This window comes from Pseudonocardia sp. NPDC049154, from assembly GCF_040648315.1.
In the GTDB taxonomy this organism is placed as follows: Bacteria; Actinomycetota; Actinomycetes; order Mycobacteriales; family Pseudonocardiaceae; genus Pseudonocardia.
In genome coordinates, this window is the sequence record NZ_JBEZDN010000004.1 from 105,871 (window position 1) to 163,019 (window position 57,149).

The 57,149-nt window shown below is 71.4% G+C and carries 49 protein-coding genes, 1 tRNA gene and 3 pseudogenes (1 of these 53 running past the window's edge); 31 read left to right on the forward strand and 22 right to left on the reverse strand.

The genetic code is table 11. From position 1 onward, the window contains the following. Window positions 1-124 precede the first annotated feature (124 nt). The 3 genes and pseudogenes from AB0B41_RS04140 to AB0B41_RS04150 all read right to left on the reverse strand — a co-directional run. Window positions 125-445 carry a hypothetical protein gene (locus AB0B41_RS04140; RefSeq protein ID WP_358198734.1) on the reverse strand — a complete coding sequence of 107 codons (321 nt, stop codon included), beginning with the start codon at window positions 443-445 and terminating at the stop codon, window positions 125-127. 81 nt (window positions 446-526) lie between these two features. Beyond that, the gene (locus tag AB0B41_RS04145; RefSeq protein ID WP_358198736.1) at window positions 527-1,216 is read right to left on the reverse strand and encodes a class I SAM-dependent methyltransferase; all 690 of its coding nucleotides are present in this window, start codon (window positions 1,214-1,216) and stop codon (window positions 527-529) included. Between the two features lie 183 nt (window positions 1,217-1,399). Beyond that, window positions 1,400-1,684, reverse strand: a pseudogene (locus AB0B41_RS04150) (WhiB family transcriptional regulator); the annotation flags it as partial. 143 nt (window positions 1,685-1,827) lie between these two features. Here AB0B41_RS04150 and AB0B41_RS04155 point away from each other — a divergent pair. The 6 genes from AB0B41_RS04155 (at window position 1,828) to AB0B41_RS04180 (ending at window position 9,777) form a co-directional block, all read left to right on the forward strand. Then, on the forward strand, window positions 1,828-4,239 hold the full coding sequence (locus AB0B41_RS04155) for a penicillin-binding protein (protein ID WP_358198737.1): 2,412 nt from the start codon (window positions 1,828-1,830) through the stop codon (window positions 4,237-4,239). Window positions 4,240-4,412: 173 nt separating this feature from the next. Then, window positions 4,413-5,063 carry a hypothetical protein gene (locus AB0B41_RS04160; RefSeq protein WP_358198739.1) on the forward strand — a complete coding sequence of 217 codons (651 nt, stop codon included), beginning with the start codon at window positions 4,413-4,415 and terminating at the stop codon, window positions 5,061-5,063. Between the two features lie 219 nt (window positions 5,064-5,282). Then, window positions 5,283-7,256: a dTMP kinase gene (locus AB0B41_RS04165; protein ID WP_358198741.1), complete on the forward strand. Its 1,974-nt coding sequence runs from the start codon at window positions 5,283-5,285 to the stop codon at window positions 7,254-7,256. Beyond that, complete coding sequence (locus AB0B41_RS04170) at window positions 7,253-8,410, forward strand: DNA polymerase III subunit delta' (protein ID WP_358198743.1); 1,158 nt, start codon at window positions 7,253-7,255, stop codon at window positions 8,408-8,410. The genes AB0B41_RS04165 and AB0B41_RS04170 overlap by 4 nt, the downstream gene beginning before the upstream one ends. Before the next feature lie 59 nt (window positions 8,411-8,469). Then, the gene (locus tag AB0B41_RS04175; protein ID WP_358198745.1) at window positions 8,470-9,468 is read left to right on the forward strand and encodes an LLM class flavin-dependent oxidoreductase; all 999 of its coding nucleotides are present in this window, start codon (window positions 8,470-8,472) and stop codon (window positions 9,466-9,468) included. Window positions 9,469-9,477: 9 nt separating this feature from the next. Continuing rightward, the gene (locus AB0B41_RS04180; protein ID WP_358198748.1) at window positions 9,478-9,777 is read left to right on the forward strand and encodes a nuclear transport factor 2 family protein; all 300 of its coding nucleotides are present in this window, start codon (window positions 9,478-9,480) and stop codon (window positions 9,775-9,777) included. A gap of 98 nt (window positions 9,778-9,875) precedes the next feature. Here AB0B41_RS04180 and AB0B41_RS04185 read toward each other — a convergent pair whose 3' ends face one another. The 4 genes from AB0B41_RS04185 to AB0B41_RS04200 all read right to left on the reverse strand — a co-directional run bounded on the left by AB0B41_RS04185 (window position 9,876) and on the right by AB0B41_RS04200 (window position 11,846). Continuing rightward, the gene (locus AB0B41_RS04185; protein WP_358198750.1) at window positions 9,876-10,250 is read right to left on the reverse strand and encodes a hypothetical protein; all 375 of its coding nucleotides are present in this window, start codon (window positions 10,248-10,250) and stop codon (window positions 9,876-9,878) included. Beyond that, window positions 10,186-10,506 (reverse strand): hypothetical protein, encoded by a 321-nt coding sequence (locus AB0B41_RS04190; RefSeq protein ID WP_358198753.1) that lies wholly within the window; start codon window positions 10,504-10,506, stop codon window positions 10,186-10,188. The genes AB0B41_RS04185 and AB0B41_RS04190 overlap by 65 nt, the downstream gene beginning before the upstream one ends. Window positions 10,507-10,518: 12 nt before the next feature. Further along, window positions 10,519-11,379 (reverse strand): glycosyltransferase family 2 protein, encoded by an 861-nt coding sequence (locus AB0B41_RS04195; protein WP_358198755.1) that lies wholly within the window; start codon window positions 11,377-11,379, stop codon window positions 10,519-10,521. 173 nt (window positions 11,380-11,552) lie between these two features. Continuing rightward, window positions 11,553-11,846: a hypothetical protein gene (locus AB0B41_RS04200; RefSeq protein WP_358198757.1), complete on the reverse strand. Its 294-nt coding sequence runs from the start codon at window positions 11,844-11,846 to the stop codon at window positions 11,553-11,555. A gap of 213 nt (window positions 11,847-12,059) precedes the next feature. On the opposite strand from AB0B41_RS04200, the gene AB0B41_RS04205 reads away from it, so the two are divergent. Next, window positions 12,060-12,136, forward strand: a tRNA-Thr gene (locus AB0B41_RS04205). Between the two features lie 14 nt (window positions 12,137-12,150). Here AB0B41_RS04205 and AB0B41_RS04210 read toward each other — a convergent pair. Genes AB0B41_RS04210 through AB0B41_RS04220 form a run of 3 tightly spaced genes read right to left on the reverse strand, consistent with a single transcriptional unit; the run spans window position 12,151 to window position 13,821 of the window. After that, window positions 12,151-13,098: a tyrosine-type recombinase/integrase gene (locus AB0B41_RS04210; protein ID WP_358198759.1), complete on the reverse strand. Its 948-nt coding sequence runs from the start codon at window positions 13,096-13,098 to the stop codon at window positions 12,151-12,153. Further along, entirely contained in the window at window positions 13,065-13,310 is a 246-nt protein-coding gene (locus AB0B41_RS04215; protein ID WP_358198760.1) for a hypothetical protein, read from the reverse strand. Before AB0B41_RS04215 ends, AB0B41_RS04210 begins: the two co-directional genes overlap by 34 nt. Continuing rightward, window positions 13,258-13,821 (reverse strand): helix-turn-helix transcriptional regulator, encoded by a 564-nt coding sequence (locus AB0B41_RS04220; RefSeq protein ID WP_358198762.1) that lies wholly within the window; start codon window positions 13,819-13,821, stop codon window positions 13,258-13,260. Before AB0B41_RS04220 ends, AB0B41_RS04215 begins: the two co-directional genes overlap by 53 nt. Before the next feature lie 92 nt (window positions 13,822-13,913). On the opposite strand from AB0B41_RS04220, the gene AB0B41_RS04225 reads away from it, so the two are divergent. From AB0B41_RS04225 to AB0B41_RS04235, 3 genes are all read left to right on the forward strand, one after another. Continuing rightward, window positions 13,914-14,111 carry a helix-turn-helix domain-containing protein gene (locus AB0B41_RS04225; protein ID WP_358198764.1) on the forward strand — a complete coding sequence of 66 codons (198 nt, stop codon included), beginning with the start codon at window positions 13,914-13,916 and terminating at the stop codon, window positions 14,109-14,111. A 66-nt stretch (window positions 14,112-14,177) separates the two neighbouring features. Beyond that, window positions 14,178-15,728 carry an AAA family ATPase gene (locus AB0B41_RS04230; RefSeq protein WP_358198766.1) on the forward strand — a complete coding sequence of 517 codons (1,551 nt, stop codon included), beginning with the start codon at window positions 14,178-14,180 and terminating at the stop codon, window positions 15,726-15,728. A 601-nt stretch (window positions 15,729-16,329) separates the two neighbouring features. Next, window positions 16,330-16,737, forward strand: coding sequence for a hypothetical protein (locus AB0B41_RS04235; protein ID WP_358198767.1), 408 nt, complete (start codon window positions 16,330-16,332; stop codon window positions 16,735-16,737). Between the two features lie 846 nt (window positions 16,738-17,583). Here the strand turns inward: AB0B41_RS04235 and AB0B41_RS04240 are convergent. The 10 genes from AB0B41_RS04240 to AB0B41_RS04285 all read right to left on the reverse strand — a co-directional run bounded on the left by AB0B41_RS04240 (window position 17,584) and on the right by AB0B41_RS04285 (window position 28,370). Next, window positions 17,584-17,967 carry a hypothetical protein gene (locus AB0B41_RS04240; protein WP_358198769.1) on the reverse strand — a complete coding sequence of 128 codons (384 nt, stop codon included), beginning with the start codon at window positions 17,965-17,967 and terminating at the stop codon, window positions 17,584-17,586. Window positions 17,968-18,302: 335 nt separating this feature from the next. Then, the gene (locus tag AB0B41_RS04245; RefSeq protein ID WP_358198772.1) at window positions 18,303-19,118 is read right to left on the reverse strand and encodes an ATP-binding protein; all 816 of its coding nucleotides are present in this window, start codon (window positions 19,116-19,118) and stop codon (window positions 18,303-18,305) included. A gap of 1,630 nt (window positions 19,119-20,748) precedes the next feature. Then, window positions 20,749-21,978 carry a styrene monooxygenase/indole monooxygenase family protein gene (locus AB0B41_RS04250; RefSeq protein ID WP_358198774.1) on the reverse strand — a complete coding sequence of 410 codons (1,230 nt, stop codon included), beginning with the start codon at window positions 21,976-21,978 and terminating at the stop codon, window positions 20,749-20,751. Beyond that, a complete protein-coding gene (locus AB0B41_RS04255; protein WP_358198776.1) occupies window positions 21,971-22,603 on the reverse strand; it encodes an ATP/GTP-binding protein in 633 nt (210 codons plus the stop codon). The genes AB0B41_RS04250 and AB0B41_RS04255 overlap by 8 nt, the downstream gene beginning before the upstream one ends. Beyond that, window positions 22,578-22,964, reverse strand: a complete 387-nt coding sequence (locus tag AB0B41_RS04260; RefSeq protein WP_358198778.1) for a DUF742 domain-containing protein — start codon at window positions 22,962-22,964, stop codon at window positions 22,578-22,580. Before AB0B41_RS04260 ends, AB0B41_RS04255 begins: the two co-directional genes overlap by 26 nt. Window positions 22,965-22,980: 16 nt before the next feature. Then, the gene (locus AB0B41_RS04265) at window positions 22,981-23,406 is read right to left on the reverse strand and encodes a roadblock/LC7 domain-containing protein (RefSeq protein WP_358198780.1); all 426 of its coding nucleotides are present in this window, start codon (window positions 23,404-23,406) and stop codon (window positions 22,981-22,983) included. An 11-nt stretch (window positions 23,407-23,417) separates the two neighbouring features. Further along, on the reverse strand, window positions 23,418-24,851 hold the full coding sequence (locus AB0B41_RS04270) for an ATP-binding protein (protein WP_358198781.1): 1,434 nt from the start codon (window positions 24,849-24,851) through the stop codon (window positions 23,418-23,420). A gap of 801 nt (window positions 24,852-25,652) precedes the next feature. Then, the gene (locus AB0B41_RS04275; protein WP_358198783.1) at window positions 25,653-25,994 is read right to left on the reverse strand and encodes a hypothetical protein; all 342 of its coding nucleotides are present in this window, start codon (window positions 25,992-25,994) and stop codon (window positions 25,653-25,655) included. A 92-nt stretch (window positions 25,995-26,086) separates the two neighbouring features. After that, window positions 26,087-27,112 (reverse strand): AraC family transcriptional regulator, encoded by a 1,026-nt coding sequence (locus AB0B41_RS04280; protein WP_358198785.1) that lies wholly within the window; start codon window positions 27,110-27,112, stop codon window positions 26,087-26,089. Between the two features lie 208 nt (window positions 27,113-27,320). After that, window positions 27,321-28,370, reverse strand: coding sequence for an LLM class flavin-dependent oxidoreductase (locus AB0B41_RS04285; RefSeq protein ID WP_358198787.1), 1,050 nt, complete (start codon window positions 28,368-28,370; stop codon window positions 27,321-27,323). 294 nt (window positions 28,371-28,664) lie between these two features. Here AB0B41_RS04285 and AB0B41_RS04290 point away from each other — a divergent pair, with 294 nt between their 5' ends. From AB0B41_RS04290 to AB0B41_RS04380, 19 genes and pseudogenes are all read left to right on the forward strand, one after another. Next, window positions 28,665-29,774 carry an LLM class flavin-dependent oxidoreductase gene (locus tag AB0B41_RS04290; protein WP_358198789.1) on the forward strand — a complete coding sequence of 370 codons (1,110 nt, stop codon included), beginning with the start codon at window positions 28,665-28,667 and terminating at the stop codon, window positions 29,772-29,774. A 2-nt stretch (window positions 29,775-29,776) separates the two neighbouring features. Beyond that, window positions 29,777-30,733, forward strand: coding sequence for a 3-carboxyethylcatechol 2,3-dioxygenase (locus AB0B41_RS04295; RefSeq protein ID WP_358198791.1), 957 nt, complete (start codon window positions 29,777-29,779; stop codon window positions 30,731-30,733). Continuing rightward, window positions 30,730-31,488: a dienelactone hydrolase family protein gene (locus AB0B41_RS04300; protein ID WP_358198793.1), complete on the forward strand. Its 759-nt coding sequence runs from the start codon at window positions 30,730-30,732 to the stop codon at window positions 31,486-31,488. Before AB0B41_RS04295 ends, AB0B41_RS04300 begins: the two co-directional genes overlap by 4 nt. Further along, window positions 31,485-32,297: an alpha/beta hydrolase gene (locus tag AB0B41_RS04305; RefSeq protein ID WP_358198795.1), complete on the forward strand. Its 813-nt coding sequence runs from the start codon at window positions 31,485-31,487 to the stop codon at window positions 32,295-32,297. Before AB0B41_RS04300 ends, AB0B41_RS04305 begins: the two co-directional genes overlap by 4 nt. Beyond that, window positions 32,294-33,199, forward strand: coding sequence for an acetaldehyde dehydrogenase (acetylating) (locus AB0B41_RS04310; protein WP_358198797.1), 906 nt, complete (start codon window positions 32,294-32,296; stop codon window positions 33,197-33,199). The genes AB0B41_RS04305 and AB0B41_RS04310 overlap by 4 nt, the downstream gene beginning before the upstream one ends. Further along, entirely contained in the window at window positions 33,196-34,224 is a 1,029-nt protein-coding gene (gene dmpG, locus AB0B41_RS04315; RefSeq protein ID WP_358198799.1) for a 4-hydroxy-2-oxovalerate aldolase, read from the forward strand. The genes AB0B41_RS04310 and dmpG overlap by 4 nt, the downstream gene beginning before the upstream one ends. Beyond that, a complete protein-coding gene (locus AB0B41_RS04320) occupies window positions 34,221-34,997 on the forward strand; it encodes a fumarylacetoacetate hydrolase family protein (RefSeq protein WP_358198801.1) in 777 nt (258 codons plus the stop codon). The genes dmpG and AB0B41_RS04320 overlap by 4 nt, the downstream gene beginning before the upstream one ends. Then, window positions 34,994-35,752, forward strand: coding sequence for a fumarylacetoacetate hydrolase family protein (locus AB0B41_RS04325; protein ID WP_358198803.1), 759 nt, complete (start codon window positions 34,994-34,996; stop codon window positions 35,750-35,752). Before AB0B41_RS04320 ends, AB0B41_RS04325 begins: the two co-directional genes overlap by 4 nt. 66 nt (window positions 35,753-35,818) lie before the next feature. Next, window positions 35,819-36,046 (forward strand): annotated as a pseudogene (locus tag AB0B41_RS04330) (flavin reductase family protein); the annotation flags it as partial. 107 nt (window positions 36,047-36,153) lie between these two features. Further along, the gene (locus tag AB0B41_RS04335) at window positions 36,154-37,263 is read left to right on the forward strand and encodes a plasmid pRiA4b ORF-3 family protein (protein ID WP_358198806.1); all 1,110 of its coding nucleotides are present in this window, start codon (window positions 36,154-36,156) and stop codon (window positions 37,261-37,263) included. Next, window positions 37,257-37,973 carry a UPF0158 family protein gene (locus tag AB0B41_RS04340; protein WP_358198808.1) on the forward strand — a complete coding sequence of 239 codons (717 nt, stop codon included), beginning with the start codon at window positions 37,257-37,259 and terminating at the stop codon, window positions 37,971-37,973. Before AB0B41_RS04335 ends, AB0B41_RS04340 begins: the two co-directional genes overlap by 7 nt. After that, window positions 37,973-39,616, forward strand: coding sequence for an SWIM zinc finger family protein (locus AB0B41_RS04345; RefSeq protein ID WP_358198810.1), 1,644 nt, complete (start codon window positions 37,973-37,975; stop codon window positions 39,614-39,616). Before AB0B41_RS04340 ends, AB0B41_RS04345 begins: the two co-directional genes overlap by 1 nt. A gap of 100 nt (window positions 39,617-39,716) precedes the next feature. Continuing rightward, entirely contained in the window at window positions 39,717-39,866 is a 150-nt protein-coding gene (locus AB0B41_RS04350; RefSeq protein WP_358198812.1) for a hypothetical protein, read from the forward strand. A gap of 284 nt (window positions 39,867-40,150) precedes the next feature. Further along, window positions 40,151-40,558 (forward strand): annotated as a pseudogene (locus AB0B41_RS04355) (IS481 family transposase); the annotation flags it as partial. 139 nt (window positions 40,559-40,697) lie between these two features. Beyond that, window positions 40,698-42,230: a N,N-dimethylformamidase beta subunit family domain-containing protein gene (locus tag AB0B41_RS04360; protein ID WP_358198814.1), complete on the forward strand. Its 1,533-nt coding sequence runs from the start codon at window positions 40,698-40,700 to the stop codon at window positions 42,228-42,230. Between the two features lie 240 nt (window positions 42,231-42,470). After that, window positions 42,471-44,132: a SulP family inorganic anion transporter gene (locus AB0B41_RS04365; protein ID WP_358198816.1), complete on the forward strand. Its 1,662-nt coding sequence runs from the start codon at window positions 42,471-42,473 to the stop codon at window positions 44,130-44,132. Between the two features lie 435 nt (window positions 44,133-44,567). Next, window positions 44,568-45,341 (forward strand): polysaccharide deacetylase family protein, encoded by a 774-nt coding sequence (locus AB0B41_RS04370; RefSeq protein ID WP_358198818.1) that lies wholly within the window; start codon window positions 44,568-44,570, stop codon window positions 45,339-45,341. 16 nt (window positions 45,342-45,357) lie between these two features. Continuing rightward, window positions 45,358-46,533, forward strand: coding sequence for a YncE family protein (locus tag AB0B41_RS04375; protein ID WP_358198820.1), 1,176 nt, complete (start codon window positions 45,358-45,360; stop codon window positions 46,531-46,533). A 6-nt stretch (window positions 46,534-46,539) separates the two neighbouring features. Then, complete coding sequence (locus AB0B41_RS04380; protein WP_358198822.1) at window positions 46,540-47,853, forward strand: alpha/beta hydrolase-fold protein; 1,314 nt, start codon at window positions 46,540-46,542, stop codon at window positions 47,851-47,853. 18 nt (window positions 47,854-47,871) lie between these two features. Here AB0B41_RS04380 and AB0B41_RS04385 read toward each other — a convergent pair whose 3' ends face one another. Continuing rightward, the gene (locus AB0B41_RS04385) at window positions 47,872-50,349 is read right to left on the reverse strand and encodes a DUF2156 domain-containing protein (RefSeq protein WP_358198824.1); all 2,478 of its coding nucleotides are present in this window, start codon (window positions 50,347-50,349) and stop codon (window positions 47,872-47,874) included. A gap of 433 nt (window positions 50,350-50,782) precedes the next feature. On the opposite strand from AB0B41_RS04385, the gene AB0B41_RS04390 reads away from it, so the two are divergent. After that, the gene (locus AB0B41_RS04390; RefSeq protein WP_358198826.1) at window positions 50,783-50,998 is read left to right on the forward strand and encodes a hypothetical protein; all 216 of its coding nucleotides are present in this window, start codon (window positions 50,783-50,785) and stop codon (window positions 50,996-50,998) included. 143 nt (window positions 50,999-51,141) lie between these two features. On the opposite strand, the gene AB0B41_RS04395 is transcribed toward AB0B41_RS04390, so the two are convergent. Then, window positions 51,142-56,103 (reverse strand): Pls/PosA family non-ribosomal peptide synthetase, encoded by a 4,962-nt coding sequence (locus AB0B41_RS04395; protein WP_358198828.1) that lies wholly within the window; start codon window positions 56,101-56,103, stop codon window positions 51,142-51,144. A gap of 863 nt (window positions 56,104-56,966) precedes the next feature. Between AB0B41_RS04395 and AB0B41_RS04400 the strand changes: the two genes are divergently transcribed. After that, window positions 56,967-57,149, forward strand: partial view of a hypothetical protein gene (locus AB0B41_RS04400; protein WP_358198830.1) — the 5' portion only. The gene runs 6 nt beyond the window's last position; only the first 183 of its 189 coding nucleotides appear in the window; the start codon lies at window positions 56,967-56,969; its stop codon lies off the right edge, out of view.

A 57,149-nucleotide genomic window follows, 5' to 3' on the forward strand; every position in this document is an offset into this window, starting at 1 on the left:
TGGGCGCGCGAGTGGGCGCGGTCGGCGCGCTCCCGCCCCCCCCGCCGCGAAGGGGGACCATGATCTGGTCCCCCGGTGTGGGCGGATCGTCGACTTGGCGACTATCGCCACTCACGAGCGGGCTTCACCGGCGACGGCGCTTCGGGCGGCGTCTCGGCGCGGTGCGGCGGGCCTTGAGCAGGACGACCAGCCCGGCGGCGAAGGCTGCCGCACCAGCGACCCCGGCCCAGGCGGCCGTCGGGACGGAACGCAGGCGGGCCTTGGTGCGGGCGGGCACGTCGAGGCGCCCCGCCAACTCGTGCACGGTCGCGCCGATGTCCTCGCGCAGCTCGTCGGCCTCCTGCCGGCGCTCGTCGGTCAGGCGCTCGACCTCGGCGCGCAGCTCCTCCGGCGTCGCGCGGGTGCCGTCGACGACCGGACGGTCGTCTTCCTGCGGATCGGCCATGGCACACCCCTTCCGTCTGCGGAGGGAATGACCGGTTCCCGGGCGGCCACACCTGCCCCGCCGCGCCACCCACCGATCGGCCTACGGCATCTCGAACCAGATCATCGGGTTGACGCTCGTCCCGCGCGCCCCCTCGACGCCCAGCTCCCGGCGCAGGTCGAGGAGTGCGGCGAAGGTCTGCGGCACCCGGCGCGGCGCGACCGTGAAGTGGGGGACGTCCCGCTCGGCGAGCCAGTCGAGCACCACGCCGCCCTCGCGCCCCACCCACGCCGACCGGCCCCGGTACACCTCGTGCACCCCGACCGGCGTGCCCGACGCCAGCCGCGGGAACACCGTCCGCACGTACCAGCGCCCGAACCGGGCGGTGTGCGCCGCGTCGAGCAGCAGGAAGTCGGTCGTCTCCGGCAGCGCCTCGAGCCGCGCCCGGACGTCGCCGGTGTGGACGGTCCACCGGTCCTCGGCCAGCTCCGGCGGCACGGCCGACGGGCGGCGGGTCCGCCGGAAGGAGACCAGGCGCCCGCACCCGTTGTCCCGCAGCGCGCTGAGCAGCCATGACGTGGTCCAGCCGCGGCAGGTGCCGATCTCCACGACGTGCTCCGGGCGCAGCTGCCGCAGGAGCAGGTAGGTGATCTCGGCCTCGAGGTCGTCGAGCCCCGGACGGACCCGGCCGTCGGCCGCCAGCGCCCGCTGCTGCGCGACCACCCCGACCAGGTCGGCGGCGTAGCGGCGGTACAGGCCCGCGACGAAGTCCACCCCACCGGTCGAGATCACGGTCGTCCTCCGGGCTGGGTCGTGCGGGCCCGACCACGGTACTTCGCGCGCTCAGCATGCCGTCCTCCGGTCGGGTGACGGCAGCAGGTCCGCCATGGCGATCGCCGACTCCTCTGCAGCCGACAGGCCGGACCCGGCCGACCCGGCGGACCCGGCCGACCCGGTCGACACCTCACCCGCGTAGTGCTCCGCCCGTGCCGCCCGCAGCAGCTCCGCCCACGACCGCACCCCGGGCCGCGAGCGCAGCAGGGCCCGCCGCTCCCGCTCGGTCGTCCCGCCCCACACCCCGAACTCCACCCGCTCGTCGAGCGCGTGGGCCAGGCACTCCATGCGGACGGGGCACGTCGCGCAGAACTGTCGCGCCCGCCGCTGCTCGGCGCCCCGCACGAACAGCTCCTCGGCGTCGGCGGTGCGGCAACGGGCGGCGATCCGCCAGTTCCACCTGCTCGCGGCACGTGCGTCCACCATCGTCTCCTCCGCCCCGGGCGGGCCCGCTCGGCCCGCGTTCGGCAACTGGGACGGATTCTGCGAGCGTCCGGTTCCGCCCGACACCACGCAGAACTACTCAACCTGACAGAAGGGTGACGCCGGGCCGGTTACGCTTCCCGACCGTGGCTCCTCCCCGTCACCTGGCCCGGCCGATCGGCCTGCTGCTGGGCCTCTGCGTGCTCGCCGGCGTCGTCACGGCGGGAATGGCGTTCCCGTTCGTCGCGGGTGTCGGGCTGGTCAGCAACGACGCGGGGGACAGCGTCAACTCCACGTCGAGCAGCCTGGTCGAGGGCGGCCTGCCGCTGGCCACGACGCTGACGGACAACACCGGCCAGCCGATCGCCTACATCTTCGACCAGAACCGCACGCAGGTCACCGCGGACGAGATCTCGCCCGCGATGAAGGCCGCGATGGTCGCGATCGAGGACCGCCGCTTCTACGAGCACCAGGGCGTCGACTGGCAGGGCACCATCCGCGCGGTGATCGCGAACTCGGCGTCGGGCGACGTCGTGCAGGGCGCGTCCACCCTGACCCAGCAGTACGTCAAGAACTACACGCTCTACGTCGAGGCGCAGACCGAGGCGGAGCGGCTCAAGGCCACCGAGCAGACGCCGGCGCGCAAGCTCAAGGAGGCGCGGATCGCCCTGCAGCTGGAGCGCCAGCTGAGCAAGGAGGAGATCCTCACCCGCTACCTGAACATCGTGTTCTGGGGCAACGGGGCCTACGGCATCGAGAGCGCCGCCCGCACGTACTTCAACACCAGCGCCAAGAACCTGACCGTCGCCCAGTCCGCGCTGCTCGCGGGCATGGTGCGCAGCACCGCGGCGACCGACCCGGTGCAGAACCCGCAGGCGGCGCTCGACCGGCGCAACGTCGTCATCGCCCAGATGCGCGACCAGGGGATGATCGACGAGTCCCAGGCCCGCTCCGCCTCGGCCGAGGGACTCGGGATCGTCAGCCCGCTCAACACCCGGCCCAACGGCTGCATCGGCGCCGGCGACGCCGGCTTCTTCTGCAAGTACGTCACCCAGTATCTGACCGAGGCCGGCTTCTCCGCCGAGCAGATCGGCCGCGGCGGCTACACGATCAAGACCACCCTGGACCGGGACAAGCTCGCCAAGGTCAAGGCGTCGCTCGACGCCGAGGTCCCGCCGACCCAGCCCAACGTCGCCAACGTGATGTCCCTGGTCGAGCCGGGGCAGGACAAGCACAAGGTCCTCGCGATGGCCTCCAGCCGGACCTTCGGCCTCGACGCCGACGCGCTGCAGACCAGCTACGGCCTGCCCTACGAGCCGGTCAACCTGGGCGCCGGCTCGGTCTACAAGATCTTCACCGCGGCGACCGCGCTGGAGAAGGGTCTCGGCATCAACTATCAGATGTCGGTCCCGCCGAGCGGCTACGCGTCGCCGATCTACCTCGACGGCGGCGGCCGGCCGATCCCCGTCGCCAACGCGGGCAACTACCCGGAGCGGATGTCCCTGCAGGACGCCCTCGCCACCTCGCCGAACACCGCGTTCATCAAGCTCGAGGAGTTCACCGGGGTCCCGGACGTCGTCGACATGGCGGTCCGGATGGGCATGAAGTCCCTGGCCACGACCCCCTTCGTCGACCCGGCCACCGGCCGTCGGACCGACCGCTCGATCGCCGAGGTGACGAAGGCGCAGCGGCAGGCGTCGTTCACCCTGGGCGTCACACCGACGAGCGTGCTCGAGCTCGCCAACGTCGGCGCCACCATCGCCAGCTCCGGCAAGTGGTGCCCGCCCAGCCCGATCGACTCGGTCACCGACGCCGCCGGCAACCCGGTGTCGATCACCGAGGCGCCGTGCGAGCAGGTCATCGAGCCGGGCCTGGCCAACACCCTGTTCACCGGCCTGAGCCACGACGACCTCAACGGCACCTCGGCCGCCGCCGCCCGGCAGCTCGGCTGGAACCGGCCGATGGGCGGCAAGACCGGCACCACGCAGCAGCACAAGTCCGCGGCGTTCGTCGGGATCCTGCCGAACCTGTCCGGCTCGGTGATCACCTTCGACAACTCCAACGCGCCCCGGCCGCTGTGCGACGGCGCCGGCTCCCCCTTCGCGTGCCGCAGCGGCAACATCTTCGGCGGCAAGACGCCGGCGGAGACCTGGTTCGGCGCGGTCAAGCCCATGGTCGACGGCACGCCGGTGATCCCGCTGCCGCCCACGGACGACCGGTATCTGACGGGCGGCGCGGAGAGCCGGGTGCCCGACGTCGTGGGCCGCGGTCAGAACGACGCGCGCGCGATCCTCGAGCGGGCGGGCTGGACGGTCACCACGCGGACCGTCGACAACCTCGCGGCGCGCGGCACGGTCGTCGGGCAGAGCCCGCGCGGCACCGCGCTGCCGGGCGAGCAGATCACACTGCAGGTCAGCAGCGGGACCGTGCCCGCCCCGCCTGCCGCGCCCGAGGGCCAGGCGCCGGGGCAGCCCGGGCCGCCGGGCCAGGAGGGCCAGCCGCCGCAGGAGGGCGACCGCCCCGACGACGGCGGGGACAACGGCGGCGACAACGGGTGACGAGCGGCCGCACTCTGGTTCCACAACGTGCGCCGGGCTGACTGAATCGCGCGTTATGGAACCATAATGCGCTTTCAGTCGGTCGGAATCCGCGTTGCGGATCCACAGTGCGTCCGTGACGCGCCGTTGCGGCAGCGGGTGTGATCGCTCGATCGGCTCTACGATCGGCGCCCATGGCCGACGTCCACCGCGCCGACGTGCTCGTCCGGTGGGTCGGCCTGCTCCCCTTCCTCCGCGGGCCGGCCGCCCCCGAGCAGCGCACCGCGCCGGACACGCCCTGGCAGACGGGCCGCCGCCGCCCCACCCGCACGGCCCCCGCCGACCCCGCGACTCCTGCCCGGGACGAGCCCGAATCGGCCTTCGAGGAGCCCGAGCCCCCCGAGCGGTCGGAGCCGGCCACCCCTGCCGAGCACCCCGAACATTCCGGGCGCGGCGAGCCCCTCGAGCCCGCTGAGCCCGCCGAGCCGCAACCACCCCCGCTCCGCCTCCCCGTCCCCGGCCCGCCCCCCGTCCCGGCGGAGGCGCACGCCCTCGACCTGGGCCGGGCCACCCCGGACCCCGAGCCGGCGCCGCTGGTCGACCCGCTCCTGTTCCGCGCGTTCGCCCGCTCGCCGACGGCCCCGCCCGCCCCACCCCGCGACCGCCGCCGGGGCGCCGTGATCGACGGGATCGAGCACCGCCCGCCCGTCCGCCCCGACCCGCACATCGTCGGGCTGTCGCGGCGGCTTCGCGGGCGCGTCGGGTCCCGCGCTTTCACCCTCGTCTTCGTGGGTATCTACCTGCTCATCCTGGTCCAGTTGATCGTCGCGCTGATGAACTCCTGAGACCGGCCGCGCGGAGCCCGCGCCGTCCTGTCGGTGCGCCCGTCTACCCTGAGGACGACGACAGGGGCCGGCCCCGCTCCCGCGCGGCCCGCCGTCGACCAGCCCGGTCGAGCGAGGATCGGCGGGCGTCGCACGCGAGGGAGGTGACCCGCGATCGGCTCGGAGAGCGTTCCCGGCGGTCTGACGGGTACGGCCAACCCGGCGCCCACCGCGCACCGCGTGCGCAGCGTCCTGGCCATCCCGGCGTTCCGCAGGCTCTGGACCGTCACGGCCTTCACCGCCACCGGCGAGTGGCTGAGCCTGCTGGCGCTGACGTCCCTGGCCACCCAGCTGACCAGTGGCTACGCGGCGCAGAGCTTCGCGCTCGGCGGCGTGGTCGCCACGAAGCTGCTGCCCGCGCTGCTGCTCGGCCCGATCGCCGGCGCCCTGGCGGACCGCTTCGACCGGCGCCGCGTGATGGTGACGTGCGACGTGCTGCGGTTCTGCCTGTTCGTCTCGATCCCGATCGTCGGCTCGCTGTGGTGGCTGTTCGCGGCCACCTTCCTGATCGAGCTGTGCGCGATGTTCTGGATCCCGGCGAAGGACGCGTCGGTCCCGAACCTGCTCCGTCGCAAGGACCAGGTGGAGACGGCGAACCAGCTCGGCCTCGTCCTCACCTACGGCATCTCGGTGCTGATCGCGTCCGGCCTGTTCACGGTGATCTCCAGCATCGGGCACCTGCTCCCGGGCCAGGACGGGCTGACCACGGTCTACATCGCCCTGGTGCTCGACGGGTGCGCCTTCCTGCTCTCCGCCACGGTCGTCTGGTTCGGGATCAAGGAGATCTCCGGCCGCTCGGGGCCGCGGGAGGGCGAGGAGCAGCCCGGCCTGATGACCCTGCTCCGCGAGGGCTTCGCCTACGTCGCCACGACGCCGCTGATCCGCGGCCTGGTGCTCGGCATCATCGGCGCCTTCGCCGCCGGCGGAGCGGTGATCGCGTCGGCCAAGCTCTACGCAGCCAGCCTCGGCGGTGGCGACGCGGCCTACTCGGTCCTGTTCACCGCGGTGTTCGTCGGCCTGGCGCTCGGCATGGCGGTGGCGCCCCGGCTCGCGCACCGGCTCCCGCACAACCGGCTGTTCGGCACGGCGATCGTCGGCGCGGGCGTCGCGCTCATCGTGGTCGCGGTGTCCGGGCACCTGTTCATGGCGATCCTCGCCGTCGCGCTCGTCGGCGGGTTCGCGGGCATCGCCTTCCTCACCGGGCTCACGATCATCGGCTCCCAGGTGTCGGACGACATCCGCGGCCGGATCGTCGCGTTCGTCCAGTCCCTGGTGCGGCTGGTGCTGCTCGGCTCGATGTCGCTGGTCCCGGTCCTGGTCGGGCTGGTCAGCACGCGGTCGGTCGACCTCTTCGGCGCGCACTTCACGGTCGACGGCACGCGGTTCGTGCTGGCCGGCGGTGGCCTCGTCGCCGCGGTCGTCGGCACCCTGGCCTACCGGCAGATGGACGAGCGCCGGCTCGAGCCGCTGCTGGGTGATCTCGTCTCGGCGCTGCGTCAGGGCGAGGTCCGCCGCGGCTCCGGCACCCTGGTCGCGGTCGAGGGCGCCACCCCCGCGGAGGCCGCCGACCAGGCCGAACGGCTGGCGCGGGCGCTGCGCGAGCGGGGTCACGTCGTCGTGGAGCCCGATGACGGGGAGCGGGACGAGCTGCGCTGGGCCGCCGCCACCCGCGAGGCCCACCTGTCCGGGGCGCGGGCGAAGGCCCTCGCCGCGGCCGCGGTCCGGGCCGACCTGGTCGAGCGGGTGATCCGCCCGGCGCTCGACGAGGGCGCGGTCGTCGTCATGGACCGGTTCATGGCCAGTCCGATCGCCCACTTCGGTGTCGCGGCGGACCGGATGGACGCCGAGCTCGAGCGCGGCGAGCTGGAGCGTCTCGCCGCCTGGGCCACCGGCCGCCTCCGGCCCGACATCACCGTCCTGCTCGACCGCGAGGGCGCGAGCGCCGAGTCCGGTGGGGTCGCCGGTGAGGAGCACGTCCGCGTGCAACGGCTGCTGGCCGGGCTGGTCGCGGCCGAGCCCCAGCGGTACGTCGTGGTCGACGCCGACGGGGCGCCGGACGAGGTCGCCGAGCGGATCCTGACCGGCGTCGGCCCGTCGCTGCCGGAGGCCCCCGAGCAGCCCGCCGACATCCCCCGGCCCGCGGTCGAGCCATGAGCTCGCGGGTCTGGCGGGACGTCGTCGGGCAGCCCGCCGCGGTCGAGGAGCTGAGCACCGCCGCGTCCACGCCGTCGGCGATGACCCACGCCTGGCTGTTCACCGGTCCGCCCGGGTCCGGGCGCTCCAACGCCGCGCGCGCCTTCGCCGCCGCGCTGCAGTGCCCCACGGGCGGCTGCGGCGAGTGCCAGGCCTGCCACACCGTGCTCGCGGGGACCCATGCGGACGTCCGGGAGGTCGTGCCCGAGGGGCTGTCGATCTCGGTCGCGGAGATGCGCAACCTCGTGCAGCTCGCCGCCCGCCGCCCGTCCACCGGCGCCTGGCAGATCCTGATCATCACCGACGCCGACCGGCTCACCGAGGGCGCGGCGAACGCGCTGCTCAAGGCGGTGGAGGAGCCGGCGGACCAGACCGTGTTCCTGCTCTGCGCGCCGTCGGACCACCCCGAGGACGTGCCGATCACGATCCGCTCCCGGTGCCGCGTCGTCGCGCTGCGGACGCCGGTGCCGGCGGCGATCGCCGAGGTGCTCGTGGAGCGGGACGGGATCGAGCCCGAGCAGGCGCGATGGGCCGCGTCGGTCTCCGGCGGACACGTCGGCCGGGCCCGGCGGCTCGCCCGGGACGCGGAAGCGCGGGAGCGGCGCGAGCGGATCCTCGGCGTCCCGATGCGGCTGCGCCACCTCGGGGACGCGTTCGCCTTCGCCGACGCGCTCGTCCGCTCCGCCGAGGCCGAGGCGGCGGACATGAGCGGCGCCCGGGACGCGGTCGAGCGCGAGGAGCTCGCCGTCGCGATGGGCGCCGGCGGCACCGGCAAGGGAGTGGCCGCGGCCGCCCGCGGCGCCAAGGCCGCCGAGCGCGAGCTGGAGCGTCGCCAGAAGTCCCGCAACACCCGCACCCAGCGCGATGCGCTGGATCGTGCGCTCGTCGACCTGGCCGGCTTCTACCGGGACGTGCTGGTCGCCGGCACGGCCGCGGCCGTGGCGCTCGGCAACCCGGACCGCGAGGCGGACATCCGCCAGGCCGCCCGCGAGTGGAGGCCCGAGTCCACGCTGCGCCGGCTGGAGGCCGTCCTCGCCTGCCGCGAGGCCCTCGAGCTCAACGTCAAGCCACGGATCGCCGTCGAGGCGATGATGACCGCGCTGCAGCAGGGCTGAGCCGGGCGTATCACCCGCAGTCCCCGGCTGCTCTGCCCCTCCGGACCGGAGGAGGTGCCGTGGACCGACCGCTCGCCGTCGGCATGACGCCGCTGGAGACACGCCGCGAGGTGCTGCTGCACGTGGCGACCCGTGCCGAGGAGCTGGGCTTCTCGCGGGTCTCGCTCGCCGAGGGCTGGGGTCACGACGCGTTCGTGCTGCTCACCGAGATCGCCCTGCGGACCTCACGTATCGGCCTGGCCACGAGCGTCGTCAACGTCCTCGGACGCACGCCCGCCCAGCTCGCGATGGCCGCCGCGACGCTCGACGAGGTGTCCGGCGGCCGGTTCCGCCTGGGTCTCGGGGCGGGCAGCCCGGCGCTGGCCGAGGGCCTGCACGGCCGCGGCTTCCGGGAACCGGCGGCGGCGCTCGGCCGCACCGTCCGCGAGATCCGCCGGCTGCTCGACGGCGAGCGCGCCCAGCCGCTGCCCGGGGCCCGCGGCCTGCGCCTGGCGGCCCGCCCGCCGCACCGCGTCCCGATCGACGTCGCAGCCCTGGGCACGGCGTCGACCCGGTTGGCCGGCGAGCTCGGCGATGCCTGGTCGCCCTTCCTCGTGCCCCGCTCGGGCCTCAAAGCGGCCGCGGCCCCGCTCGAGGAGGGAGCCGCTGCGGCGGAACGACCGCGCCCGGCGGTGAACCCCGGCCTGCCCACCGCGATCTCGGACGACCCGACCCACGCCCGCGGGATCGCCTCGTGGTGGGTCGGCTTCTACCTGACCTCGATGGGCCCCCTGTACGCGGCCATGCTGCGCCGGCTCGGCCTCGGCGGTCTCGTCGACGACGTCCTGGCCGCGAACCCGTCGCCCGGGACGACGATCGTCCCCGATTCGGCCGGGATGCTGCTCGACGAGCTGGTGCTGTGGGGCGAGCCGGCGGCGGCCCGGGCCCTGCTCGCGCGTTGGTACGAGGCCGGCGTCGACGAGCCCACGATCGTCCTCCCGCCCGGCCGCCCGCTCGACGAGCTGGACCTGATCCTCGAGTCGACGAGCCCGCTGATTGGGGCGGGGCCGCGCGGGTAGCCGGGGGGCATGGAGGAGGACAACCACATCCGCCACGACCTCACGCGCAGGTTCGTCGCGGCGTTGCGCAAGTCCGAGCAGGACAACGACGTCGACGACCTCACCGGTCTCTTCGCCGACGACGCCGAGCTCTTCCGGCTCGACGGCGAGGGCCCGCGCCGCGGCGAGACGCGCGAGTTCTGGGAGCAGTACCGCGCGCAGTTCGGCGAGGTCCGGACCCAGTTCACCAACCTCGTCGAGAGCGACGACGAGGCCGCGCTGGAGTGGCAGAGCACCGGCACCCGGCCGAACGGCCACGACTTCCGCTAGGAGGGCTCGACCTTCGTGACCTTCGACGGCGACAAGATCACCAGCCTGCGCACGTACTACGACACGGCCGCGTTCGTCGACGTCCCGGCCGGCAGCCGTTAGTTGTAGCGGGTCGCGGCGCTGTTCGCCGGGGTCACCCTGCACCTGACGGGCGAGCAGCTGCTGCGCCGCGGCTTCGACCTGCCGACGGTCCTGGGCCTGATCCTGCCGGTGTTCGCGGTGCGCGCGGTGGCGTACGCGGCGAGCCAGTCGGTGTCCGGCATCGCGGCGCTGTCGCTGCTGGCCGTGGCACTGCAGGGGTTCGTGTGGTTCGTGGTGGAGACGAACCCGCGCAGGCCGGCCCACACGCCGAGCGCGACGAGCAGCGCCGAGAGCGCCAGCCGGACGCCCCAGCGGGCCCAGCCGTCCTCAGGCCGGCGCCGGCGCCGCGCGACCGTCGTCGGGAAGGCCGTCGGCAGCGTGAGTGAGGCCATGGAGGGTCTTCTCCCAGTAGTGGGGCTTGGTGATCAGCTGCCGGACGGCCTTGTACGAGGCGATCGAGTGCAGGATCCAGTGGACGGGGTTGAGCAGCGCCCAGAGCACGAGCGAGTACCGGCGGCGCTTGAACGCGCCCATCATCGACACGTAGATCATCAGCCCGTTGCCGATGACGAGGTTGAACAGGCTGACCCACAGCACCCGGCCGGGGAACAGACCGTCGAGCACCGCCGGCGGTAGCAGCAGCGACACGACGAACAGCAGCTACAGCGGCGGGGTGAACAGGAAGGTCACCGGCGTGCCGCCGATGAGCAGCGCGAAGGCCAGCGTCTGCCGCAGCCCGGCCGTGCGCACCAGCTGCAGCGGGTGGCGCAGGTGCACCAGCAGCGTCTGCAGGTAGCCCTTGATCCACCGCGACCGCTGCCGCACCCAGTTGCCCGGCGTGCGGTTGGCCTCCTCGAAGGTCGTCGAGTTGACGACGCCCGCGGTGCTGCCCAGCGCGACCGCGCGGATCCCGAGGTCGGCGTCCTCGGTGACGTTGAACGGGTCCCAGCCGCCGAGGGCCCGCAGCGCCGCGGTGCGGAAGTGGTTCGACGTGCCGCCCAGCGGGATCGGCAGCCGCAGCCGGTCCAGCCCGGGCAGCATGTAGTCGAACCAGAAGGAGTACTCGGTGGTGAACATCCTGGTCAGCCAGTTGTCGGTGGCGCTCCAGTAGTTGAGCGCGGCCTGCACGCACACCAGCCGGTCACCGCCGCGGCGGAACGCGACCACGGCCTTCTTCGGCGGGTCCGCCGCCTTGGCCGCCTCGATCGTCTCGGTGTCACTCTCCTCGAGCAGCAGCAGGATCTCGAGCTTCTCGGCCGGGTAGTCCAGCCCGCCCAGGTTTCCGATCAGCTGCGCGACGATGTTGGCCTCGCGGAACACCGGCACCAGCACCGTGTAGACGGGCAGGTCGGCCGGGTCGAGCGCGGCCACCTCCTCGTCGGTCACCTGGACGTGGTTCTCCTGCCGCACGCCCACCATGCAGACGACGAACTTGAACACGACGCTGACCAGGAACGCGAGCGAGACGATCGCCAGCAGGGTGATCAGGGTCGTCCGCGGGGCCAGGACCAGGCCGGCCACGATCGCCGCGATGGCCGATCACATCACCACGCGCTGGCCGGGGAAGAGCATCTGCCGCGCGGACTGCGCCTTGTCGCGCCGCCACAACCCGAGCGTGGCCTACTCGACGACCGTCTCCCGGTACCCGGCGTGCAGCGCCTGGACGATGTCCCAGTCCGTGGTGACGGCGAGGGTCACCGGCGCGTCAGTCGCTGCTCGATCCGCCGGCGCCGCTCCTCGGTGGGCCGCTCGGACGTCGCGACGAGCACGGTCTCCCTGCCGTGCTTGGCCGCCGCCTCGCGCCGTACCGGGAACCACCCCTCGGCGCCGAGCTCCTGCGGGTCGAGGCCGTCGAGGAGATCACGGTCGATGCCGGTGTCCGCGAGATCGACGTACCCGCACTCCCACGTCCGCGCCAGCAGCCGGTACAGCTCGGTCCGCTTCACCAGCCCCGCGGCGACCAGCACCGCCCCGATCCGCGCGGACACCTCGACCGCCCAGTCCCGCTGACCACGCTGATCCGTCCCTCGGCGATCAGCACGTCCCCGATCCGCATCTTCGTGCCGACCGTCGCCATGATCCGAGCTTCGTGTCTGCGCTTTCACGCGACATACCTGAGCTGCGAAGACGACCTGACCGAGTGACGGGGTGGGGGCCGGGTCGCCGGTCCGGGGGCGGTGGGTAGACTGACGTCGCACCACGCCGCCTTAGCTCAGTCGGTTAGAGCGACGCACTCGTAATGCGTAGGTCTGGGGTTCGACTCCCCAAGGCGGCTCCACGTATGTCTGCAGGTCAGACGGCATGTTGACCTCCGGAGAAGCGATCTTCAGCGAAGATCGTCGGGCGGCTAGTCCGCATTTGGTCCGCACTTGCCCGAGCGCGAGCCTCGTGGAGGCGGTCCGCGACCGTGTCGAGGTCGTCGGCGAACAGGTGGGCGTAGACGTCGAGGGTGACCTTCGCGGAGCTGTGTCCGAGCATCCGCGAGACCACCACGACGGTCGCGCCGGCCTGGATCGCCAAGGAAGCTGCGCTGTGCCGCAAACCGTGTGGAGTGATTCCTCCGAGCCCGGCTCTTTCCGCAGCGGCGTCGAACACATTGCGCCGGAAGTTACCGTTGCGGAGGAGGCTGCCTTTCGGCGACGGAAAGACGAGATCTGCTGGAGAACGTCCCGCCACCAGTTCTGCGAGATCGTCGACCAGGAACGCCGGAATGGGTACGACGCGGCGCTCGTGATCCTTCGGGGTGCCGATGACGGCCTTGCCGCGGACCTCGGCCATGGCGCGAGTCACCCTGATCCGCCGCCGGAGGAGGTCGAGGTCCTCTACGTGAAGGGCCACCGCATCGCCCCAACGCAGGCCGGTGTAGCCCAGCGCGTTGATCAGCGCGGCGTAGTCACCACACTCATCAGCGAGTCGGGCGAGCTCGCTGTGGGAGAGGAAGCGCTTCGGTCTGGCCTTCGCCCGGGGCAGTGGGACACCGGCGGCGGGATTGCGGGTGATCCGTCCGTCGAGGACCGCGTAGGCCAGGGCGAGCGACAGGACTCGGTGGATGTACCGAACCGACCCGGCGGCCAGGCCGGACGAGGCCAGGCGCTGTAGCCAGGCGGCCACGTCGGCAGGCGTGACGTCTGCGATCGCGACCTGCCCCCACGCCGGCTCGAGGTGCTTGGTGATGATGCCGGCGTAACGGGTGTTGGTGGTCGGCTTCAGCTGGCTCTGGGCGGCCAGATCTGAGCCCACTCGCCGACGGTGACGCGGGAGAGGTTGGGGTCGATCCACTCGCCACGGGACTTCGACACCTCGACACCGGCGAGCCAGCGCTCTGCATCGCTCTTTCGAGTGAAGTGCTTGGAGCGCTCGCGCCTGTCCGGGCCGCGGTAGCGGGCGCGCCAGGTGCCGTCAGGTCTCCTCGCGATGCTGCCCAGCAGGAGCATCAGGATCAGCATCTGCATCTTGGTCACCGGCCTCGCCCCCCTCTCCTGGTGTCTCCACCACGGCCGCGCCGAACTCCGCGACGACCCTGCCGTCCTCGTCCATCAGGTACGAGGGCCACTCCGGGGGCATGTCGCCGGGCAGCTCTCGGCCCGTTTCGACCAGCTCGATCCATTGCCCGAGTTCCTCCTCGCGCTGTTCGAGGAGGGTTTGCATGAGCACGACTTCCTGACGTCGCGCCTCCAGAACCTGAACACGCTGCGCCCGGTACTCGTCGTCGTCGTGCATGAGGAGGACATCGATGCTCGTGCCGAAGATCTTCGCCACGGCGATGGCCTCGGCCAGTCTCACTGGTCGCTTCCCTGCTTCGACCTTCCCGACGGTGGTCTGGTGCCAGGTGGTGATGCCGAGCTCAGCAAGCTTCTCCACGAGCGTTTGCTGCGACATCCCCTGCCACTCCCGGAGACCTCGGAGACGCCCCCCGAAGCGGGCATCCGCTATCGCAACCAAGTTGGCGTCGTAACCCGTCACGCGCTGACTCTACAGACCATACCAGCTTGACAGTGAGCTACAACTGGGTACCTCTCGTTGAGGTTGGTTGCTGATGACGTGGGAGGTTGGCCATGGCGCGCAAGATCCTCGGCATCCCGGAGGCCGCGAGCTTGTTGAGCCGGTCCCCGGACACCCTTCGGTGGTGGCGGAAGCGCAACGAAGGTCCGCCCTCGTTCAAGATCGGACGGCGCGTCGTCTACTTCGAGGACGAGCTGCTCAGGTGGGTCGAGCAGCAGCGGCGCGAGAGCCTTCCGCCGGGTGCGGCGTGACGAGCGGCGAGCGTCGCCGGCGCCCGTCTCGCACGTGTCGGGCCACGGCGGTCTGGGGAGGTGGAGGTGGCCGCTGAAGCGGCAACCAGCGGCGGCGCGACCCCGGAGCGACTGCCGCCCGCGGACCTTCGAGCAGAACGTGCCGTCATCGGCTCGGTGCTGCACCATCCGGCCGTCCTCGAGCAGGCCGTGGCGGCGGTCGGCGCGCACGACTTCTACAAGCCGGCGCACGCCGAGCTCTTCGCCGAGATGCTCGCCATGCGCGAGGAGGGTCGGCCCGTCGACGCCATCGCCCTGGCGAACCGCCTGGGCGAGCGACTGCATCGCCTCGGCGGGGCCACGTACCTCATCGACTGCATGAGTGGCGTGCCCACGCCGGCCAACGTGGCCTACTACGCGGAGATCGTCGCGGACAAGGCGGTCCGGCGTCGTCTGATTGAGGCGGCCACGCGGGTGTCACAGCTGGCGTACGCCTTGCCCAGTGATATCGACGACGAGTTGATCGACCGGGCGCGGGAGGTGTTCGACGGGGTCGCCGGTGGTGGGCGATCCAGCCGGCAGCGGCGCCTGCGCCGGACCCCCGCGTCGGCGGTCACGATGCGAAGGCTGCGGTGGCTGTGGTCGAACCGCATCGTGCTGGGTGGGCTGACGCTCCTCGCCGGGCGCGAGGGGCTCGGGAAATCGACGGTCGCTGTCGACCTCGCCGCCCAGGTGACCCGGGGCGAGCTGGCTGGCGAGTTCTCGGGCGAGCCCCGGCACGTCATCTATGTCAACTCGGAGGACGCCCGGGACAGCACGATCGTCCCGCGGCTCGCCGCGGCCGGCGCCGATCTCGACCGGGTCGTCTTCCTCGACGCGATCACCCCGGCCGACGACGAGGCACCGCTGGTCTTGCCACACGACACGCAGCTGCTGGCGGAGGAGCTCGGTGAGCTCGGGGCGGCGCTGGTGGTGCTCGACGCGGCGACGTCGGTCATCGACGGCGCCCTGGACGGCGACCGTGACCGTCAGATGCGCCGGGGTTTGGAGCCGATCTCCAAGTTGGCGGCTGACACCGGGGCTGCGGTGATGGGCATCGTGCACTTCGGAAAACGGGAGTCGGCCGACACGGGCAAGTTGATCCTGGGCTCGATCGCCTGGTCGCAAGTCGCGCGGTCGGTGTTGGCGGTGGCCCGCGACGAGGACACCCACCGACTCGTCATCTCTTCGACGAAGGCGAATCTGGCGCCTGGCGACGCCCCGTCGCTCGCAGTGAGCCTCGTCCCTGCGGCTGTGGAGACGCCCGACGGCATCACCCAGGTAGCGCGCGTGGAGTGGCACGGCGAGACCCCACAGCGGGCGGAGGAGCTCCTCGCGGCGGGCCCGGAGGGGGAGGACCGCACGCTCATCACGGAGGCGGTGACCTGGCTGCTCGGCTACCTGGCTGACGAGAAGCGGGCCGGCTCGGCCGGCGCCGGCGAGATCCTCCGGGCGGCCAAGGCGGACGGCTTCAATGAACGGTTGCTGCAGCGCGCTCGCAAGCGCGCGCAGGTCTCCACCCACAGAACGGCGACCGGGTGGACCTGGACGCTCGACACCGTGCCAAGGCGGCAAGGTGACAACCCGACGCGGTCGTGAGCAGGGAAGACGTCAAGTCGACAACAGCACGTGCGCGCACGCCGCCTTGTCATGTTGTCGCCTTCACCACGGTGCCTCGTGGTGCGATCACCGGTGCGGGGAGCTGTCCGTGGCCACCACGAACTCGCCGTTGACACTGTTGGCGGTCGCTGGCAGCCGTGCCCGGACCTCGCGGATCTGATCGGCAGCGCCGAGTTGGCGGTGCAGCTCGGCCAGCTGGCGGGCGTGTGCGGCGGGCCCTGCTGCTGGACGGCGGAGGCGAGCTCGTCGCGCTGCTGCTCGAGCGCGTCGCCGTGTCGCGCGCGGGTGTCGTCGCCGGCTGCGGCGGCGTCGCGGCGTAGTCGAGCGCCTCGGCGTGCTCGGCCCAGGCCGCGGCCTGCGCCTCGCCCCGGGCGCCTGTTCGACACGGTGGGCCTCGGCTATAGGTGGCTGGTGCGTGTACGGGTCTGCCCGCGCTGCTCCGGCACGGGCCAACGACGCTGGCCGTCCGGCAACGCGTGGCGACGGTGTGGCCGCTGCTCGGGTAGCCGGCGACGGGCCCGGCTTGGCCGGCACGTCTCGAGGCGTTTACCCGTGCCAAGTCGGGTATAAGGAGAGCGCCATGAGAGGCATCGAGACGTGCGTCCGCTGTGGGACGAGCGTGCCCATCGACGCCCTCAAGTTCATGCGCGCGGAGGTGCTCAGTGACGGGCTCGTGTGCGCTGACTGCGTCACCAGCGCCGAGCGGCAAGCTCTCGACGACCGGGACCGCAGGGACAACGCGGTGTGGAGCCTCGACCTCGAGACGGCCCCGGCGCTCGCCGGCACGTCTAGGGATGTGGGTGCCGTGGGTGGTGGACACTCGCTCGATCCGCGGGCGGTTCTCCGAGAGGCGCGCGCCGCGGTTGAGGCGCTGCTCGCCAAGTACGGGCCCATCGCTGCGATGTTGCGTGGCACACAGGACGGCGAGGGCATCAACCAGGTCGTGGGGCAGCTCGAGGACATCAGGCGGCAGCTCTCCACAGACTGACGCACCGGAACCACTGGGGACGCGAACGACCGGAGGTGCGCCTCGGGGCCCCGGCCTCTCGGGGTGGCCGGCCCGCTTGACGGAGGGGTTTCGTCGCGGACCGGCCACCGGGCGACGGCCTCCCAAGGGGGCACCGGAGACCGTCGCGCAGTGGTCGCCTCCGTAGCCGCGCCGTTACCGGCCATTCATCAGCAGTTGAACCATAAAGATCGCCATCCAGTCGAAAGTTCCACGTCAGGCCAGTTGCGACCTGCAACACCCTCTTTTCATTGATCGTGCAAGCAGATTGTCGAGCTGGCGCTGCGTGTGCTGCAGCCCTCCGTTCGCCGATCCGGGCGCGCGCCGTCGAGGTCTGCTGGCGAGGGCTGCAGTGGGTGCGGTGTTGTTCACGGTCTGCCGGGTAGAGGCTGCTCATGGTTGACCCCCCGGGCCCACTGCAGTGGGCCGAAGCGTGGCAGGCCGCGGAGAAGGTCATGGCGAGAGCCAGCGAGCTCTGCGTCGAGGCCGTGGCCGCTCAGCGCCGCGCCCTGATGGTGATCACGTACGGCCGGCGGGTCCGCGCGACGGTCAGGCACGCTCGCCCGGGCCGAGCGTGTGGAGCCGGCGCCGGCTTGGCGGGTGAGTAACGCATTGGCCAGGTGGACGAAGCAATGGGCGTGACGCGCCGTGCCCGGGCCGTCACAGTGGCCGGTCCGCCAACCCCTTCCTGGCGGGCCGGCCCAGGTCGTGTGGCGGCTGGTAGGGAATCGGCGACATAGGCTGAACGGGGACCGGCCGCGGTCAACCTCGGCGTCCTCGATCTCTACCGCCCGACACCAGGCGGAGGGATGAGTTCCACGCCCGCGCTCACAACCTGAAACTGGTCGAGGTCGGCGGACGCACGTCCGGAGGGAGATGGGTCCGACACAGTTCCCCGCCCCCGCGTCTCGTCGACCATGATCGAGGGAGCCAACCTCGACTCTCCTCCTCCCCGTGGCTAACGCCGCCTGATGCGGTTGAGATCCGCGGCGGGTTAGCGGCCAGATAGCCGGTCGCACTTCGCAGGGCGTTGATCAGGTCGTCGGCGAGGTCGTAGCTGAACCCCTCCCGGATCACCACACGCATGATCGCCTCGTCGGTCGCGGCCTCGGGCACCGTGTAGGCGGGTACCTGCCAGCCCTCGGTACACAGCCGCTCGGAGACGTCGAAGACTGTGTACGGCGTATCGGCGACGAGTCGGAACGAGAACACGGGGATGGCGCTGCCGTCGCTGACCAGCTCGCGGGTGCGGGTGCGTTCGTCGCGCGAGCGCGATCGGGCTGGCGTGGAGGGTGGTGTCCAGGCCGGCGATGCGGTCCCTCAGGTGGCCGACTTGGGCGGCAGCGGCTTCGGCGAGCTTGTCGGCGCGGATCAGGCGGTCTTCGAGGGCGCGAGTCGGCCCTCGGCGCAGCTGGTCGCGGGTCGGGGCGGCGGCACGCTGCTCGGCGAGCTCAGACGGTGCGTTCGCCCCACGCGGCGCCGTACACGGCGTCGGCGTCGGCGGACATCGGGTGTTGATGAACGTGGGGAGCATCTGGCGGAGCAGGTCAGGGCTCGCCTGGGACAGCTGCTCGTGCAGGAACTCGGTGGAGCGGGTGCGCGTCGGGGACGGCCGGGGGCGGCGTCGATGTTCGGGTGGCACCAGAGGGAGGGATCCGAAGGACGGCCCAGACGGTCTTGCCCGTGCGGTGCGGGCTGGTGCCCCAGTTTCGGCTGAACGCCGCGATGATGGACAGCCCGTCGAGCCTGGTGTCCGAGTCCGGGCGGGGGCGTGGCGGGTGCGGGGAGCTGTCGCTGACACCGATGGTCAGCCGGACCGGATCGAGGGTCAGATAGAGGCGGTGGCGCCCTGGGGCGTGGTGGACGGCATTGCTGATCAGCTCGTGGGCGACCAGCTGGACATGGTCCTCGATGGCGGTGAGGGCCCAGTCGGCACAGGCGTCGACGATGAGGGCTCGGGCGAAGCGTGGGGCGTCGCTCGTGTCTGGCAGCTCGATGGTTCGGCGGATCCGGCGAGGGCGTCGGGCCAGTAGGGCCTCGGCGTGGCGCCGGTCGACACCGACGTGAATCTCCCAGGGGCAGCTGGCCTGCAGCAGCGTCGTCGCCTCATCGGCTCCGAACAGGGCCAGCCGGGTCGAGGGCCAGCCACCGGCCCGGGCCAAGGCGGTGGTGAAGGCGCGGATCGCGGGCGCCCACTGCAGCCGGAGGTCGGTGAGGTCGATCAGGAGCTGACGGTGGTCGAGCAGCAGCTTGTGCACGGTGGTGACGAGCTCGAAGCGTGTGACCCGGTCCAGGACACCGGTCAGGGTCAGTGTGGCGACCCGTTCGCCGGGAAGGACCTGCCAGGTCAGGCCGTCGGACATGTGGCTCCGTCCCGTCGCGCACCCCGTCGTCGACGCCGCGCCGGGCAGGGCGCGTGGGACGGTAGCCGATTCCTCATTGGGTCAGATGATGCTCGTTGCTCCCGCAACCCGCCTGCGCATAACCGGGGTTTGCCGCCTGCGCGGTTGACCCGCTCAGCGAAGGAGCCCGCGTGATGCCCTGTCGCAGCGTGGTTCCGATAGGTATCGGGCGTAGGTCTCGGGCGCACGACGGCCGCCGTCGGGCCGCTGATCGTCACCTGCCCGGTGCTGCGGTAGCGACCGTTCCGATGTCCGAGACGGGCGCGTGGAGGGCAACGAACCAAGTATCTCGGCGCGCGCATCGGTGATCTCGTTCTCGGACGTGCCGTGTCTCGCTACATGGCTCCCTACCTGGCATGGGCGTCGCTCCGCTGAAAGGTCGGAGTGGAGCCGGAGGCCGGAGTCGAGCCACGCGTCTGGGTCGCCGACCAGGCCCCCTCAATAGGTTGCTAGTTCGTGCCTGGGCTTGCTCAGGAGGCACACCTCGGTCGCCGCGCCCTGGCCCGGCTCAACCGTGGCCGGACGTACTACGACCTCGTCCACGAGGTTCCCGAGGGCGCGCAGGCCCGTCGCCGGCCCCTCTGGGATTTCCGCGGGTCTGCGGGTCCGAAGTGCTATGAGCACTCGCCGCTGCTCGCCCCCGACCAGGATGGTCGCCTCGACTTGCACCACAGCTTCTGCCCCGGCCGACGGGTGCGCGTCCTGGATGAGGCTGCGGACCGCGTCACCGGTGGCGGTTGCGATGTCTAGCGCCCGCTGGTCGGGCCATTCCGCCTTCCCCAGCCAGCGCACTAGCCCGGCCCGGAGCGCATCGACCTGATCTGCCTCCGCAGGGATGCGTCGCCGGAACCCCCCTCCCGAGTCGGTCTGGACGGGGGGAGCGGTCACCTCAGTCAGCACAGCTACCCCTGCCTCCCTACGGGCGGAATGCCGGGTCCAGTCGGGCACACCGCCAGGGTCTGGGGCAGCTGGGCTTTTGTACTCCGGCAAGAGAGCCAGCGCAACAGCCCTCGGCTTCACGCCGGAGGGAGCGAGGTCGACCGCGCGCTGCCGGAACTCCGGCGGGTGAGGAGCGGGCACGAACGACATACGCCTGGCGGACGGCGTCCGCCTCAGGAGAAATGTCCGGCGACAGGGGCCAAGCTCAACCGGGCACGCGCCCTCGACAACGACGGTCAGCTACAGCACTCCACCGCGCCCTCACCCGTCAGCTCGGTCGGGGTCTCGCAACTCGCAGGCCGCGTCCGACGGGCTCCGATCGGATGGATCGAGGTCACGTGCGGAGCGTCGGCATTGACCATCCTGTGCACCGGGCTACTCAGCGCGGCACCCGCCACCAGCCGCAGCATTCGGCCGGCGCACGGCGTGGCCTGCGCCGGCTTCTGCGCCACCGGATAGCGTGACCGCCGCTTGGGAAGGAGGTTCGTCGTGGCTCTTGTGGTCACGCAGGTGGCCGTGGTTCGTCCTCGACGAGTAGGCCTTGGCGGCCAGCACCCGATCCCGAAGGCGATGGCGGCTTGGGTCTGCTGCCGAGGGAGGTGCGAACGGGGCGCCTGCCGCGGATGAGCAGGCGCCCGAGGTGGGCCGTCGTTCAGGACACCTCGGCCAGGTAGGTGTCGGCCCTTGCCGGATCCATGAACCAGTGCTGGAAGTCCGAAGGATCGCTGAAGCCGTTGACGAAGCGGCGGGCCACCGTGTCGTTGACCTGGGCCGTGCCGAGGATCTTCAGTACGTGCTCCGGTGGCGGGCCGAGCAGCGCGTTGGTCCAGTTCGTGACGTGCTGAGCGTAGTCCCAGTAGCGCTCGAACGTCGCCGTCATCCACTCCTCGTCGTAGGGCTTGTCGCCCCGCTCGAGGATGCTGTTCAGGTAGAACTCCGCGCACTTGGCGGCGTTGTTCGCGCCCTGGCCGGTGATCGGGTCGTTGGCCACGACGACGTCCGCCATCCCGAGGACACGGCCGCCCGAGGGTAGCTCCCCGATCGGGTTGCGCACCATCGGTGTGTACCCGCCGGCGAGGGTGGCGTTCTGGTCGGTCAGCGTGACGTTGCGGGCCCGGTCGTACTCCCACGGGACGTAGTTCCGCATCAGGCCGAGCGTCCGGTCGAGGTGCTCCTGCGGGGTGGGACGGTCGCCGAAGGCGTCGAAGGGCCCGCCCGGCACCCCCTCGAAGAAGAGGATCTCGCAGTTGCCGCTCGACGTGTACGCCGGGATGACGAAGAGCTCGCCGACCCCGGGGACGATGTTGAACCGCACCGCGGAGGACTCCGGGTGCTCTGGGCGCCGCTCCAGGCCGTGCACGTAGGCGATCGCGAGGGACCGCTGCGGCTGGGTGAAGACCGAGCGTTCGGGGTCCCGGTCGAACAGCTGCACCAGCTCGCCCTTGCCCGCCGCGACGACGACGAGGTCGTAGAGGGAGGTGAGCCGGTCCAGGTCTGCGGTCGTGACGCCGTGCGTGATGACCTTGCCGCCGCGCTCCTCGAGCAGCTCCAGCCAGCCCGCCATCTTCACCCGCTGGTCCACCGACTGGCCGTAGGCGTCGAGCCTGCCCCACCAGTCCATCACCCGGCTCGAGTCCGGTCCGGCGATCGAGACCCCGAGGCCCTCGACCTGCACGGTGTCCTTCTCCCACAGGTTCAGCTTGTGCTTGCGCTCGATCTCCAGCGCGTCGGCGAACATGCACTGGGTGGACATGACGCGGCCGCGGCGGATCTCGTCCGGGGTACGTGCCGACATCAGCGTGACGTCGTAGCCGTGTTCCCGCAGGGTCAGTCCGAGCTGCAGACCGGACTGGCCCGCACCGACGATGAGGATCTTAGGCATAGGTACGGACCCTTCCTGGGGGTGTGATCTCGCCCAGCGACAGCACGTACCGCACGAGCTGGCGCAGGGTGCCGACCGTGGACGCCGGCTCGCGGGCGTCGACGGTGACCAAGGGGACATCCGGGGAGAGCGCGAGTGCCTCGCGCACGTCGTCGAGGTTGTGGTGCAGCTGTCCGTGGAACGTGTTCACCGCGACGATGAACGGCAGCTCCGAGTCGTTCTCGAAGTAGTTGATGGCGGCGAAGGAGCGCTCGAGTCTGCGGGTGTCGACGAGCACGATGGCGCCGAGGGCACCCCGCGTGAGGTCGTCCCAGAGGAACCAGAACCGCGGTTGGCCCGGGGTCCCGAACAGGTAGAGCAGCAGGTCCGAGTGCAGGGTGATCCGACCGAAGTCCATCGCCACGGTCGTGGTGGACTTGCCCGGCTCGACGGGCCCGTCGATGCCCACGCTGGCCTCGGTCATCCACGCCTCGGTGTTCAGCGGCGGGATCTCCGACACCGAGCCCACGAAGGTCGTCTTGCCGACGCTGAAGCCCCCGGCGACGACGATCTTCGCGGAGACCGCGAGCTGCCCGGGGGGCGGGACTGCGGCCGGCCGCTCAGACGGAGAGCCGTTCGAGACCATCGAGGATCCTTCCAAGCATCTCGCGATCGTGGTGGTAGCTGTGCGCGGTGGGATGGATGTACACCGCGCCCTGCGCCGCCAAGTCGCTGATCAACACCCGGACGACGCCGAGCGGGGCGGCGATGGCCACCGACAGCTCGGCGATCGACGCCCGCGAGCGGGCGTGCTCGTAGAGCTGCCGCGACTCGGGCATCAGCGTCTCGGGAAGGCCGGGGTCGTACTGCGGGACCGAGATCAGTGCCTCGACCAGCAGTTCGTGGCGGGCCCGGGTCCGACCGCCCGTGAGGGTGTAGGGCCGGATCCGCCTGCTGCGGCTCCTTGGACGCCCGGTGTTGTTCTCGGGCGACGACCCGACCGACATCGCGCTCACCTCCCGGTCAGGCCTGCGCCCGGCGCGCGGAGAGCACGCGGCGCAGGTCGGCACGGACTTCGGGGGTCAGGACGTGGCCCGCGTTGCGCACGAACTGGGTCATCTCGTAGCCGACGACCTTCATGTCGCACCCGTGGCCGGTCAGCACCGCGAACCCGGCGCCGGAGCCGATGCCCATGAACAGGAAGTACCCGTCGGACATCCGGATCATGATCTGCTCGCAGACACCCTTGCCGAACAGCGCGGCCCCGTTGTGGGCGAGGCTCAGCAGTCCGCAGGCGATGGCCGCGAGCTGCTCGGCGTCCTCGGTGGTGACGGCGTTGGACGCGGTCAGGGGGAACCCGTCGGAGGACATGACGAGGGCATGCGTGACGCCGTGCACACGGCCGACGAAGTCGTCGACGAGCCAGGCGAAGTCCTGGGGAGAGGTCATGGACTCCGCCATCACCGCGCGTCCTCGTCAGCGGCGACGCCGCCCTCGGCGTTCGCACCCTCGATCTCCCCTACGGAGGCGGTCTCGTGCGTGACGTCCCCGTCCGTGGAGTCTCCGCGCGCGGGGTCCCCGTCGGTGACCTCGGCGCCCTCGGTGGAAGCGTCCTCGGCGGTCGCCGCCTTCTCCCCGTCGGTGAAGCTGTCGAGATCGGCCAGGAAGGCGTCCTGCCCGTCGGAGTCCGACGTGAAATCGGTGGGCGCGGCCACCTCAGCGCCCGGCTTGATGCTGCGGGAGACGCGCCGGGGCAGGCCGGTGTCCGTGGTGCCGGCGACCGCGGGCGACGGCGACGGCGATGACGACGGCGATGACGACGGTGGCCACGGTGCGGGCGCCGGGCGCGGAGTCGGGTCGACGGCCGCACGTTGGGGCGGCGCTGTGCCGCGGTGCGGCAGGGCCGCAGGTGCCTCCACCCCGCTCGCGACGAAGTCCGGGGCCACGCCGTTGACCTCCGGCTGACCCCGGTGGTGCCGACCCCTCACCGGCACGGTCTGCGCGCCCGTCCAGGTCGTGTCGGGCACGTCGACCACCAGCGACGACGGCACGAGGATCGTGGCGGTGGTGCCGTTCGGGAGCCGGTGGTCCAGCGAGATCCGCAGGCCGTGCCGCTCGGCCAGCCTGCGGACCACGGCCAGGCCCATGTGCCGCACCGCGGCGTCGTCGAGCCGCGACTCCCGGGAGAGCCGGTCGTTGAGCTCGGCCAGCCGTTCCGGGGGGAGCCCGATCCCGTCGTCCTCGATCCGGATGAGGACGCTGCCCTGCTCGGTGAGGTGGGAGCTCACTCGCACGTCGGCGTTCGGTGGCGAATGGTTGGCGGCGTTGTCGAGGAGCTCGGTGACGACGCGGCTCAGGTCGTTCGCGGCGAACCCCACGACGCCCAGCGGCGCCATGCGGCCGATCCCCACCTTCGCGTACTGGTCGATCGAGGACATCGCCGCGCGGACGGTGTCGAGGATCGAGATCGTCTCCCCGGCGTCCTCGTCCGCATCGTGGTCGGCGAGCACACGGAGGTTCTCCGCGTTGCGGCGCAGCCGCGCGGCCAGGTGGTCGAGCCGGTAGAGCTGGTCGAGCCGGTTGCTGTCGTCCTCGTGGCGCTCCATCAGCTCGAGGTCCGACAGCAGCGTGTCGATGAGGTTCAGATCGCGCAGGGCGATGCTCGCGCAGACCTCGACGAGCGACTCGTCCTGGGCCGGCGCCGCCGCTGTCGGCGCGGGGGCCGCCGAGGTCGCCTCGAGGGCCGGCGGGGCCGGACGGGCCTGGGTCGCGTCGACGGCCTTCAGCGGCGGATACCGGTCGGGATCCAGCAAGTGCGCGGCCGCCACGGCCGAGCGGCCCAGCATCACCCGAGATCGATCGAAGATCTCACGAGCCCGCGCCCGCGTCGCCATGCGCCCCACCTCTGCCGTAACCGCTGTCCGCAAACCTGCCGCTGACGCCTCAGGTGTTCGTAACCCTGTGTGTTGGGTCGATCGCTCGCCGGAGGCGTGCGCCATCGAAGCAGAGTGATCGCGACTTGTCGAACAGCGCAGGGTCGCCCTGATTGGCCTACCCCCATGCACCGATCGGGCTGCGACGGGCTTCGGTCGCACCCGCCCCGCCGGGCCCTTCCCCTCGACACGCCGCGCCACGAGGGGGGATCGGCTCCATCGACAGCCGCACCGACTACGCCGACCAGTACCCGCCCCGCCCAGCCCGACTGCCCCATCCGAGACATGGCTCACATGCGGTCGATCGCGGCGGCAGCAGACGCGGCGTGGCGAGCAAGAGGAACCCGGAAAGCGTGATCTCGGCGAGCAGCCGAAGCGGTGCGCGCACCCTATCGCCCTCGACGTCGAGCCGGTCTCGGCCGGGGGACGGTGAGATCAAGGAGGTCGTGCGGTTGTACTGTCACGACCGCTGCGGTGTCCGCTACTCCCTCACCAGGGAGCAGCTAGACGCGGCGGTTCGCGATGTTCTCGGCAACCTACATCGGGTCGACTCGGGTGGATCCGAGATCCGGGACGTCGTCCTACCCGTGCGGGGGCCACGCGGCGGCACACGGCGGCGGCGTCCGGCCAAGCGGCCCCGTCCGACGCCCTGAGAAGGGCGGCGTCCGGCCGGGCTACAGGCGGTGAAGTGTCGAGCCATCCCGGGCCGTCGACCGGTTGGAAACCGGCCACCGCCGGCCGGTCCGTCCCGAGCCTGGCGGATCAGCCGCCGGGCTTGTCGCCGACGATGTGCGTGACCGGTAGTCCGGCCAGCCGTTCTATCTGTCGCAGGAGGTTCCGGCGCAGCCAGTTCAAGAGTCCGAGTGGCAACGTCGAAACGATGATCCCGTCCACCTTCCTGTGCACCACCGCATTCCGGACAGCCTCCAGAGGGTCGGCGTCGCCCACCTGGCCGTCCGCCTGGCCATCGACCGCGCAGATCGCCGCGAGCGCGGTGGCAAGGCGCTGCTCCTCGATGGTGTGGGCGCCGAAGGCCCGCCAGCACTTCTCGCTGGGGCGGAGCTCATCGCGGGCGTGCGCGTCGGCCAGGGCGAGAGGACGCATGCTGAGGGCGTGTCGCCGACCCGGTCCAGGCTGACGACGAGTCGGCCAGCAGGCAGTTGCCGAGCGCGGTACCCAGGTCACCGAATCCCACGCTAGATGATCCCCTTGCGTGGCCGACGCAGGGTCTCCGCGGGGCTTACGCCGTAACGGGCACTGTAACTCGCCGTGAATCGCCCATAGTGGTTGAAGCCCCATCGTCTCGCGACTGCAGAGGCCGTCGTGGATTCGGGTTCCGAGGCCCCCAAATCGGCATGGATCTGCGCGAGTCGGAACTCGCGCAGATACGCCATAGGGGGCTTGCCGACATGCCGACGGAATCCCTCTTCCAGTGCCCGCACACTCAACCCCGCCGCCGCGGCGAGGTCGGCGACCGACACTATCTCCGCGGCCTTCTCCTCGATCAGCTCGATGGCGTTGCGGATGCTCGCGGGCGCCTCTCTGCGTTCGGAGCCCGACAGCTCGTCCGAGTAGTTGTGCGTCTGTCCTCGCAGGAGGCCTGTCATGGCCAAGCCGGCAAGGCCGCCTGCCATGACCGGGTCCGTTGTCATCCCGTCTGGTCGACCCAACTCGGATCGCAACAGCTGCAGGGTACGCAGGAACGGGCCCCCGCGGGGCCCGTTGAGGTCCAGCTGGATGGCGAAGCGCAGTGGCTCTACAGGAGCCCGCCCGAGCAGGGAGGCGAGCACGTTCTCCAAGGCTGCGGGCTCGAAGCGGGCGGTGACCAGTCGGCAGTCCTGGCTCCAGTCCTCGAAGAACACCGGCTCGTCGGGCGACACCACCACACCGCGGCCGCAGGTGGCCAGGACCGAGTCCTGCCGTTGACCGATGCGCACATACCCGACGCCGGCGAGCACGACTACGTAGTACCGGGGTGGAGGTGCGTACAGCCTGACGTCGGTCCCGAGCTCGACGTAGCCGAAGTCCAGGCCAGGCATGCCGTTCGTCCACAAGCGCATGTCGAACCGGCCCGGGCGGCCCGCGATCTGCAGCTTGTTGGGCGCATAGGCCTGAGAGATCGCCGCGCTGGCCTCGTCGACATCGCTCGTGCGCACCAGGTTTCCAGCCGGGGGCTTCACATCAGCGAGCACACTGCGCGTGGGTCGGACCGGCTCCGTCACCCCGCTGTCCTCCTCTGCTCGTCACGACGCCGTGCCGACCTCGAAGGTCGGTGGTCAGAGTCCGGGTCATCGTAAGCCCGTGACGGAGGAGCGAAAGCCGCTTCACGCTGTCGGCCAGCCAGTTCTCGCGGACGCGGCTGAGAAGGCCGGTGGCGCCGTCTGATCGCCGCCACCGGCTTCATCGACCCGCCGACCGGGATGCCGAGGGTCAGAGGTGCGCGACCTCCGGCATGACCTTCTCGGCGAAATTGCGCAGATACTGCGCGGACTGCTCGAACGTCATACCCGGCCGGTGCGCCATGAGGTGCAGCTCGCTCGGTCCCCCGTCCGCGTAGTCCGCGCGGAGCTGCGCGATCGCTTGCTCTGGGGTCTGGAACAGGTTCTCCCAGCCGGGCATGTCCTCCGGGGTCGGCGGCACCGTGTCCATCATGAGCGAGCTGTAGGGGTGGAGGCCTGCCCGCTCGTAGTGGAATGCGTGGAAGAGGCCCTCGCGGTGTTCGGCCCAGGCCTTCTCGGGGTCGTCGGTGACGTAGCAGGTGCCGAAGGTGTAGATCTGGGCGTAGTCGTGGGAACGCTGCGCTCGCTCACATGCCGCGTGCCACGCGGTGAGCCACTGCTTCCAGGTCTCACCGCCGGTCAGGCCGAGGAAGTAGCCACCCTGGGCGCCGACGTCGAGGCCGCGTCCCGCGACGCGGTCCATGGCCTTCTCGGAGAAGGCTGCGACGACCCACACCGGCAGCGGGTCCTGCAGCGGCTTGGGGTTCAGCCAGACGTCGTCGAGCCGCCAACGTTTGCCGTGGTAGGAGAACGGCTCGGGGGAGCGCCAGGCCCGGGTCAAGATGTCGAGGCCTTCGTCGAGCATGCTCGGGCGGTTGCGTGGGTTGACGCCGAACATGGGGAACTCCATGTCGAAGGTCGGGCCGACCTGCCCGAGGCCGACGTCGAGGCGACCGCCGGACACGACGTCGAGCACCGCGAGCTGCTCGGCGAGCAGCACTGGGTGGTAGAAGGGGACCTGGATGATGTTGGTCCCGATCCGGATCGTGCTCGTTCGGCTCGCCGCCGTGGCCAAGGTGACGGGCAGGCCGGGGTTGTAGCCGTCCGGGTCGCCATGGTGCTCGCAGAGACTGATGGCGTGGAAGCCGAGCCGCTCGACCTCTTCCATGTGCTCGAAAGTGGCCCCGTAGAACTCGGCCCACGGGACGTGCCATCGCTGGGCTGCAGGATTGCGGAAGTCGTAGAGGACACCGAACCTCATCGTCCACCTCCAGTATCACGGACTTCACGTTCCGGATGAACTCAACCCGTGTGCGCTCATGCCGACCATCCACTTCTCGCTGCCCCCCGTCCGCGAATCGCTGGAAGCTCAGGTGCTCGTTCAGGAAAGAGCGTCCAGAAACGCCATTCCGGACCCCGCTCCGGCCAATCTCGCGGTCGAAGCGGAAAGTGGACTGGCGCGAGCGAGGAGCGGATTGTCGAGGCCCCACGCTGCCTTTAGCGTCGCTGCTGCCTCAAGGAGTCCGTCCTCGCGGAGACGACGAGGGACGGACCGATGTCAGAGTGGACGGAGCATCAAGTGGTCAAGTCGTGGCTCTTCGAGATCTTCAGCTACCCGTACGATCCGGACCCTGCGAAGTTCGATCCGCAGCTCTGCAAGGAGCTGTACGACTGGAAGCTGGAGTCGTGGGTCGCCGCGGAGGACCAGGGGTTCGACGGGGTCTTCTTCTCTGAGCACCATTTCACGCCCTACAGCATCAGTCCGTCGCCGAACCTGCTGGTCGCGACGCTGGCGCAGCGGACCAGCCGGATGAATATCGGTGTGATGGCCAACATCACCGCCTTCCACAACCCGCGCCGGCTCGCCGAGGAGGGCGCGATGCTCGACCACCTCACCGGTGGTCGGCTCGAGGTCGGCCTGGGGCGCGGCGTGGACGAGCCGGAGTTCATCCGCGAGGGCGTGAAGATGGAGGAGACCCGCGCCCGCTTCGAGGAGTCGGTCGCCCTGATTCAGTCCGCGTGGAAGGAGCCGACCTGGTCGTTCCACGGTGAGTTCTACAACTACGACAACGTCGGGATCTGGCCCCGTCCGCTGCGTCCGGAGCTGCCGATCTGGGTCACTGCGCTGAGCCCGAACACCGTGGCCTGGGCGGCCCAGAAGGGCTTCAAGTTCACCTCGGTGTTCTCCCCCACGGAGCAGATGCGGACGATCTTCGACGGCTACAAGAAGGCCGCCGCGGACGCCGGGCGCGAGGCGCAGCCCAGTGACATGGGCGTGTGCCGCAACGTCTTCATCGCCGACTCCGAGCAGGAAGCCCGCGATCTCGCGGAGCCGGCCTTCAATGCGTTGTTCGCCGCGTTCAAGGAGGCGGCGGTGTTCCACGACCTGGACAACGTGCCCGCCGGCTACGAGCACTACCAGTCCTTCTTCCGCCCGTTCGCCGGGGATGACGTCTCCTTCGACGCCCTCGTCGGGATCGGTGCGATCTGCGTGGGGACGCCGCAGACCGTCCGCGACCAGATCGTGGACCAGATCGAGACGATCGGCTGCGGGAACTTTCTCAACTGGGGCTCGTTCGGCAACCTCACCAAGGAACAGACGATGCGCTCCTACCAGCTCTTCGGCGAGCACGTGGCGCCTGCGCTGCGCTCGCTGAGCGTCTGAGCATGGCGTCCCGGTTCGCCCTCTGCTGTATGTCGCACTCGCCGTTGCTGCACACCGCCGATCCGGGCGAGTCGGTGGCGCGCGCGGTGGCGAGTGCGCTGCGGGAGGCTCGGGCGTTCGCCGACTCCTTCGATCCGGACCTGGTCGTGGTCTTCGGACCCGACCACTATCAGGGCTTTCGGTACGAACTGATGCCGCCCTTCTGCGTCGGCACGGCAGCAACGGCGATCGGGGACTACGGCACCACCGCCGGGGCCCTCGACGTGCCGCAGGCCCTCGCGGACGACCTGCTCGCCCACCTGCTGAACGCCGACCTCGACGTGGCGATGTCCGAGAAGATGGTCGTGGACCACGGCATCTCCCAGCCCCTGGAGGTCCTCCTCGGCGCGAGCGGCGCACGCCCCGTCATCCCGCTCTTCCTGAACTCGGTCGCCCAACCGCTAGGCCCGCTGCGGCGGGTCCGGCGGCTCGGGGAGGCCGTGGGGGAGTGGGCGGCTCAGCTCGACCGAAGGGTCCTGTTCGTCGGCTCGGGCGGCCTGTCGCACGACGTTCCAATCCCGCGCCTGCGCGAGGCCACCCCCGAGGCGGCCGCCTACCTGGTGGACAAGCGGCGTACCCCGGCCGAGCAGCAGGCTCGCGAGGAACTGCTCTACCAGGCGGGACAGTCCTTCGCACGTGGCGAGTCGACGCTCATGGACCTGAACCCGGACTTGGACCACGAGCTCCTGCAGCTGTTCGCGAAGGGGGACCTCGCGCAGTTCGACACGTTCAGTGTCGAGTGGCTCGGTGAGCAGGGCGGCAGCTCCATCCATGAGGTCCGGACCTGGATCGCGGCCCACGCCGCATTGCGCACCGCGGGGCCCTACAGGACCGAGTCGTCGTTCTACCAGCCGATACCGGAGTGGATCGTCGGCTTCGCGGTCGCCACCGCGACGACGCGGGGAGAGGAATCGACATGATTGAGAAGGAACTGGTCGTGCAGACCGCGGACGGTCCGATGGCCGTCGCGGTACGCCATCCTGAAGGCGTGGGCCCGTTTCCCGTGGTCGTCGTGTTCCACGACGGTCCAGGACTGCGCAAGGACGTCTACGACGTCGTCGCGCAGGTGGCCGAGGCCGGCTACTACGCCGTCCTGCCCGACCTCTACCACCGGATCGGGCCGAAGATCTCGTTCGATCTAGCCGGAATCGGTCAGGGCCCGGGCTCCCCAGAGTTCCAGCGCCTGATGGCCGCGGTGGGTTCGCTGTCGGACGACAAGGTGCTCGCCGACGTGGCCGCACTGCTCGACGCCCTCGCCGAGGATCCCGTCGCGGGCTCTGGGGCCAAGGGCGCCGTGGGCTTCTGCGTGGGTGCGCGGCTCACCTTCCGGCTGCTCGCCGCCCGGCCCGACGAGTTCGTCGCGGGCGCGACGATGCACCCGTCGTTCTGCGTGACGGACGAGCCGGACTCACCGCACCTGAGTGTCGGCGCCCTGCGGGCTGAGCTGTTCGTGGCGTTCGGCGCCGCCGACACCCTCGCCTCGCTCGAAGTGAACAAGCCGCTGCGCGACGAGCTGGCCCGCGCGAACGCGACCGTCGAGATCTACGACGGCGCCGACCACGGCTTCATGTTCCCGGGCCTCCCGGCCTACCACGAGCACGGCGCGACGGTGTCCTGGCAGCGGATCCGCGACCTGTTCGGGAGGACCCTCTCGTTCGAGAGGGCGCCGGGATGAGAACGGACGAGGTGACCACGGGCCCGGACGCCACCCACCTGGCGATCGCAGGCGCGGAGCACGGCCCGTCCGTGCTGTTCCTGCACGGTACCGGCCCGGGCGCGACCGGGGCGCTGAGCTTCGCGCCGATCCTGCCCGCGCTCGACGTGTTCCGCTGCCTTGTCCCTGATCTCGTCGGGTTCGGGCGCAGCGGACACCCGCAGGACGTGCCCGCCGGGCCGGGCCCCTGGTTCGACCGTCGAGCCGACGCCGTGCTCGCGCTGCTCGACGTGCTCGACCTGGACCGCGTGCACCTGGTCGGGCACTCCTACGGCGCCCGGGTGGCACTGGAGCTGATCCTCCGTGCCCCCGACCGCGTCGACCGGGTCGTGCTGTTAGCCGCCGGGGGAACCCCGGTCAAGGCCAACCTGACGACGTTGACCGACTTCTACGGGGCCCCGGACGCGGCGGGCATGCGCACTCTGGTCGACGCGCAGCTGTCCCGGGCGGTCCCCGGGATCGAGCGGTACGTCACCGAGCGGCTGGCCGTCGCCGTGCGTCCGGAGGTCCAGCGGTCCTTCCAGGCGGCGATGAGTGCCGGTGCCCCCATGCCGACCTACGACGAGACGGTGCTCCCCGCCGTCTCGCTCCCGGTCCTCGCGGTGCACGGCAAGGATGACGCGACGATCTCCGCCGACGCGTCGCTCTTCCTTGCCGAGCACCTACGGCAATGCGACCTGCACCTGTTCGCAGGTTGCGGGCACCTCCTGCAGTACGAGGTCCCGGCGCGGCTCGGCTCACTGATCCATGACTTTCTGGCGGTGTCATGAGTTCTGCACGAGTGCCGGCCGCGATCCTCGGGCCGGGGAACATCGGTACGGACCTGCTGGCGAAGCTCGTCGACAGCCCGGTGCTGGACGTCCGGTACGTGGTCGGGGTGGTCGAGTCCGACGGCCTGGCCCGGGCACGGGAGCGGGGTATTGAGGCCAGCGCCGAGGGCGTGGACTGGCTGCTCCGCCAGGACCCGTTGCCGCGCATCGTGTTCGAAGCGACCTCGGCGAAGGCGCACGCCGCGAACGCCCCCCGCTACGCCGAGGCGGGGATCCAGGCCGTGGACCTCACGCCCGCGCACATCGGGCCGATGGTCTCCCCCGCGGTGAACGGCACGGATCACCTCCGCTCGCCGAACGTCTCGATGATCACCTGCGGCGGCCAGGCCACGATCCCGATCGTGCGCGCGGTCTCCCGGATCACGCCTGTCCCCTACGCCGAGATCGTGGCGTCCATCGCGTCACGCTCGGCAGGTGCGGGCACCCGCGCCAACATCGACGAGTTCACCCACACCACCGGCCAGGCGGTCGCCGAGGTCGGCGGGGCGGAGCGGGGCAAGGCGATCATCATCCTGAACCCCGTCGAGCCGCCGATGATCATGCGGGACACCGTGTTCTGCATGATCGGCACCGACGCGGACCGGGCCGCGATCACCGCGTCGGTGCACGAGATGGTGGCCGAGGTCCAGCAGTACGTGCCCGGTTACACCCTGCGCGCCGAGCCCCAGTTCGACGAACCCCGCGACGACTGGCAGGGCCACGCCCGCGTCGCGGTGTTCCTCGAGGTCAAGGGCAACGGCGACTACCTGCCGCCCTACGCGGGCAACCTCGACATCATGACCGCCGCGGCCGCCCGGATCGGCGAACTCATGGCCCGAGCCCTGCTGGAGCAAGCCTCATGAGACCACCCCTGCGCAATGACGTCCGCATCATCGACACCACACTGCGCGACGGCAGCCACGCCATGGCCCACCGGTTCACCGAGGCACAGGTCCGTGACACCGCCCGAGCCCTCGACGCCGCCGGCGTCGAGTGGGTCGAGGTCAGCCACGGTGACGGCGTCGGCGGCTCGTCGTTCAACTACGGGTTCTCGGGCACGGACGAGACGCGGCTGATCGCCGCGGCTCGGGAGGAGGTGCGCAAGGCACGGATCGCCGTGCTGCTGGTCCCGGGCATCGGCACCGTCGACGACCTCAAGCGCGCCCACGACGCCGGCGCCGAGATGGCCCGCGTGGCCACGCACTGCACCGAGGCGGACGTGTCACCCCAGCACTTCGCCGCGGCCCGCGAGCTGGGCATGGAGACCGTCGGATTCCTGATGATGGCCCACCAGACCAGCTCGGAGAAACTCGCGAAGCAGGCCCGGATCATGGTCGACGCCGGCTGTCAGGCCCCATACGTCACCGACTCCGCAGGAGCTCTGCTGATGGACGACGCCCGCGCCCGCTTCGAGGCGCTGGTCGCCGAGGTCGGGGACGAGGCGTGGGTCGGCTACCACGGCCACCAGAACATGAGCTTCGGCGTGGCCAACTCGGTGATCGCGTACGAGACCGGGGTCCGCTACATCGACGGCTCGCTCTGCGCGCTCGGCGCCGGCGCGGGCAACTCCCCGACCGAGGTGCTGGGCGCGGTCTTCGACCGCCTCGGCGTCGCGACCGGGCTCGACGCCGGGCTGCTGCTCGACGCCGCGGAGGAGGTCGTCCGCCCCTACCTGCGCCGCTGGCCGAAGATGGACCGCAACGCCATCGTCCAGGGCTGGGCCGGGGTGTACTCGTCCTTCCTCCTGCACGCCGAGCGGGCCGCCGAGCGGTACAAGGTGCCCGCGCACGAGATCCTGCGGCGCTGCGGCGAGCTGGGTTACGTCGGCGGCCAGGAGGACATGATCATCGACGTCGCCATCACCCTGGCCGAGGAGCGGTCGGCATGAGCACTCCCGCGAAGAAGGCCCGCGCGCTCTACGACGCCCGCGCCACCCGCACGCCGATCCCCCCGTTCACCGATGCCGAGCCCGAGCTGGGCATCGCCGACGGCTACGCGATCCAGCAGGAGCTGACCGCACTGCTGCTCGCCGACGGCGACCGGATCATCGGCCACAAGGTCGGCCTCACCGCCGCGCCCATGCAGAAGGCGCTGGGCATCGACACCCCCGACTACGGACCGGTGCTCGCCTCCACCGTCTACCGCGACGGCGGCGTTGTTCCGCTCGAGAAGTTCGTCTCGCCCAAGGTCGAGGCGGAGATCGTGTTCGTCCTCGGCGAGCGGCTCGAAGGCCCCGGGGTCACCGTCACTCGGGCGAGGGCCGCCATCGCCGGCGCCGTCGCCGGGATGGAGATCATCGACTCCCGGATCGCAGACTGGCGGATCCGGCTCGCCGACACCGTCGCCGACCTGGCCTCCAACGGCGCCGTCGCCACGTCGAGCCGGGTCGTTCCGCTCGCCGACCTCGACACCCGGCTGATCGGCATGACGCTGACCCGCAACGGCGAGCTCGTCGACACCGGAGCGGGTGCCGCCGCGCTGGGCGATCCGGTCGCCGTCGTCGCCTGGCTGGCGAACACTCTCGGCGAGCACGGCGTGGCGTTGGAACCCGGACACATGATCCTGACCGGCGCGCTGCACGCCGCCGTCCCGATGACCGCGGGCGACGTGTTCCGGGCCGAGTTCGACCGGCTGGGAGCGGTCACCGTGAGGGTCACGTGAACGTCTCCGAACTGGCCGCCCGCCTCGCGAAGGCGACGGCGGACCGCATCGCCATCACGAAGCTCACCGACGAGCTCCCCGAGCTCGATCTCCCCACCGGCTACCTCGTGCAACGCGAGCTGCGCGCGGCCGCGGGCCCGCTCGCCGGCTGGAAGCTCGGCCTGACCTCACGCGCCAAGCAGGCACAGGTCGGCGTGACCAGTCCGATCCACGGCTTCCTACCCGCCGCGGGGGCGCTCGACGTCGGCGCGCCGCTCGACACCGCTGCGCACATCCAACCCCGCTGCGAGCCGGAGATCGTGTTCGTCCTCGGCCGTGATCTCGCGGGTCCCCACGTCACCGCAGCCGACGTCCTCGCCGCGTCGTGCGGGGTCGCCGTCGGCATCGAGGTCCTCGACTCCCGATTCGTCGACTACCGGTTCACCACCGCGGACGTCGTCGCCGACAACACCTCGGCGAGCCGTTTCGTCGTCGGCACCCCGGTGTCGCCCGCGGGCATCGACCTGCGGCTCGTCGGCATGGTGCTGGAGCACAACGGTCAGGTGGTCGCCACCGCGTCAGGGGCGGCCTCCCTCGGTCACCCCGCCGCCGCCGTCGCCTGGCTCGTGCGCCGCCTCGCCTCCGAGGACGAGGGCCTCGCCGCAGGCCAGGTCGTGCTCTCCGGCGGCCTCACCGCCGCCGTCCCGGTCGGCCCCGGCGACGTCGTCACGGCCACGATCGACCGGCTCGGCTCGATCGAGCTCGGCTGCCGATGAGCCCTCGACTCGCGACGGCGGGTCGCCGCCACCCGAGCAGTCGGACAGTCGCGCCAGGAGACCGACGTGATCATCCCCGACCCCGCCAAGAACAGCGCGTTGCGGCGGGTCTACGGCAGCCACCCCAGTGGGGTGACCGCCGTCTGCGCACTGCGCGACGGCGCCCCGGTCGGCATCGTCGCCAGCTCGTTCATGGGCGTGTCGATGGACCCGCCCCTGGTGTCGGTATGTGTGCAGCACACGTCGACGACGTGGCCGCTGCTGGCCGACCGGCCACGAATCGGCCTGTCTGTGTAGCCGACCAGTGATCTGCGCTTGTGCCGGTGATTCTGATGTCGCAGGTGAGTATCCGGCCGCGTCGCGGGGGACGGGTGCCGCAGAGCGTCGGTACCGTGCCAGCCATGCAGACGACCCGGCTGCGGATCACCATGCGAGACGTCGAACCAGAGGTCGTCCGGATGATCGACGTGCCTGCCGTTGTCACGTTGGCGGAGTTGCACGATCTGCTGCAGGTGGCGCTCGGGTGGACCGACAGCCATCTGCACATGTTCGAGGCCGACGGGATCCGGTACGGCGTGCCGGATCCGGACTGGGACGACGACCTCCGGCCGCGTGACGAGGCGACGGTGCTGCTTCGACAGATGCCGGGGCGGTTCGCGTACCTCTACGACTTCGGCGACAGCTGGGAGCATGTGGTCGAGGTCGTCGGCGCGGGTGGTGAAGGCCCGGGCTGTGTGGAGGGCGAGGGTGGCTGCCCGCCGGAGGACTGCGGCGGCGTGCCGGGGTACGAGCACCTGCTCGAGGTGCTCGCCGACCCGAGTCACGAGGAGTATGAGCACCTGCGGGAGTGGGCAGGTGAGCTTCCGGTCTTCGACCGGGAGGTGACGAGCCTGCTGATCCGGCAGACGGTGGGTGAGGTGCCGGAGAGCGTGCGGATCGTCCTCGATCTGCTCGCGGGCGGGGTGAAGCTGACCCCGGGTGGGCGGCTGCCGCGTGCGGTCGTGCGGGCGGTGCAAGAGCAGCGGCCGGACTGGTACCCGCTGGACCGGCCGGCGTCGATCGAGGAGGACCTGCCTCCACTGGCAGTGCTGCACGACATCCTTCGCAAGGTCGGGCTGGTCCGGCTCGCCCGCGGGGTGCTGAGCCCCACCCGGGCGGCGGGCGACGATGTCGAGGTCGTCCGGCGGTTGCGCCGCTGGTTCGAGCCGGGCGGGTACGAGGAGATGCTGGCGACGACGGCGGTGGCGGTCCTCGCTGCGTCCGGCCCGCTCGCACGTGAGGACCTGGTCCGTCGGGTCGTGCCGCTGATGGGCTTCGGGTGGGGCGTCGGCGGGCGGGCGGCTACGGACCAGGATCACGAGTCGTCGTTGGGCTGGATGTCCGCGGAGTTGCGCGCGCTCGACCTCCTCAGCGGGGGTTGGCGTGCGTGGGAGGCGGGACCCTCGGCGCGCACATTGCTGCCGCGCGCGACGGCGCTGGTCTCACTGTTCGCCGACGAGAAGCCGTGGTGACCTGGGAGGCCCGTCGGGGCTGGCTGCAGCAGCTGCGCGGCGCCGTCTACCGCGGCGACGGCGTCGCGGTCGTCGGCCTCCTCGCCGCGGGCGAGCCGCTCCCGGTCTGGCAGCTCATCGGGGATGGGGTGGCGACGGCCCTTGCCCACCGGGTCGAGGGAGCGGCCGGGCTCGCCGCCGATTGTGCCTCCGCTCTGCGCGGCCGGGGCTGGATCGGTGACGCGGAGCTGGCCGAGCAGTTGGACGGGCTCGCGGGCACCGGTCCGATGCCGCTGCTGCGGCCGCTCGCCGTGGACCTGGATGTCCTGACCGAGATCCTCGAGGGCGATCCGCTGACGACCGGGGGCGCGCTCGACCTGCGGACCGGTGAGGTGTGGCCACGGTCGGCGATCGAGTACGCCCAGGAGGACGGCGCGGACGTGGAGGCACCGGACTTCGAGGACGCGGACCGCTTCCGCTGGGCGGACGGTGACTCCCGCGACGGCTACCGCGACATGGTCGACTTCATCGACACCGTTGCCGACGCGCGGCTCGGCGAGCGCCTTCACGACGCCATCCATGGTCGCGGCGCCTTCCGCCGGTTCGCAGACACCCTCCGTCGGAGCTCCGAGGAAGAGATGGGCCGCTGGTTCGAGTGGAGCGGTGAGCGCAAGCGCGGCCGGGCACGTGCCTGGCTCACGGACGTCGGGTTCAGGGTGGCGAGCCGCTGATGCGCCTCGACATCACCGACGTCGAGCGGCTGGCCGATCCGGTCACCTTCGGGCGTGGTCGCGAGTACGCGGAGGGAGGGGCGGTCGGGCGGGTCAGGCATGTCGCCGACGGGGTGCGGGCCACGGTGATCGGCTCGGAGCCCTACGTCGTCGAGTTGGACGCCGGACCGGACGGCCTCGACTTCCGTTGTTCCTGCCCCGTCGGGGTGTCGGGGTCCTTCTGCAAGCACTGCGTGGCGCTCGCGCTCGTGGCGGCTGGATCGCCGGACACCGCTCCTGATCCGAGGGCCTACCTGGAGACGCTGAGCCATGTCGAACTGATCGACATGATCCTGGACGCCGCGGGCCGCGACGAGGTGCTGCACACCCGGCTCGCCGCGGCTGCGGCGGACCCCGACGCACCGGAGTCCCTGCGGCGTGTCCTGTTCGATGCGATCGTCCCGCGCGGGTACGTGCGCTACGACGAGGCGTACGGCTATCTGCAGACCGTCGATGCCGTCGTCGACCGGGTGGAGGTCCTGCTGGACGCCGGCCGTCCGGACCTGGTCCTTGAGCTCACCGAGTACGCCGGGGACTGTGCCGAGCGGGCCGTGGAGTACGTCGACGACTCGGACGGCCTGCTCGGTGGGATCTGTGACCGTCTCGCCGATCTCCATCTGGCGGCCTGCGAGGCGATCCGTCCCGATTCTCGCGAGCTCGCCCGGCGGCTCCATGCCCGCGAGTCGGCGGGCGGCGACCTCGCTCTGTTCGACGACGCGGTGTCCCGCTATGCCGATCTCCTCGGCGAGGCCGGGCTCGCCTTCTACCGCGACCTCGTCGAACGGGACTGGGCCGAGCTCCCCGAGCGGGGCGCCGCCTACGACCCGGCACGCCTGCGAGTGCTGAGCACACTGGAGGCACTTGCCGCCCTCACCGGTGACGTCGACGCTGAGGTGGAGGCGATGGCCCGGGACCTCTCGTCCACCTACCGGTTCCTCCGGATCGCGGAGCGGCTCCTGCGCGAGGACCGCCACGACGACGCGTTGCGGTGGGCGGAACGCGGCCTGGAGCTCCACGGCCTCACCGACGCGCGGCTGGTCGACCTCGCGGCAGAGGAGTACCAGCGGGCTGGACGCGGGGCGGCAGCGGCCGACCTGCTCCGGAGGGTGCTCGATCGCGCGCCGACCCTGGGCAACTACCAGCGTCTCGCCGAGCACGCCCGACGGGCTGGGACGTGGGCGGGTCGGCGTGACGAGGCGTTCGCTCGCCTCCGCGCCGAGGTCGACCGTCGCGAACCACCCCGGTACCGGTGGCAGCCGCCTGCTGACGCCTCGCTGCTCGTCGAGGTGCTGCTCTGGGAGAGCGACCCCGACGCCGCCTGGGCGGAGGCGCAGCGAGGCGGCTGCTCGGGCCCTACGGTGATGCTGCTGGCCCGAGCCTGCCAGGAGCTGCGGCCGCTCGAGGTGATCCCGCTCTACCAGCGCGAGATCGAGGCCGCGATCGGACGCAAGAACAACTCCGCCTACGCCGAGGCGATCGAGCTGCTCGGCGAGGTCGAGCCCCTGTTCGAGGCGGACGGGTTCGCCGACCACCTCGCCGAGCTGCGCCGGACCCACCGGGCCAAACGCAATCTCATGGCCCTCCTCGCCGCGCGGGGCTGGTGACGTCAAGGGGGCGACGGCCGCCTCTCCAGGCATTATGAGCACCACGCCCGGGACCACGGACTCGCGCCAATCTGTGCGTCCCGGAGCTCACCTGCGGCTGGTGAAGCCCGAGGTGGCCAGTCGTCGAGGTGGTCGTTCGGCGGGCAAGCTCGCTGGCCTGGTGCCGGACGAGGTGATCGAGGCGTGGTCACAGGCGCTCGATGACGACTGGGCCGAGCGTCGTTCCGCACTCGGGCCCGTCGCCAGGTGAGAGTCGTCGCGGACTCACATTCGCTGCTCTACTACCTGTTCACTCCGGATCGGCTCTCGGAGCCGACGTTCAACGCCCTGGGTAACGCCGAGAACAGCGACGGGCTCGTCGTCTCGGCCGCGACGCTTTGTGATCTCTGGTACTCGTCGCACAAGATCGGCAAGCGGGCGTTGACACCGGGTGCTGTCGAGTCGCTGCACGCGACCGTACTCGATCCGGAGAACGAAGGCTTCGAGGTCACCGCGGTCGACGCCGCAATGATGGCTCAGCTGATGCGCTTCCCGCTGTCGGTGGCGGCCTCGACCGTGCACCGGGTCCAGCACCGCTTCGGGCTGCCGCGGTGGGCCGATCTCGACCGCGCCACCGGGCAGCTGATCCGCCGCCCGGCCGTGCGCCACTACGAACACCCCGACCCCGGCGACCTGGTCCACGTCGACGGCAAGAAGCTGGGCAACGTCCCCGACGGGGCGGGCACCGCGTCCCGGGCCGCGCCGCAGGCAAGCGCAACCGTGACCTGCGGGGTCGGCCACGCCTACCTGCACAGCGCGCTCGACGACCACTCCCGGCTGGCCTACAGCGAGATCCACACCGACGAGCGCCGCGAGACCGCGGTGGCGATCTGGGCCCGCGCCCAGGCGATCTTCGCCGCCGCCGGCGTGCCGGTCGCGCGGGTGCTGACCGACAACGGGGCGACGACCGAGGACGACCCCACGACCTGTGACGGGCAGCGTTCCGTGGACGGGCCGAGTTGCCCTAGGCATCCCTTCGGCGGTCTCCTAGCGTCTGACACCCGGCCTCCTCGCTGGTGTCGCGGCCGGTGAGGGGGACGCGGTGCGCGCAGGGTGGCTCGGGCAGTCGTCGTCTGCCCCCGTCGTGGTGGGCCTCGTCGCGGTGCTTGCGCTGGTCGGGGCCTGCACGGTGAACGGATCCGGGCCGGTGCCGCCGCCCTCCGTCCCGCCGTCGGTCTCCGCAACCACCGTCTTTGCGCTCCCGCCCGGATCGGTGCCCGGCGCCGACTGGCGGATCACCCACCCCGGGCCGGAGCACGCCGTCGAGGGCTTCGTGGACCGTACGTCCGTCCACCCTGGCGAACCCGTGCACCTGTTCGTCTCGACGACGGCCGCGCACTACACGATCACCGCCTTCCGGATGGGCGACTATCCGCCCACCGGCGCGGCCCGGGTCTGGGTCTCACCGCCAGAGCCCGGACGGCGGCAGGCCGACCCGGTGGTGCAGGCCCCGCGGAACACGGTGGTGGCGCCCTGGAGCCCCTCCCTGACCGTCGACACGGCGGGCTGGCCGCCGGGCGACTACCTCCTCCGGCTCGACGCCGACAACGGCGCCCAGCAGTTCGTCCCGCTGACGCTCGCCACCTCGGACAACACGGGCCGGCTCGTCGTGGTCAACGCCGTGACCACGTGGCAGGGCTACAACCGGTGGGGCGGGTACAGCTTGTACGCCGCGCGTAGCGGCCGGTTCGCCGACCGTTCCCGCGCCGTCTCCTTCGACCGGCCCTACCAGGCGAAGGACATGCAGGGTGCCGGCGACTTCCTGATCTTCGAGCTGCCGTTCGTGGAGTTCGCCGAGCGGTCCGGGCTGCCGATCGGCTATGCCACCGACGTCGACCTCCATGCGGATCCACACCTGCTCGACGGGGCCCGGGCCATGATCACGCTCGGCCATGACGAGTACTGGTCCACGGCGATGCGCGCGTCGGCGACCGCCGCCCGCGACCGGGGCGTGAACCTCGCCTTCCTCGGCGGCAACGAGATCTACCGGCACATCCGGTTCGAGGACAGCGCCCTCGGACCGGACCGGGTCGAGGTGGACTACAAGTCCTTCCAGGAGGACCCGGCGAGCGGCAGCGATCCGCTCGAGGCGACGCCGCAGTGGCGCGACCCGCCCCATGCCCGGCCGGAGAGCGTGCTGCTCGGCAACTTCTACCAGTGCAATCCGGCGCAGGCCGATCTCGTCGTCGCCGACGCCGGGAGCTGGTTGCTCTCGGGCCTGGTGCGCGACGGGCAGCGGCTGCCCGGCCTCGTCGGCAACGAGTACGAGCGCGTCGACCTGCGGGTGCCTACGCCGCGGCCGATCGAGGTGTTGTTCCATTCCCCGGTGACCTGCCGCGGCCGGGCGGACTTCGCCGACGCGACCTGGTACTCCGTGCCGAGCGGCGCCGGGGTGTTCTCCGCCGGGACCCAGTACTGGATCTGCGGACTCGACCCGGGGTGCCGCGGCGGGCAGAGCGCCGCGGTGGTCGGCGCGATCACCGCACGACTGCTCACGGCGTTCGCCGCGGGCCCGGCGGGCGCGGCGCACCCGGCTCAGGACAACCTGGGTGCCCTCGGCATCGAACACTCGTGACCGCCTGGCACCGAAGCGGTGTCGTCGCAGCTCGAGGGCTCGAAGTGGGCCTTCCAGCCCGTGACGGCGAGTTCCCATGACGCGCTGATCCCACGCTGGAGCTGATCCGAGGCGGCCTCGACGGTCTCAATCTTTCCGGGGCCACCTGCTCCGGGGACACCCTCTCGGACGATCGGCTGGTCCGCGTCCGCCGGGGCTACTGTGCAGCGGCACGGATCACCGTGGGCGAGGAGTGTCGGCGTGCGGGCCAGGCGGGTGCGGGTGCTGGCAGGAGCCTTGCCGGTCGAACGTCGCCACTGGCTGTCGGAGGCGGTGGCCGGGGCCACGCTGGCCGCGCTTGCCGTCCCGGAGGTCCTGGGCTACGCGCGGATCGCGGGCATGCCGGTCGTCACGGGCCTGTACACGATGCTGCTGCCGGCGGTCGTGTTCGTGCTGTTCGGCGCGTCCCGGCACCTGGTCGTGGGTGCCGACTCGGCCACCGCTGCCATCCTCGCGGCCGCCCTGACCGGCCTGGCCGCGACCGGCAGCCCGCACTACACCGCGCTGGCCGGCACCGCCACCCTCGTCCTGGCCGTGCTGCTGGCGCTCGCACGGCTGGTCAGGCTCGGGTTCCTGGCGAACTTCCTCTCCCGCACGGTGCTGGTCGGATTCCTCACCGGCGTCGGCGTGCAGGTCGCGCTGGGCCAGCTGCCCGACCTGCTCGGGCTGGCACCGGGGTCCGGGAGCCTTCCCGCGAGGCTCGCACATCTCGTCGGCGAGCTCGGCGGCGTCTCGCTGCCGACGCTCGCGGTCGGGCTGGGCGCGATCGCGATCGTGGTCGCCGGTCGGCGGCTGGACCCGCGCATCCCGGCTGCGCTGGTGGTCGTCGTGGCCGCCATCGCCGCCGACGCCCTCTTCGACCTCGGCGCATCCGGGGTAGCCGTGCTCGGTCCTGTCCCGGCGGGGTTGCCCGGTCTCGCGCTGCCCGCGCTCTCCCCGTCCGACCTCGCCGCGACGCTGCCCGCCGCGGCGTCGATGCTCGTGGTGGTCCTGGCCCAGTCCGCAGCGACCGCGCGGGCCTATGCGGCCCGGTTCGACGAGACCGCCGATACCGACACCGACCTCGTCGGTCTGGCAGGCGCCAACCTCGCCGCGACGGTGACGGGGGCGTTCGTCGTCAACGGCAGCCCGACGAAGACACAGATGGTTGTGGGTGCGGGCGGGCGCAGCCAGCTCGCCCAGCTTGCCTCCGTCGTCGTGGTGGTCGTCGTGTGCCTGGTCGCGACCGGCCCGCTCGCCCACCTGCCGCTGGCGGCGCTGGCCGCCGTCGTGTTCCTCATCGGCGTGGAGCTCGTCGACGTCGCGGGTCTGCGGCGCATCCTGGCCGTGCGGCGCGCCGAGTTCGGCGTCGCGCTGCTCACCGCCGTAGCCGTGATCGTGCTCGGCGTCGAGGACGGCATCCTGATCGCTGTCGTCGTCTCGATCGTGGACCACCTGCGTCACAGCTACAGTCCCCACAACGCCGTCCTCGTCAAGTCGCCCGCCGGGCACTGGCGCTCTGAGCCGATCACCCTGGGCGCCCGCACCAGCGGCGGGCTGGTCGTGTACCGGTTCGGCAGCGGGATGTACTTCGCGAACGCCGCGCGCGTGGTCGCCGACATCGAGACATTGTTGGCGGCGGGTCCGGATCTTCACTGGTTCTGTCTGGACGCAGCTGCCATCGGGGACGTCGACTTCACCGCCTCGACGGTCCTGGCGGGAGTGTTCGCCCGGTTGCGCGCCCGCGGCGTGCATGTGGTCGCTTCGAACCTCGCCGTCGGCGTCCGCACCGAGCTGGAACGATACGGCCTCAGCCCGGACGCCTGGTACGACACCTCGGGCGAGGCACTCGCCGACTATGCCAAGGAGCACGGCCATGGCTGAACGCGGAGCGGTCGGGTGGCTGGACGCCCCGGACGGCCACGACCATCCGGCGGACCGAACCGTGCCGCGGACGCCTCGGACGAGTTCGGATGCGGCCGGGCAGACCGGGCTACCCGCCGCGACCTGCTGATTCAGCCCTGGCGGGGGCTACGAGCACATAAGCTCCTGGCCGCCGGACACGTACGGGCGGACCTGCGGGAGACGAGGTGTCGCGTGCCGCGACGGAACTGCTCGGCGTACCGAACCAGTTGACCGAGCAGTACCAGCCCGTGGCTTTCGGCCGGAACTTCCTGATCCTCGAGCGTGCCTCCGCCTGAGCTCGATGGAAGTTCACCCGCGCCTTGCCGCGGGACTCCTACGGTCACCGCTGTGCAGCGGAGTTCTCACGGTGTGCCGAACCGCCACGCGCCGGCGGGCGGTCTAGGGTCCGGCGGCGTGCGTCAGAGCCAGGGTGTCGGCACAAGCCGGCGGGCGGTGCTGCGGGCCGTCGTGGTCCTGCCACTCGCCGCCGCGTGCTCGACGCCGCATACCCCGACCACGACCACGACCTCGCCTCCCGCCGGCTCGGCAACCTCGGCTGGTTCCGCCGCGCCGACCACCCCGGCGCGCCCACCGATCGGCGAGGTCGACCGAGCCACGAGCGGACGGCCCGAGGTCGCGCTGACCTTCCACGGAGCGGGGGATCTCGACCTCGCGCGGCGGGTGCTGGTCACCCTGCATGACCGGGGCGCCGCGGTGACGGTGCTGGCGGTGGGTACCTGGCTGCAGCAGTTCCCGGACGCCGCACGGGTGGTCACCGACCTGGGGCACGAGCTGGGCAACCACACGTGGTCGCATCGCGACATCGACGCGATGGATGAGAACGACGCCCGGGTCGAGATCGAGCGCTGCCGTGACCGGATCGCCGCGTCGACCGGCGGCCCGGGCGCGTTCTTCCGGCCTTCGCAGGCCCAGCACGCCACGCCCGCAGTGCGGGCCCTCGCCGCGGCGGCGGGCTATCCGACGGTGCTGTCCTACGACGTCGACTCCCGAGACTTCACCGACCCGGGGGCCGCTGCGATCCGCCGAAACGTCGCGGCCGCGACCGCCGGCAGCGTCGTCAGCATGCACCTGGGGCATCCGGGCACTCTGGCGGCTCTGCCGGGACTTCTCGACGACCTCGCCGCCGGGGGACTCACCCCGGTCACGGCGACACGACTGTTCGGCTGAGGTGGGGGTGGTTCGGGTGAACGTTCGTCGGCGCATCGCGACGGCGGCGGTGCTGGCGGCGACGGTCGTGCTCGGGGGGTGCAGCGGGGGCGGTGGGACGGCGACGTCGCCCCCGGCCGGGTCGGCGGCGCCGGCGCAGGTGGCGGCGACGGACGGTCTGCCGGGGATGCCGCCGGTGCCCGACGCGCACGACGTCTACGCCGATGCGGGCGCGAACATGCTGTCCGACGCGGCGAAGGCGGCGAAGCCCCTGGTGTACGTGCCGCACACCAAGTCCGGCGAGGTCCGGGTGATCGACCCGGCCACGTTCGCCGTCGTCGGTACCTACCCGCTGGGCGGGGAGCTCCAGCACGTGGTGCCCTCGTGGGACATGCGCACGCTCTACGCCACCGACGACACCACGAACAAGATCGTGCCGTTCGACCCCGTCACCGGGGAGCCTGGCGCGACGATCCCCGTGCAGGACCCGTACAACATGTACTTCACCCCCGACGGCTCGTCGGCGATCTCGGTGGCCGAGGCACAGAAGCGGCTGGTGTTCTACGACCCGCACACCTGGGCGCAGCAGGGCGACCTGCCGACCCCGGACTGTGCCGGCATCGACCACGCCGACTTCACCCCGGACGGCCGGACAGCCGTGTTCACCTGCGAGTTCGATGGGCGGGTGGCGGTCGTGGACATCGAGCACCGCGCGGTCCTGCGGATGATCGACATGCCCCGGCGCAACCGGCACATGGGTCCGCAGGACATCAAGCTCGCTCCGGACGGGTCCGTCTTCTACATCGCCGACTCCGACCAGAACGGCGTCTGGGTGCTCGACGGCGCCGCCACCCACGTGGTGCGTGAGATCCCGACCGGGCACGGCGCCCACGGGCTCTACCTCTCGCGGGACGCCAGCCGGCTGTTCGTGACCAACCGGCACGAAGGCTCGGTCAGCGTGCTCGACGCCTACACCGGTGCGTCGATCACGAAGTGGACGGTCCCGGGCGGGGGCAGCCCGGACATGGGCAACGTGTCCGCGGACGGCTCGCAGCTGTGGTTGTCCGGCCGCTACGACCGCGCGGTCTACGTCCTCTCGACGGTCGACGGCAGCCTGATCCGGAAGATCGACGTCGGCAACGGCCCGCACGGGCTGTGCGTGTGGCCCCAACCCGGGAGGTATTCGCTCGGCCACACCGGGATCACCCGGTAGCGCCCGATGGATCTGTCGCGGCTGCTGGATGCGCCCCTGATCGCCGGGGTGCTGCCGACGACCGTCACCGTGCTCGGCGCGATGGGCGGGGTGCTGCTACTGGTCGGCCGCACGAGGCGCTGGTGGCTGCGCGCCGTGCCGGTCGCCGTGGTGGCGGGCGCGGTCGCGGTGGGTGTCGTCCTGCTCGTCATGGCCGTTTTCCGGCCCTTTCCCGATCCGTTGCCGCCACGCGTCCTGGCCTGGATCGCCGTGGTCGTGGCCGCGTTCGTGCTGGCGGGGCACAAGCTCCGGCGGGGCTGGTGGCGCGCCGGCCTCGTCGTGGTCTCGGCCCTCCTCGTGCTGGCGACGGGCGCGGTCAAGGTGAACGCGGTGTACGGCTATCGGCCCACCGTGGGGGCCGCGCTCGGCCTGCCGTTCAGTAACCAGGTCGACCTGGCGGACGTCCCGGCCGCGCCGCTGCTGACCACGCCACAGGATCGTCCGCTGGCGGCGACCTGGACAGCCCCGCCGGACATGCCGCGCCGGGGCACGATCAGCGAGGTGACGGTGCCGGGCACGGTGTCGGGCTTCACCGCCCGGCCGGCGTGGGTCTACCTGCCGCCCGCGTACCTCACCTCTCCCCGACCCCGACTGCCCGTGCTGGTGCTGATCCCCGGGCAGCCCGGCGGCCCCGAGGACTGGCTGCTGGCCGGTCGGCTGGCCGCGGTCATGGACTCGTTCGCCGCCGCGCACCAGGGGCTCGCCCCCGTGGTGGTCGTGCCCGACGCCACCGGCTCCGACCTCGCCAACACGATGTGTCTGGACTCCCGGCTCGGGGCGGCGGAGACCTACCTCGCCCGCGACGTCCCGAACTGGGCGGCGTCCGCGTTGAAGGTCGACACCGGTCGGATGGCGATCGGCGGGTTCTCCTTCGGCGGGACCTGTGCCCTGCAGCTCGCCCTGCGTCACCCGGACACCTTCCCCACCTTCCTCGACGTCTCCGGCCAGGCCGAACCCACCCTCGGCGACCGGCCCTCGACGGTCGAGGCGGCCTTCGGCGGCGACGACGCCGCCTTCGACGAGGTCGCCCCGCTGTCCGAGCTGCGCCACCGGACGTACCCGGAACTGCACGGGACTCTCGTCGTCGGGCAGAAGGACGACACCTACCGGCCGCAGGCCGAGCAGGTCACCGCCGCGGCCCGTGCCGCGGGGGCCACGATCGCGCTCGTCGAGCTCCCCGCCGGGCACAGCTGGAGCCTGGCGTCCGAGGCTCTCTGCGCGGCGCTGCCGTGGCTCGCCGGCCGACTCGGCATCCTCGAACCCCAACCTCCGCCGTCGTGAGTCGTTCGGCAGCGTCGGTCAGCGGGCGAAGAGGGCGCGCGCCAGGGCGGCTGCCTGGGCGGGGCGGAGATCGGGCAGGTAGGCGCGGCCGACCGCGTTGCCGATCGCCGGTAGCGCGGCCGCGTCGGGGTAGGCGAGGTAGAGCGGCCGGTACTCAGGCTGGAACTTCGCCTTGAACGCCAGTAGCGAGCGGAACCCGTAGACGGGCTCGAGCCGCTGGCCGATCGTATCGAGAAGCCTCTGCAGGCCGGCGATGGGTTCGCCCCGGTCGAGGCGGGCGAGCGGCGCACCGGAGAGCGACAGGTACTCCGCGCCCTCTGCCTTCAGGCTGGTCGCGGCGGAGGCGATCAGGAACTCCATGACGCCGCGGAAGGACCGATCGTCCGAGCGGCGGCGCATGAAGTCGAGAGTCCACGCGACGATCCGGCCGTCACGGCGCACCGGCAGCCAGCTCGTCACGCCGTGCACCGAGCGTTCCGCATCGACGGCCACCAGCAGCCGCACCTCGGGGTCGGCGAGCTCGTCGAGGCCGCCGAGGGTGAACCCCATCTCCGGCAGATCCTTGTCGGCCACCCACTCCTCGCTGATCGCCCGGATCTGGTCGGTGATCGCGACAGGGGCGGCAGGGAAGGTCGTCCACTCCGCGACGATGCCGGCCTTCGCAGCCCGGTTCAGTGCGGTCCGCACGTCCTGCCACTTACGGCCCGTGAAGGTCAGGTCCGGTAGGGGCAGCAGGGTCTCCTCGGCCACCTGCACCGTGCTCCAGCCCAGGTCCCGGGCGGCGGCGTCGACGTCGGCGTCGACGCTGTAGAAGCTTGGCGTCCAACCCTGCTCACGACAGTGGGCGGCGAACCCGGCGACGGCGTCGGGAACCGCCGCCGGACGTCCGACGGGACCGCCGGTGGTCACCGCCACCCCGCCGATCACCCGGTACGCCACCGCCGCGGTCCCGTCGGGGGTGAACCAGTAGGCGTGGCCCGGCCAGGTCGCCATGTACTGCAACGAGCCGCCGGCCCCCTGCCCGACGAGCGCGCGCACCCGCGCGAGATCCGCCTCGGCGCAGTCCGGGCGGCTGCGCAGGAACGTCCGCAGCGCCGCGACCGCCAGCACCAGCCACACCGCGGGCCCGATCCACTCGAAGAGCGCCGTGGACGCCCAGTCCACGGGCAGGAACCGCGGCGCGACCCCGACGAGGTAGCCCGGTGGGACGAGCCGCAACGGAAGGTCGAGCACCAGGTCGCCGACACCGGGGGAGGGCTCGAAGTCGTCGCCCAGCAGCAGGCCCAGGCCCACGTGAGCGGCGGTCGCGAGGACGAGCCCTCCCGCCGTGGCCTGCAGGAGTGTCCGGTATGTGCCGTGCGGGGCCCGGACGTCGAACCGGGCGCGGGTCACCAGCAACAGCACGACCACCAGCAGGGGCTGGGCCAACGGCAGGACGATCCCGATCCAGGCCCGCGGGTGCACTCCGGCCCCGAGGACGATCTGCTGCTGGGCGTGGTTCGTCATCAGCACCACGGCGAGCGCCGCGAGCCCGAGGTTCAGCCCGACCGCCAGGCCCCACGCGGCACGACGCCCTCGACGCAGGCCCTCGGCAGCAATGAGCAGCAGCACCACCGGCATGGTCGACAGCAGCGCCGGGCCGAGCCCGGAGAAACGCAGCCGTGCCCGGAGCTCCATGCACTCCCGGACATCACGCGGATCGAGCGCGCCCGCGCAGATCTGCTTGACCGTGGCGGCGTCGGGTGCGGGAGCGGCGAAGACGAACCGCAGCACCGACAGTGGCCCGACCCGGGACTGGGCCCAGGCCGCGAGGAGCGGACCGACGGCCGACGCCGCGACGACGAACGCGACAAGGACCCGGCGCTCGGACCGCGACGGCCGAGGGACGACCGGGACCTCGTGGCGGCGTAGCCGACCGAACAGCAGCGCACCCAGCGCGAGCCCCAGCAGGCCTGCGCTCAGCCGCAGCAGGTCCCCGATCAATCCCGAGTAGAGGGCCAACATCAGCAGGGCGATGACCAGCACCAGCCGCAGCCGTCGTCGCCACAGGGCGGCCAGACAGGCACTCGCCACGAGAGTGACTCCGACGACCGCCGTGCCCGGGCCCACGGCGACGGAGACCCCCAGCTGATCAGCCCAGCGTCCGTCGGCGTACCTGTCGAGCAGCCAGACCCAGGTCAGGCCCAGGGCCGAGCCGGCGACCTGCACCAGAACCGTCAGACCCGCCGCACGCAGGCTCCCGAGGCGGCGCTCGGCCACCGGCAGCAGAACCACGATCATCAGGGTCGACAGGACGTACGACGCCAACCCACGACACCACAGCGCCGACGTCGCCAGGCCCCACCAGGCGCCGGCGCGCAACGGGCCGAGCCCGGCCCCGATCAACTCGGCCAATGCGGGCGACGGGCCGCGCACGAGGCTGCCGGTGGCCGCACCGAGGCCCCAGATCACGAACACGAGCAGCACCGTCAGCGGAGCCCGCCGAACGACGCGCACCGCACGATCCCGGCGCCGGGGTGGCGAGGGAATCGCGATGTCGGAGGCGTGCGGGTCCACCACCGCCGCCTGCTCCACCGACCCCGTCCTTCCATGGCGCACGTGCGCCCTCCGTCCGACCTTAGGCAACTGCGATGTACACGACAGCCAGGGAGGGGTGAGCGCACGGGAAGCCCGGCTCCGGGCCCGTCGAACAGCCGTTGCCTGCGCCACGGGGCCGCCGGGTCGACGGCCCGCCCCGGGGGCGTGCCGGTCGAGGACCGCTCGGCTCAGCGGGCGACGCGCCTGCGCACCGCCCCGACGCTGCCGGTGAGCACGATCAGGCCGATCGCGACGAAGGCCCGGCCCTCGCGCGGTCGGACGCGGTGGCAGAGCTCGAAGCCGGCTGGCAGAATTTCGTGCTCGCCGGCTGCCCAGCTAGCCAGGAGGCGGCATGATCTACCTGCTGCTGTTCCTCGTCCTTCTCGGATGCGCGCCACTGCTCGGTTTTTTCACGGCCGTCGCCGCTGTCGTCCTGGTTGCCCTGCGCGCCCTCGTCGTGGCTGTGGTCGTCCTGGTGCAGATAGCGATCGTGGGCATCAGCGCCCTGATCGCCGCCGGCTCGCTGGTCGGTCAGCGGATCAAACATCGGCATGCTTCCTGGCAATGACGCGGCCAGCGTCGCGGCCGGTGCACAGCGCCGTTCTGATGCATGAACGTCCGCGCCTACGTCGACTCGGAGTCGGATGGCCATCGTGGCCGCCTCTGCGCCGGGCGGACCCTTATTCCGCGGATACCGCTTCGGCGAGGCCGTCAATGTTGAGGGATCAGCGCCGCGACGCCGGTCATGGAGGGGCCGTGTTGCTCATCGGCGGGCACGACGGATCGGGCGTCGGCCAGCTCCTCGGCGGGATTGCCACCCCAGCGCGATCCGGCGGGGACCTGTTCGCCTTTCATGACGAACGAGTCGGGCTCGATCTCGACGGCATCCTCGATCGTCACGCCGTAGTGGACGAGGGCACTGACGCCGAGGGTGACGCCGGCGCCCAGCGTGGTGCGGTCGGACTTGAAGGCGCCGTCCTCCTGGGAGTGGCACTGGATGATGCTGCCGGTGTTGAGACAGCAGTCGTCGCCGATCGTGGTGAGGGTTCGCTCGGTCATGGCCACGCCGTCGTCGAAGACCCGGCGGCCGATGCGGACGCCGAGCATCCGCGAGACGAGGTTCTTCCACGGAGTGCCGGCCAGCTGCCGCTCGATCGGCGGGACCACGAGTTTCCAGAAGCGTTCGTGCCGCCAGAACCCGATGTCGTAGATCGAGCAGGCCTTCGGGCGGAGCCCTCGGAACCCGATCACCAGCCGCTCCCAGAGTACGAACCACAGGATCGTGAACAGCACGCTGGCGACGACCTCGGCGGCGAACGCAAGCGTGCCGAAGTCGGTGTAGTGGTCCACGGCCAGCATGGCGAGCAGCAGCAGCCCGTAGACGTGGGCCCAGCGGACCACGAGGGCGAAGGCCAGGGTGAGCAGGTTGTGCCGGTTCTTGCGGTGCAGCCGGCGCCGGCGTTCTCGCTCGTCGACCTCGAGGACCTTGTCGCGCTGCACGGTGCGCGGGATCTCGAAGGCAGGCGAGCCGAGCAGGCCGACGCCCTGCCGGACCGGGCCGTCGATCGGGATCGCCACCTTCGTGGCGAGCAGGCAGTCGTCGCCGGTGCGGCCGCCGATCGGGTAGGGGATGTGGTTGCCGAGGAAGTTGTGGGCGCCGATACGTACGCGCGCGGTGCGGAACGAGGTCGTGGAGAAGTCGGCGTTGTTCACCGACAGCCCGTCGGCGACGACCGTGCCGGTGCCCACCGAGACCAGATAGGGCGTCTCCTGGGCGACGGCCGACCCGAAGTTCGACCCGGTCTGCTCGATCTTCCCGAGGTCGTAGCCGAGCAGATAGAGATAGCTGACGATGAACGAACTGTCGCCCAGCAGCGTCACGTAGGTCTTCAGGTTCGTCAGCCGGGTCACCGTCCGGAGCGCGGAGTACCGGAAGCCGTAGAGCGGGTAGACCCGGTCGGGCCGCACGAACGGGGCGACCAGCCGCGGCACGGTCAGCACGATCACCAGGCCGACGGCGAGCCCCCCGAAGAAGGTCACGGTCGCGCCGACGAGCGCGTCGACGTAGAAGGCCGTGGTGGTGTAGCCGAGGGCCCCGGCGTCGAGCAGCACCCGCAGCCGCGGCACCCCGGTCAGCAGCAGGAACAGTCCGCCGAAGCCGAGCGGCAGGTAGATCGCGAACAGCTTGACCAGCTGGCTGGTGACGTAGGTGAGCTTCCGTAGTGCGCTGACCCGGGCCGGGGGGACCGCGCGGAAGTCGGTGTCGGTCGGTTCTGCGGGTGAGCCGTGCCAGCTCTGCCCTGCCGGCACCATCTGGCCGCGGTGCAGGGCGGAGGCGTGGCCCAGTTGGGCGCCGTCGCCCATGGTCGTGCCGATGTCGAGGACGGTCTTCTCTCCGACCACGACGTCGCGGCCGAGCGTGACGGGTCCCTGCTGGAGTGTCCCGGCGTGGACGCGGTAGCCCTGTAGGTAGGCGTCCTTGCGCACGACAGTGCCCGCGCCGATGGTGATCAGGTCGGTGCAGATCGGGATGTGGCGGGTGAGGATGACGACGTTGCGGCCCACTGTCGCGCCGAGGGCGCGCAGGTAGCCGGTGTACAGCGGCGAGCCGACGATCAGGAAGATCAGCGGGTTGGCTCGCACCAGAGTCTTGACCACCCAGAATCGGAAGTACTGCAGGCCCCAGACCGGGAACTCGCGCTCCTTCCAGCGCCCGAGGAGCACCCATTTCGCCGCCATCGGGAGCAGGGCCATGGCCAGGAACACGCCTGAGCCGGCCTCGAGGGAGCGCAGGTAGACGTCGACGAAGCCCACGGCCGAGGAGATCCACACGAAGATCCGGTCGAGGACGTAGCCGGAGGCCGTGGCGTAGAGCAGGAAGGTCACCAACTGCAGGAGACCGGTCATCAGGTAGCCCACGGTGCTGTGGCGTACGGGCGTCGTCGATCTCGAGGTGGACGTCGAGGTTGCTGGCTCGCTCGGCGCGGCGCCGGCCGGAACGGTCGCGGCGGCCATCCCTGCGATGGTCGGGTTGGCGTAGACGTCGCGGATGGCGATTGCCGGCAGGTCTCTGCGCTTGCGCAGCTGCGCGCAGAAGCGGGTCATGGTCATGGAGTCCGCGCCCAGGTCGTCGAACACGTTCGCGTTGGGTGCGACGTTGTCGACGCCGAGCACCTCGGCGAGAATCTGCGCCAGCTCACCGACGTCCCAGCTCGGAGCCGTCCCGGGCGTGCACGGCGTTCGCACCGGGGTCGACGGGGCGAAGACGGTCGCCAGCGCGGCGAGCGTCGGGTGGGCGTACACGTCCTTGATCGAGATCGAGGGCAGGTCCTGCCGTTTGCGCAGCCGCGCGCAGAAGCGGGTCATGACCATGGAGTCCGCGCCCAGGACGTCGAACACATGGGCGTCGGTCGGGATGTGCTCGACGTCCAGCACCTCGGCCAGCACCCCGGCGAGTGCGGCGGCCAGGCCCGCAGGTGACGGTGCACCGGTTGGAGCCGCTTCTTGTCCGACGGGCCTCGGAACCGCGACGGCCGGGGCCGGCGGGACCTGCTCCGGAGCCGAGTCCGCGGGACTTACCGCGGAGGTGGGTTGTGCTGAGGAGGGTGGGCGTGGGAAGGGCGTGGGCCTGCGTGGGAACGGGGCGGGCGTGCGAGGGACGGGGGAAGGTCGTGGGGCTGGAGCGTGCGATGGCCGAGGCGCTGAGGACGGCGGTGATGGCGCCGGGGGTGATGACGTCGGCGGGGAGGGCGGGATCGGCGGTGGCGCCAGGAGCTGGTCTGGCGTCGGCGCCGCGGGTGCCGCACCGGTCGGGGGCAGCGGGGCCGGCTGAGTGATCTGATCGGGAGTGAGTGTTCCGGTCTCGGCTGCGGTAGGGGGTTGACCCGGCGGCGGTTCGAGCGGCGTAGGGGTTGCCAGGTCGGTCGGCTCAGTGACCTCTGCGGCGTCTGCCGTCGCCTGCGGTCCGTGCAACTGCTCCTGCAGCCGCGCGTTCTCGGCGAGCAGCCGGTTCATCTCCTGCGCGGGGGACGGTGCCAGAGCCGCCCGATCGACTCGTCCGTCAGCGGTCAGGGGCAGCGCCTCGACCCGGTGCAGCCGAACCGGGGGGCTGCTAGCGGGTAGCTGGTCGCGCAGCCGCGACCAGATCGCCTGCTCGGCGGTAGCGGGCAGCTCGACAGAGCACGTGTAGTAGCCGATGGTTTCAGGGGAACCGGCGCCCGAGCGACATGCTGTGACCGCCGCCGACGCCACGCCGGGCGCCGCCAGCATCACGGATTCGATCGCCGTGGGATTGATCGGCGCATCGGCGGAGCCGGCCTGCCAGTCGAGGGGCCCGTGGTACTCGATCTCACCGGTGGAACCGACGCGGCCGAGATCGCCGGTGCGGAAGATGCGCTGACCCGAGTTCCCGGGTATGCCCAGGAAGTCCTCGACGAAGGCTGCTCCGGAGCGATCGAGATATCCACAGGCCAGCCCGAGACCGGCCACCCCGATCTCTCCCGTTTTCCCGCGCGGCAGGGCACGGGGGAGATCCGGGTCGAGCACGACGATCGCGTACGTCGGCAAGGGCAGCCCGATCGTGACCGGGGCGTCGGGCCGGGCCTCGGACCAGGCTGCGGGCACCGTGGTTCCGGCCGGCACATAGACGGAGAGGACGCGGCGGCCGCGCCGCTGCCAACGGGCGACCAGACTCGGTGGGCACGGCTCCCCGGACACGACCAGCAGCTGCAGCCCCGGTAGGTCAGCCTCGAGCGTGGACAGCAGGGTCGGAGTGGTGCACAACGCGGTGACGCGCCGCTCCGCAAGCTGGGCGTGCAGGGCGGCACCGCGTAATGGGGGTCCGTCCGGGGCGGGAACGAGGGTGGCGCCGGCCGCCCAGGCCATCAAGACCTCCACGAGCCCACTACCGCAGAACAGGGGCCGGCCCTGGTAGAGGCGGTGTCCGCGGATGCCGAACGTCTCCGAGGCGATCCGCACCGCGTTACAGACGGCGCGGTGATCGACGAGCACGGGTTCGGACCAGCCGGAGGCGTCTGCGATGTGCACGATGTACGCGACACGGTCCGCGGGATCCCCGCGTTCGACGGGTTGCAAGCGCTGCGGGCTCATCTCGCGGATGAGTGCCGACGCCTCGTCGATCGCGATCAGTTCGGCTGTTTCCCCGACCAGCACCCGCGCCGGAGCCACCCGTCCGGGCAGATGCGAGCGGCTCAGCACGAACCGTGCCGACGTATCCGCGAGGACGAACGCGAGCCGATCGGCCGGCGCGTCCGGGTCCAGCGGCACGCACGTGGCGCCGATCTTCGACACGGCGAGCAGAGCGACGTAGGCGTCGACGCGGTCGTCGAACAGCAGTGCGACCCGATCGCCGGCGCCGGCGCCGTGCAGCCGCAGGTAGCGGGCGAGCCGGTTGGTGCTGGCGTCGAGCTCGTCGAAGGTCAGGGAGACGCCATGCCCGTCGACGGCGAGCTGTCCGGCGCGGCCGTACTCCCGGATCCAGTCGCACCGCTCCTCGAACATGAAGTCGAGCCGCTCGTGCCGGCGAACCCGCCAGCCCTGCGCCTCGTGCGGGTCGACAACCACCAACTCGGCCAAAGCACCGGGTGCCCAGGGCGCCGAGGCCGAGGCATCGCGCTCGGAGTCGCGCCCGTGGTTCTCGGGATGGGCCGTCATCGCTCACTCCACCTCGCCGCACGCGACCGGTGACACGGCCGGCGCATACCGCTGATCAAGGGACACAAGTGCGACAGAAGTGCTCAGCAAGGATCCCCCCGGCTGTATGGCAAATCGGCCGTACTCAGACTGTTCCCGACAGATGAGCTGCGCAACGGGTCGGATACCTCGACTCGGAAGTAACCTCGCGCAAGCGCGGTTGCCGGCAGCGTTCAGGCGGTCATTTCGGACGAACGTCAGCGAAAGGCAAAGCAATCACTAAACCCGTCCGTAGTGGGCAACTCGGGCTGGGGGGCGTCGCGAGCGCAACCGCGGGGTCTGCCTCTTGTGACCGCCCGGGGGCGTCTGCGGTTTGCCGGGAGAGCGAGGCCGGCGGTTCCACTGCAGCTCAGCCTCACCCCCGCCGGGCGACGGAGCCTCGCATTAGCTGCTTCATCGGTCGCAGGCATGGTGCCTTAGCCCAGTGATGGAGGACAGGCTTCCTCACAGAGGAACGGGACAAAAACCGGCGCCACGCTCCTGAAGGGCCGTGCGGCTTAGAACAGCGCGACGGCCAGGACGTGTCTCTTGACTGGGTTTCGATGCCCGTTCTCGTGACGTGTCCCTCTTCGGACGGAGCGCTTGGCGAGTTCGCCCCGGCTTGGTCGCCCGCGGCCGCGTTCAGAGGTCGGACGGCCGACTGTGAGCAATGCATCGCTAATTGTTGTACGCTGCATCTGCTTCCTGGTAACTGGCTCGGAGTTCGTCCGAATAGGTGGAACGGAAAAGCGAGCGCTAACACGTGCGGCGGCCGCACGACGGTCAGGCATGGTCGCCAACCGGATTGGTCAGCGCCTCCTGGTGCGTGTTGCGCGGGGCCGGACATGGTCAACGTCGTAGGGCTGGTGTGCGGGGCCAGCGCAGTGCTGCTGATCGCCACGGTGCTGATCGCCAATCGAGGGTCGAGGACGTCGGAGATGTCGGCCGCGACCGTTGCGTTCCTGCGGGTGCTCGCCACGATCGTGCTCGTCACGCTCATTTCGTGGCTCATCATGTTCAAGTCCAAG

Excerpts from the sequence above, each read along its gene's own strand:
- AB0B41_RS04185 (WP_358198750.1), bottom strand. The coding sequence starts at position 10,250 with ATGGCCTCACTCACGCTGCCGACGGCCTTCCCGACGACGGTCGCGCGG.
- AB0B41_RS04295 (WP_358198791.1), top strand. The coding sequence starts at position 29,777 with ATGGCGTCCCGGTTCGCCCTCTGCTGTATGTCGCACTCGCCGTTGCTG.
- AB0B41_RS04255 (WP_358198776.1), bottom strand. The coding sequence starts at position 22,603 with ATGGTCTCGAACGGCTCTCCGTCTGAGCGGCCGGCCGCAGTCCCGCCC.
- AB0B41_RS04290 (WP_358198789.1), top strand. The coding sequence starts at position 28,665 with ATGTCAGAGTGGACGGAGCATCAAGTGGTCAAGTCGTGGCTCTTCGAG.
- AB0B41_RS04140 (WP_358198734.1), bottom strand. The coding sequence starts at position 445 with ATGGCCGATCCGCAGGAAGACGACCGTCCGGTCGTCGACGGCACCCGC.
- AB0B41_RS04180 (WP_358198748.1), top strand. The coding sequence starts at position 9,478 with ATGGAGGAGGACAACCACATCCGCCACGACCTCACGCGCAGGTTCGTC.
- AB0B41_RS04395 (WP_358198828.1), bottom strand. The coding sequence starts at position 56,103 with ATGACGGCCCATCCCGAGAACCACGGGCGCGACTCCGAGCGCGATGCC.
- AB0B41_RS04345 (WP_358198810.1), top strand. The coding sequence starts at position 37,973 with ATGCGCCTCGACATCACCGACGTCGAGCGGCTGGCCGATCCGGTCACC.
- AB0B41_RS04235 (WP_358198767.1), top strand. The coding sequence starts at position 16,330 with ATGAGAGGCATCGAGACGTGCGTCCGCTGTGGGACGAGCGTGCCCATC.
- AB0B41_RS04380 (WP_358198822.1), top strand. The coding sequence starts at position 46,540 with ATGGATCTGTCGCGGCTGCTGGATGCGCCCCTGATCGCCGGGGTGCTG.
- AB0B41_RS04225 (WP_358198764.1), top strand. The coding sequence starts at position 13,914 with ATGGCGCGCAAGATCCTCGGCATCCCGGAGGCCGCGAGCTTGTTGAGC.
- AB0B41_RS04215 (WP_358198760.1), bottom strand. The coding sequence starts at position 13,310 with ATGCAGATGCTGATCCTGATGCTCCTGCTGGGCAGCATCGCGAGGAGA.
- AB0B41_RS04250 (WP_358198774.1), bottom strand. The coding sequence starts at position 21,978 with ATGCCTAAGATCCTCATCGTCGGTGCGGGCCAGTCCGGTCTGCAGCTC.
- AB0B41_RS04275 (WP_358198783.1), bottom strand. The coding sequence starts at position 25,994 with ATGCGTCCTCTCGCCCTGGCCGACGCGCACGCCCGCGATGAGCTCCGC.
- dmpG (WP_358198799.1), top strand. The coding sequence starts at position 33,196 with ATGAGACCACCCCTGCGCAATGACGTCCGCATCATCGACACCACACTG.
- AB0B41_RS04270 (WP_358198781.1), bottom strand. The coding sequence starts at position 24,851 with ATGGCGACGCGGGCGCGGGCTCGTGAGATCTTCGATCGATCTCGGGTG.
- AB0B41_RS04390 (WP_358198826.1), top strand. The coding sequence starts at position 50,783 with ATGATCTACCTGCTGCTGTTCCTCGTCCTTCTCGGATGCGCGCCACTG.
- AB0B41_RS04265 (WP_358198780.1), bottom strand. The coding sequence starts at position 23,406 with ATGACCTCTCCCCAGGACTTCGCCTGGCTCGTCGACGACTTCGTCGGC.
- AB0B41_RS04305 (WP_358198795.1), top strand. The coding sequence starts at position 31,485 with ATGAGAACGGACGAGGTGACCACGGGCCCGGACGCCACCCACCTGGCG.
- AB0B41_RS04170 (WP_358198743.1), top strand. The coding sequence starts at position 7,253 with ATGAGCTCGCGGGTCTGGCGGGACGTCGTCGGGCAGCCCGCCGCGGTC.
- AB0B41_RS04300 (WP_358198793.1), top strand. The coding sequence starts at position 30,730 with ATGATTGAGAAGGAACTGGTCGTGCAGACCGCGGACGGTCCGATGGCC.
- AB0B41_RS04320 (WP_358198801.1), top strand. The coding sequence starts at position 34,221 with ATGAGCACTCCCGCGAAGAAGGCCCGCGCGCTCTACGACGCCCGCGCC.
- AB0B41_RS04285 (WP_358198787.1), bottom strand. The coding sequence starts at position 28,370 with ATGAGGTTCGGTGTCCTCTACGACTTCCGCAATCCTGCAGCCCAGCGA.
- AB0B41_RS04160 (WP_358198739.1), top strand. The coding sequence starts at position 4,413 with ATGGCCGACGTCCACCGCGCCGACGTGCTCGTCCGGTGGGTCGGCCTG.
- AB0B41_RS04260 (WP_358198778.1), bottom strand. The coding sequence starts at position 22,964 with ATGTCGGTCGGGTCGTCGCCCGAGAACAACACCGGGCGTCCAAGGAGC.
- AB0B41_RS04310 (WP_358198797.1), top strand. The coding sequence starts at position 32,294 with ATGAGTTCTGCACGAGTGCCGGCCGCGATCCTCGGGCCGGGGAACATC.
- AB0B41_RS04245 (WP_358198772.1), bottom strand. The coding sequence starts at position 19,118 with ATGTCCGACGGCCTGACCTGGCAGGTCCTTCCCGGCGAACGGGTCGCC.
- AB0B41_RS04335 (WP_358198806.1), top strand. The coding sequence starts at position 36,154 with ATGCAGACGACCCGGCTGCGGATCACCATGCGAGACGTCGAACCAGAG.